General features: G+C 61.6%; 54 protein-coding genes and 1 tRNA gene (1 of these 55 only partly in view). 20 read left to right on the top strand and 35 right to left on the bottom strand.

The genetic code is table 11. The features are described from left to right. Positions 1–896: 896 nt before the first annotated feature. Genes HGI47_RS07825 through HGI47_RS07810 form a run of 4 tightly spaced genes read right to left on the bottom strand, consistent with a single transcriptional unit; the run spans position 897 to position 6389 of the window. The gene (locus HGI47_RS07825) at positions 897–1322 is read right to left on the bottom strand and encodes a hypothetical protein (protein ID WP_168852269.1); all 426 of its coding nucleotides are present in this window, start codon (positions 1320–1322) and stop codon (positions 897–899) included. 24 nt (positions 1323–1346) lie between these two features. Next, positions 1347–3911: a DEAD/DEAH box helicase family protein gene (locus HGI47_RS07820; RefSeq protein ID WP_206066066.1), complete on the bottom strand. Its 2565-nt coding sequence runs from the start codon at positions 3909–3911 to the stop codon at positions 1347–1349. Then, the gene (locus tag HGI47_RS07815) at positions 3901–5514 is read right to left on the bottom strand and encodes an Eco57I restriction-modification methylase domain-containing protein (RefSeq protein WP_168852267.1); all 1614 of its coding nucleotides are present in this window, start codon (positions 5512–5514) and stop codon (positions 3901–3903) included. The genes HGI47_RS07820 and HGI47_RS07815 overlap by 11 nt, the downstream gene beginning before the upstream one ends. Continuing rightward, the gene (locus tag HGI47_RS07810) at positions 5511–6389 is read right to left on the bottom strand and encodes an N-6 DNA methylase (protein WP_240950074.1); all 879 of its coding nucleotides are present in this window, start codon (positions 6387–6389) and stop codon (positions 5511–5513) included. Before HGI47_RS07810 ends, HGI47_RS07815 begins: the two co-directional genes overlap by 4 nt. A 170-nt stretch (positions 6390–6559) precedes the next feature. Between HGI47_RS07810 and HGI47_RS07805 the strand changes: the two genes are divergently transcribed. Further along, positions 6560–7246: a GIY-YIG nuclease family protein gene (locus HGI47_RS07805; protein ID WP_168852266.1), complete on the top strand. Its 687-nt coding sequence runs from the start codon at positions 6560–6562 to the stop codon at positions 7244–7246. Here HGI47_RS07805 and HGI47_RS07800 read toward each other — a convergent pair. The 10 genes from HGI47_RS07800 to infA all read right to left on the bottom strand — a co-directional run bounded on the left by HGI47_RS07800 (position 7203) and on the right by infA (position 13434). Next, on the bottom strand, positions 7203–8339 hold the full coding sequence (locus HGI47_RS07800; protein WP_168852265.1) for a site-specific integrase: 1137 nt from the start codon (positions 8337–8339) through the stop codon (positions 7203–7205). The two genes, HGI47_RS07805 and HGI47_RS07800, sit on opposite strands and share 44 nt — an antisense overlap. Before the next feature lie 8 nt (positions 8340–8347). After that, positions 8348–8821 (bottom strand): helix-turn-helix domain-containing protein, encoded by a 474-nt coding sequence (locus HGI47_RS07795; protein ID WP_168852264.1) that lies wholly within the window; start codon positions 8819–8821, stop codon positions 8348–8350. Between the two features lie 5 nt (positions 8822–8826). Next, complete coding sequence (locus tag HGI47_RS07790; protein ID WP_168852263.1) at positions 8827–8994, bottom strand: helix-turn-helix domain-containing protein; 168 nt, start codon at positions 8992–8994, stop codon at positions 8827–8829. Positions 8995–9096: 102 nt separating this feature from the next. After that, positions 9097–9804, bottom strand: a complete 708-nt coding sequence (locus HGI47_RS07785; protein WP_168852262.1) for a hypothetical protein — start codon at positions 9802–9804, stop codon at positions 9097–9099. Positions 9805–9836: 32 nt separating this feature from the next. Next, entirely contained in the window at positions 9837–11087 is a 1251-nt protein-coding gene (locus HGI47_RS07780; RefSeq protein ID WP_168852261.1) for an integrase arm-type DNA-binding domain-containing protein, read from the bottom strand. Between the two features lie 165 nt (positions 11088–11252). Continuing rightward, a tRNA-Phe gene (locus HGI47_RS07775) sits at positions 11253–11328 on the bottom strand. Positions 11329–11437: 109 nt separating this feature from the next. Then, positions 11438–11602 carry a DNA gyrase inhibitor YacG gene (gene yacG / locus HGI47_RS07770; protein WP_168852260.1) on the bottom strand — a complete coding sequence of 55 codons (165 nt, stop codon included), beginning with the start codon at positions 11600–11602 and terminating at the stop codon, positions 11438–11440. After that, positions 11599–12591, bottom strand: a complete 993-nt coding sequence (locus HGI47_RS07765; RefSeq protein ID WP_168852259.1) for a ribonuclease E/G — start codon at positions 12589–12591, stop codon at positions 11599–11601. Before HGI47_RS07765 ends, yacG begins: the two co-directional genes overlap by 4 nt. Then, a complete protein-coding gene (locus HGI47_RS07760; RefSeq protein ID WP_168852258.1) occupies positions 12581–13189 on the bottom strand; it encodes a nucleoside triphosphate pyrophosphatase in 609 nt (202 codons plus the stop codon). Before HGI47_RS07760 ends, HGI47_RS07765 begins: the two co-directional genes overlap by 11 nt. Next, positions 13189–13434, bottom strand: a complete 246-nt coding sequence (infA, locus tag HGI47_RS07755) for a translation initiation factor IF-1 (protein WP_168852257.1) — start codon at positions 13432–13434, stop codon at positions 13189–13191. The genes HGI47_RS07760 and infA overlap by 1 nt, the downstream gene beginning before the upstream one ends. Positions 13435–13730: 296 nt before the next feature. Between infA and HGI47_RS07750 the strand changes: the two genes are divergently transcribed. The 3 genes from HGI47_RS07750 (at position 13731) to HGI47_RS07740 (ending at position 16992) form a co-directional block, all read left to right on the top strand. Then, complete coding sequence (locus HGI47_RS07750; RefSeq protein WP_240950073.1) at positions 13731–16286, top strand: TonB-dependent receptor domain-containing protein; 2556 nt, start codon at positions 13731–13733, stop codon at positions 16284–16286. 133 nt (positions 16287–16419) lie between these two features. Then, positions 16420–16680, top strand: a complete 261-nt coding sequence (locus HGI47_RS07745) for a CopG family ribbon-helix-helix protein (protein WP_168852256.1) — start codon at positions 16420–16422, stop codon at positions 16678–16680. 12 nt (positions 16681–16692) lie between these two features. Continuing rightward, on the top strand, positions 16693–16992 hold the full coding sequence (locus HGI47_RS07740; RefSeq protein WP_168852255.1) for a type II toxin-antitoxin system RelE/ParE family toxin: 300 nt from the start codon (positions 16693–16695) through the stop codon (positions 16990–16992). Between the two features lie 27 nt (positions 16993–17019). Here HGI47_RS07740 and HGI47_RS07735 read toward each other — a convergent pair whose 3' ends face one another. Beyond that, on the bottom strand, positions 17020–17379 hold the full coding sequence (locus HGI47_RS07735) for a PilZ domain-containing protein (protein WP_168852254.1): 360 nt from the start codon (positions 17377–17379) through the stop codon (positions 17020–17022). A gap of 173 nt (positions 17380–17552) precedes the next feature. Here HGI47_RS07735 and uvrC point away from each other — a divergent pair, with 173 nt between their 5' ends. From uvrC to HGI47_RS07720, 3 genes are all read left to right on the top strand, one after another. Then, entirely contained in the window at positions 17553–19490 is a 1938-nt protein-coding gene (gene uvrC, locus HGI47_RS07730) for an excinuclease ABC subunit UvrC (RefSeq protein WP_168852253.1), read from the top strand. 195 nt (positions 19491–19685) lie between these two features. After that, positions 19686–20462, top strand: a complete 777-nt coding sequence (locus HGI47_RS07725) for a hypothetical protein (protein ID WP_168852252.1) — start codon at positions 19686–19688, stop codon at positions 20460–20462. After that, complete coding sequence (locus HGI47_RS07720) at positions 20459–20911, top strand: hypothetical protein (RefSeq protein WP_168852251.1); 453 nt, start codon at positions 20459–20461, stop codon at positions 20909–20911. Before HGI47_RS07725 ends, HGI47_RS07720 begins: the two co-directional genes overlap by 4 nt. Here HGI47_RS07720 and HGI47_RS07715 read toward each other — a convergent pair whose 3' ends face one another. The 7 genes from HGI47_RS07715 to HGI47_RS07685 all read right to left on the bottom strand — a co-directional run bounded on the left by HGI47_RS07715 (position 20912) and on the right by HGI47_RS07685 (position 28023). Continuing rightward, entirely contained in the window at positions 20912–21811 is a 900-nt protein-coding gene (locus tag HGI47_RS07715; RefSeq protein ID WP_168852250.1) for an acyl-CoA thioesterase II, read from the bottom strand. A gap of 44 nt (positions 21812–21855) precedes the next feature. Next, on the bottom strand, positions 21856–22731 hold the full coding sequence (locus tag HGI47_RS07710; RefSeq protein WP_168852249.1) for a cupin-like domain-containing protein: 876 nt from the start codon (positions 22729–22731) through the stop codon (positions 21856–21858). Further along, positions 22728–23891, bottom strand: coding sequence for a GNAT family N-acetyltransferase (locus tag HGI47_RS07705; protein WP_240950071.1), 1164 nt, complete (start codon positions 23889–23891; stop codon positions 22728–22730). Before HGI47_RS07705 ends, HGI47_RS07710 begins: the two co-directional genes overlap by 4 nt. 221 nt (positions 23892–24112) lie before the next feature. After that, a complete protein-coding gene (gene glnA, locus HGI47_RS07700) occupies positions 24113–25522 on the bottom strand; it encodes a type I glutamate--ammonia ligase (RefSeq protein WP_168852248.1) in 1410 nt (469 codons plus the stop codon). A 147-nt stretch (positions 25523–25669) separates the two neighbouring features. Then, positions 25670–26008, bottom strand: coding sequence for a P-II family nitrogen regulator (locus HGI47_RS07695; protein ID WP_168852247.1), 339 nt, complete (start codon positions 26006–26008; stop codon positions 25670–25672). 328 nt (positions 26009–26336) lie between these two features. After that, the gene (map, locus tag HGI47_RS07690; protein ID WP_206066065.1) at positions 26337–27167 is read right to left on the bottom strand and encodes a type I methionyl aminopeptidase; all 831 of its coding nucleotides are present in this window, start codon (positions 27165–27167) and stop codon (positions 26337–26339) included. 55 nt (positions 27168–27222) lie between these two features. Next, positions 27223–28023 (bottom strand): DUF4163 domain-containing protein, encoded by an 801-nt coding sequence (locus tag HGI47_RS07685; protein WP_168852245.1) that lies wholly within the window; start codon positions 28021–28023, stop codon positions 27223–27225. 51 nt (positions 28024–28074) lie between these two features. Here HGI47_RS07685 and HGI47_RS07680 point away from each other — a divergent pair, with 51 nt between their 5' ends. From HGI47_RS07680 to argC, 3 genes are read left to right on the top strand one after another with little or no spacing between them, the layout of a single operon-like run. Further along, complete coding sequence (locus tag HGI47_RS07680; RefSeq protein WP_168852244.1) at positions 28075–29457, top strand: M17 family metallopeptidase; 1383 nt, start codon at positions 28075–28077, stop codon at positions 29455–29457. Further along, positions 29427–29894 (top strand): hypothetical protein, encoded by a 468-nt coding sequence (locus HGI47_RS23045; RefSeq protein WP_370521662.1) that lies wholly within the window; start codon positions 29427–29429, stop codon positions 29892–29894. Before HGI47_RS07680 ends, HGI47_RS23045 begins: the two co-directional genes overlap by 31 nt. Next, positions 29891–30820, top strand: coding sequence for an N-acetyl-gamma-glutamyl-phosphate reductase (gene argC / locus HGI47_RS07670; RefSeq protein WP_168852242.1), 930 nt, complete (start codon positions 29891–29893; stop codon positions 30818–30820). Before HGI47_RS23045 ends, argC begins: the two co-directional genes overlap by 4 nt. 122 nt (positions 30821–30942) lie before the next feature. Here the strand turns inward: argC and HGI47_RS07665 are convergent, their stop codons facing one another. Further along, complete coding sequence (locus HGI47_RS07665) at positions 30943–31260, bottom strand: 2Fe-2S iron-sulfur cluster-binding protein (protein ID WP_039334168.1); 318 nt, start codon at positions 31258–31260, stop codon at positions 30943–30945. A gap of 138 nt (positions 31261–31398) precedes the next feature. Here HGI47_RS07665 and HGI47_RS07660 point away from each other — a divergent pair, with 138 nt between their 5' ends. Beyond that, positions 31399–32016, top strand: coding sequence for a DNA-3-methyladenine glycosylase 2 family protein (locus HGI47_RS07660; RefSeq protein ID WP_168852241.1), 618 nt, complete (start codon positions 31399–31401; stop codon positions 32014–32016). Positions 32017–32103: 87 nt separating this feature from the next. Here the strand turns inward: HGI47_RS07660 and HGI47_RS07655 are convergent, their stop codons facing one another. After that, positions 32104–34227 carry a sodium-translocating pyrophosphatase gene (locus HGI47_RS07655; RefSeq protein ID WP_168852240.1) on the bottom strand — a complete coding sequence of 708 codons (2124 nt, stop codon included), beginning with the start codon at positions 34225–34227 and terminating at the stop codon, positions 32104–32106. 120 nt (positions 34228–34347) lie between these two features. Next, positions 34348–35223, bottom strand: a complete 876-nt coding sequence (gene thiL / locus HGI47_RS07650) for a thiamine-phosphate kinase (RefSeq protein ID WP_168852239.1) — start codon at positions 35221–35223, stop codon at positions 34348–34350. 104 nt (positions 35224–35327) lie between these two features. Between thiL and HGI47_RS07645 the strand changes: the two genes are divergently transcribed. From HGI47_RS07645 to HGI47_RS07620, 6 genes are all read left to right on the top strand, one after another. Beyond that, positions 35328–36500 (top strand): acetyl-CoA C-acetyltransferase, encoded by a 1173-nt coding sequence (locus HGI47_RS07645; RefSeq protein ID WP_168852238.1) that lies wholly within the window; start codon positions 35328–35330, stop codon positions 36498–36500. 30 nt (positions 36501–36530) lie between these two features. Continuing rightward, on the top strand, positions 36531–37316 hold the full coding sequence (locus HGI47_RS07640) for an SDR family NAD(P)-dependent oxidoreductase (protein WP_168852237.1): 786 nt from the start codon (positions 36531–36533) through the stop codon (positions 37314–37316). A 99-nt stretch (positions 37317–37415) separates the two neighbouring features. Next, positions 37416–38288, top strand: a complete 873-nt coding sequence (locus tag HGI47_RS07635; protein ID WP_168852236.1) for a crotonase/enoyl-CoA hydratase family protein — start codon at positions 37416–37418, stop codon at positions 38286–38288. Then, a complete protein-coding gene (locus HGI47_RS07630; RefSeq protein ID WP_168852235.1) occupies positions 38285–38923 on the top strand; it encodes a TetR family transcriptional regulator in 639 nt (212 codons plus the stop codon). The genes HGI47_RS07635 and HGI47_RS07630 overlap by 4 nt, the downstream gene beginning before the upstream one ends. A 219-nt stretch (positions 38924–39142) precedes the next feature. Next, positions 39143–39601: a MarR family winged helix-turn-helix transcriptional regulator gene (locus HGI47_RS07625; RefSeq protein ID WP_168852234.1), complete on the top strand. Its 459-nt coding sequence runs from the start codon at positions 39143–39145 to the stop codon at positions 39599–39601. Beyond that, complete coding sequence (locus tag HGI47_RS07620) at positions 39598–40605, top strand: fumarylacetoacetate hydrolase family protein (protein WP_168852233.1); 1008 nt, start codon at positions 39598–39600, stop codon at positions 40603–40605. The genes HGI47_RS07625 and HGI47_RS07620 overlap by 4 nt, the downstream gene beginning before the upstream one ends. Before the next feature lie 85 nt (positions 40606–40690). Here HGI47_RS07620 and HGI47_RS07615 read toward each other — a convergent pair whose 3' ends face one another. The 7 genes from HGI47_RS07615 to HGI47_RS07585 all read right to left on the bottom strand — a co-directional run bounded on the left by HGI47_RS07615 (position 40691) and on the right by HGI47_RS07585 (position 47904). After that, positions 40691–41701: a type II secretion system F family protein gene (locus HGI47_RS07615; protein WP_168852232.1), complete on the bottom strand. Its 1011-nt coding sequence runs from the start codon at positions 41699–41701 to the stop codon at positions 40691–40693. Positions 41702–41717: 16 nt separating this feature from the next. After that, positions 41718–42692 (bottom strand): type II secretion system F family protein, encoded by a 975-nt coding sequence (locus tag HGI47_RS07610; RefSeq protein ID WP_168852231.1) that lies wholly within the window; start codon positions 42690–42692, stop codon positions 41718–41720. 47 nt (positions 42693–42739) lie between these two features. Further along, positions 42740–44011 carry a pilus assembly protein CpaE gene (locus HGI47_RS07605; RefSeq protein ID WP_168852230.1) on the bottom strand — a complete coding sequence of 424 codons (1272 nt, stop codon included), beginning with the start codon at positions 44009–44011 and terminating at the stop codon, positions 42740–42742. A 3-nt stretch (positions 44012–44014) separates the two neighbouring features. Further along, on the bottom strand, positions 44015–44680 hold the full coding sequence (locus HGI47_RS07600; RefSeq protein ID WP_168852229.1) for a CpaD family pilus assembly protein: 666 nt from the start codon (positions 44678–44680) through the stop codon (positions 44015–44017). 14 nt (positions 44681–44694) lie between these two features. After that, positions 44695–46272, bottom strand: a complete 1578-nt coding sequence (locus HGI47_RS07595; RefSeq protein ID WP_206066062.1) for a type II and III secretion system protein family protein — start codon at positions 46270–46272, stop codon at positions 44695–44697. Positions 46273–46316: 44 nt separating this feature from the next. After that, positions 46317–47330 carry a Flp pilus assembly protein CpaB gene (cpaB, locus tag HGI47_RS07590; protein WP_168852227.1) on the bottom strand — a complete coding sequence of 338 codons (1014 nt, stop codon included), beginning with the start codon at positions 47328–47330 and terminating at the stop codon, positions 46317–46319. Between the two features lie 73 nt (positions 47331–47403). Continuing rightward, entirely contained in the window at positions 47404–47904 is a 501-nt protein-coding gene (locus tag HGI47_RS07585) for a prepilin peptidase (protein WP_240950070.1), read from the bottom strand. A gap of 81 nt (positions 47905–47985) precedes the next feature. Between HGI47_RS07585 and HGI47_RS07580 the strand changes: the two genes are divergently transcribed. From HGI47_RS07580 to HGI47_RS07570, 3 genes are all read left to right on the top strand, one after another. Then, complete coding sequence (locus HGI47_RS07580; RefSeq protein WP_240950069.1) at positions 47986–48966, top strand: alpha/beta fold hydrolase; 981 nt, start codon at positions 47986–47988, stop codon at positions 48964–48966. A 44-nt stretch (positions 48967–49010) separates the two neighbouring features. After that, positions 49011–50072, top strand: coding sequence for an FAD-dependent oxidoreductase (locus tag HGI47_RS07575; protein ID WP_168852361.1), 1062 nt, complete (start codon positions 49011–49013; stop codon positions 50070–50072). 71 nt (positions 50073–50143) lie between these two features. After that, positions 50144–50326, top strand: a complete 183-nt coding sequence (locus HGI47_RS07570) for a DUF1508 domain-containing protein (protein ID WP_168852225.1) — start codon at positions 50144–50146, stop codon at positions 50324–50326. Between the two features lie 56 nt (positions 50327–50382). Here the strand turns inward: HGI47_RS07570 and rnhA are convergent, their stop codons facing one another. The 3 genes in view from rnhA to ispH are tightly spaced (at most 12 nt apart) and all read right to left on the bottom strand, a layout consistent with a single transcriptional unit that may run on beyond the window. Then, entirely contained in the window at positions 50383–50814 is a 432-nt protein-coding gene (rnhA, locus tag HGI47_RS07565; protein ID WP_168852224.1) for a ribonuclease HI, read from the bottom strand. Further along, the gene (thrB, locus tag HGI47_RS07560) at positions 50811–51782 is read right to left on the bottom strand and encodes a homoserine kinase (protein WP_168852223.1); all 972 of its coding nucleotides are present in this window, start codon (positions 51780–51782) and stop codon (positions 50811–50813) included. The genes rnhA and thrB overlap by 4 nt, the downstream gene beginning before the upstream one ends. Before the next feature lie 12 nt (positions 51783–51794). Continuing rightward, positions 51795–52724, bottom strand: the 3' portion of a protein-coding gene (gene ispH / locus HGI47_RS07555) for a 4-hydroxy-3-methylbut-2-enyl diphosphate reductase (protein ID WP_168852222.1). Its footprint extends 39 nt past the window's final position; the window shows 930 of its 969 coding nt (coding positions 40–969); the start codon falls outside the window, past its right edge; it ends in the stop codon at positions 51795–51797.

Here is a 52724-nt window from a genome sequence, read left to right as displayed (position 1 = left end):
ATACAGCACGACCAGGCTCCGGCTCGGTCAGTGCGGACAGATCCATGAAACCCTCAAGGGATCACACCGCCCAGCTCTGCAATTACAGATCCTGAGCCTAGAGGCGATTTGGGCGACGCTCCAGCCGAGCCGTGAACCAATTATGGGCCCTTGAATTTGTCACGAATGGACGACGAGAATTGCAGGTTAGCACACCGCCAGACGGTTCATACTCATCCGCTGGCATCCAAAAAATTTGGGGGCAAATCTGGGGGCGTAAATGGATTATTAAATAGAAAAAAGATGATAATTCAATGCAAAAGGCAACAATCTCGAATCCCACCCTCTCCGCCATTTCCATTCGCTGAATCAACGTTGTAAGCCTCCACCGGCGCTTCGGGGGCGTCATTGCATGTTCGGCTCTTTCGCAAGAGCCAAGGGTGCGAAATCAGACGCCTTGCTACGTCTGCTCGTCACGCAGGCTCCATAATTGTACCGCTGTAGTAGTGCTGAGGTGCCCGCGCCGATAAGGGGTGCATACAGACAGCGCCAGCGCCGTCTGCCGGTTGGCTGCCCGCTGGCAAGGAGCGCAGGTTGATCGTTGGTGAAAACGGCTCAGGCGCCTTCTGGGACTCTGGAACCTCGGCACAAAAATCCGTCATACGTTCAGCCCGATTAAGGGCATTAAGCTATGGGCGGTTTTGTGTTTCCGGTGAAAATGGCCTGTGGCCCTATGGTGCTGGGGACGGCACCGCGAAAAACTCTTAATAATTTGATATATTGAGATAAAATACAGCGTGATTTTTAGCGTGGCCCCCAATGTGGCCCCCCGCGAATTTGTGCTGCCCCATTTTTTCCACGGTTTCGTTCATGCAAAAACGCCAGCGTTCGCCACTGAAGCAGCCGCGATATGACGGCTACTGCTCGTCAGATTTCTTCTTGTTCGCCTGCTCGATATCATAGGCCATGACGCGTTCTTGGTGTGCGGCAATCGCGCTCGCTCGGCCAGGGCCTAGCGCTCCGGTATAGCCGAAGTTCCGGCGGTGTGCCTCGCGATCGCGTTCGACGTCGGCTTTCCACTGACGGGTGTGCTTGGCTTCCAGTTGCTGGTCGCTAGGCTTCCAGGCCTTCGCCGCCTGTTGCCGCTTCAGAAACGCGTCCCGCAGAAGCTCTACATCGGGCTTGGCGTACCAAGCGGGTTTCCCATCGGGTCCGGGAAGCGATCGTAGCTTACCGGCTTCGACCTTCTTGTGCAGTTGGGCCTTCTTCTGGTTCGTCTGCTTGGTGGTGTACGCCTCGTCGAACCACTCTACGCCGTCTTGTTCCTTGATCCAGCTAGGCATGCCCCGTCCTTCGTCTCGTGGCCGTCAGTCCTTGGAAACGACCGTATCGTAAAGCCCGTAGTGCGTCAGGCCTTCGTGGCTCATGATGCCGGTGTAGCGCAGTGAGGCATCTTCATACCGGCGGAACGCAAAGACTGCAGCGTTCATACGCTCGGTGTTGAAGACCTTGAGCCGCACGAGAAGGTCGAAGTCTGCGACCGTCAGGCCGGTCACCGTGCGGAACAGGTCCGGTTCGATCTTGGTGATGACGTCCTGCAGCGTGTTCTCACGATAGTCGGTCAGATACATGAAGGCCGGAATGCGCGTAGCGAATTTGATCAGCTTCTCCTGCACCTTCTTGCGGAGCGACTTGTATTCCTTCTCCTCGTCGGTCAGTTCCCTTTTCTCCTTCTCGGAGAGATCGCCTTCCTTGGCCTTCTTCTTGAGGTCTTTGACCTTCTCGCTCTTGTTGATGATCGTCTCGATGACGTTATCGCCAAGGGCACGCCAGCCTTCGATCCGTTCCACCGCCGCCATCGCCTCCTCGTTCGATAGGACACGGGCCAGCGTATCATTGTCGACGTTGACCAGCATCGCCGATTCCCACTTGCGCGCAAGCAGCGTTGCCGAGGTTCCGGCCATCGCGTAATCAAGGATGCTGCCTGCATCGATCTGCGTCATGTTCGCGCCGTCATAGGCCAGCACTGGCAGAAAGGAGACAAGATCGGCGACTGCCTTCTCAGGGTTTGTCTCGCCTGGCGAAAGCCCGATGCCGTATTCAGAAACCTGACGGAGTGCGCGGGTCAGCGCGAAATCGAAAACGAAGCACACGGGTTTCAGCACTTCCTCGCGGCTGGGATCATCGCCTTCGGGGTTCTTGATCGACCACGGCGACTGCACCCGGAACGCGGCCTGGAAATAGCTTTCGGGCGATTTCAGATTGCGCAGCATCAGGATCGAAGACCACTGCGGCACGGTCACGCCGGTAGTCAGCTTGCCGCAGCTGAGCGTAATCGTCTTGGTATCGTGCCCGTTGCCAATCACCTTGCGCACCGGCGGCAAGGCCTCAAGCCCAATGCCAGCCGCCGTACCAGCCGCGACGATTGCCCTGTAGTCCTTCCAGAAGACGTTCTGGTCCTCGTCCAGAAGGTTCTTCATCGCCTCGCAGGCCGCCACGGTGGGCAGGAACCAGAAGCTGTGATTGAGATAGGGCAGCAAGCGAACATCGGAATAGGGCCAGGGTGGACGCGTGCCGGTCTTCAGGCTCTCGATGGTCTGAGCGGGGCCTGAGCCGCGAATGATGTTGAGCCACTTCTGCACCTCGTCCTTGTGGACGAACTGTGCCAGCGGCCCTGCGCCATTTGCCTTGAAGAACTCGTTCAGATCGAACTCGTCGAACTCTCCGCCGCTGGCGATGGAAAGCAGTTCTTCGGGCATCTGGTAGGTCAGCAGGCGCATCTGCGGCAGTGCGCCGTAGGGGTTGCGCTCGCCGGGGTTGGCGGCGGCAAATTCGGCCTTTGCGCGCTGCTCGTCGGTGTAGGTCCAGTTGAAGATTTGCTCTTCGATGAACTCGCCAGTGGCCAGCGCCTTGAACGGGGTGCCCGAGAGGTAGAGGTAGGCGCGCGTCTTGATCGGCAGGAACGAGGTTTCCGCCTGCGACAGCACTTCCAGTTCTTCGTTAACCGCATCGAGATCGGCTTCGAGCTTTGCCGCTGCCTTGGCGACGGCAGCTTCCTCGCCTTCGAAAAGTTCCTTGGCCGTGTCGCGCCACGCGCCGAAATGGTACTCGTCGAAGATGACGAGGTCCCAGTCGGTCAGGTGGATCGACTCATTCTTGGCCTTGATGTTGCCGGTGGCGCGGTCGCGGCCCAGCAGGTCCTGGAACGATCCGAAATAGACCAGCGGCACTTCATCGGGCACGTCTGCCGGATCGCCGCCCGCCTGTGCCGAGAGATAGCGCCAGCCGTCAAAGTCCTGGTGGCTCTTGAGGTCGGCTTCCCAGGCATCCTCGACGGCAGGCTTGAAAGTGACGACCAGCACGCGCTTTGCCGCAATCCGCTTGGCCAGTTGGTAGCTGGTGAAGGTCTTGCCGAAGCGCATCTTGGCGTTCCACAGGAAGCGCGGCACGGCCTTGGGGTCTTCGGACCAGCGGTCCTGATAGTAGGCTTGAGTCTGCTCGACTGCCGCCTCCTGTTCGGCGCGCATCGGAAAGCTTTCGTGGTGCGTGCCGGAAAGCTCGACGCCGCCCTGCAGTTCCGCGATCGCGGTCAGCACGTCGGCAGGCGTGCAGCGCATCCATTCGCGCGACGAGCCGAAATGCGGGTTATCCTTACCCTTGGCGATCAGCCGCTGGCGCACATCATGATCGCGGAAGGTGGAACCGTCAGGCCGCTCGGCAAAGCAATTGAGCGGTGTGTGGAGCGTATAGGCCTGTTGCGCTTGTCCTTGGCTTTGCCGGATGCGATCGTTGACGTCGGTTTGAAGGGTTTGCCCAACCTTGATCAATCCCGCGTAGGCGGGCGACGGATTGACGAAGGACCACGCGTAGACGCGAAGCCGTGCTTCGGGCTTTGGTGTCAGGACTTCTTGGATATTGAGGCTAGTCGTCATCGCTATCATTCATTGGCCGAACGATACTCTCAATGAAAGCGATCTCGTCGGACGATAGGCCGTACTTTTCATATAGCTTACCGTCTGTCCATTTGGTTTCCCAATTTTGCGATGGAACAAAAGTGTAAACCTTGCGGGTCGTATTCTGCGATGCCTTGTGAAGCTGGATCAGAAAGCGTGGCAATCGACACGATAGATATGAAAGAGCATTTTTAGCTTGAGATTCGGTTTTGAACGGCCCGATTGTTAAGTAACTTTCAGTACATACCTGGTTGGGCTTGCCCAAGAACGGAGTACTGATAACTTTGTGAGGGTAGGTATCTTTGTTGCCGGTGCCTGGCGCAGCGAAGCCCACAAACAATTTCCAAGCAGACACTAGATTGGCACCGCTTTCGATCTCATTGCGTGCGACGTACGCTAAGCCGCCTTTCTGAAAAAGTTCGAGGTCGCCGGGCCGAACAGAACTCCTTCCTCGAAATGTCGACTCTAATCCAAATGGCCTGCGAGTGCTAACAAGTCTATCAAAACGATGACCTTCTGATAAGCGTACTCCGATTGCGGCCTCCGTTTTCATAACTTTTTTGAGGATGCTGACCCCCTCATTGAAACGGATGAAAACCTCTGCTCCTTCTTCAAGAAGTGGGCGGCGGGCGACCGAAGTTGGCCAATCCCGGAAATTCGTCGTGACTTCGCAGTCGCCGTGATATTCACGGTCCCAAAGAAAAACGCTCACTCCTCCTTTTAGTCCAACGCCAGGAAATACATCCGATGCGCTCAAATAGTCATCAATCGCCCGACACCGGCCGTCCGACAGCATCTGCTCTCTAAATTCATCCAAACCTTTACCGCCAGTAAACCAGCGCGATGGAATCACCATTGTTAGAAAGCGCGGCTCTAGCGTTTTCGCTTGTGTCACAAAATGCTGATAAATGGGCACTGCAGAAGTTCCGCCACCGCCATCGCCTAATTGATACGGTGGGTTGCCAATGATCACATCGAAATGCATTTCGTCTCCAAAAATTTCACGCATACGGGCTTTTATATCGTTTCCGTGAATGAACGCGTAAGCGTGGTTTTCTTCTTCTGCCGTGCGCTTCAGAAAGACCTTCCCAGCACCACACACCAGGCAGCGGTCTCCGTCTGGCAAGTGCGCGGTCCGCTCGAACCAGATGTTGCCATCGTCGTTGTCGCCAAATGCGCTAGTGACGCTATGCGGTCCTACGGCGTGCTTGGAACAATAGAGGCTACGGCGCGCCAGCAGCGCTGTCAGCCGGGTGATGCCGATGCCAAAGACCTGCTTTGTCAGGATATGGTCAACGCGCTCCTGCAGGCGGGGAAATTCGCCTTCCAGCCCATTGATCAGTCGTGTCGCAATCTCGCGCAGGAAGACGCCGGACTTGGTGCAGGGATCGAGAAACGTGACGCTGCTGTCCGCCCAGATGTTCGCGCCGCCATTCGCCGCTGCCCAGCCCTCCGCCAGGGTATCGAGCATGCGATTGGCAAACTCAGGCGGTGTGAACACCTCATCGTTTGAGAGGTTGGCGATGCACGTCAGCACATCGGGATTGCGGCCTTTCAGCCGGAATGCGGCCTGCTCTGTCATGCGGCGGCGTCCAGCGCGGCCAGTTCGCGCACGGTCATTGCCGGGTAGGTTTCTGCCGGTTTGAAAATCTCGTGACTGCCAAGGTGCGAGAACAGCGAGCGTTCCTCACGGAAGCTGGCCATGCCGGTCAGCACGTCCAGCCGGAAATCGCGGCGCTGAAACTTGCCCCTGCCAAGATAGCCCCATTCGACGATCAGGATCGGCCCGCCACCTGCGTCCTTCATCGTCATCGCGTCACCGTGGATCAGGTTGAGCGAAAGAACGTGACTGGCGGCGCGGTAAAGCTCGTCACTCTCGTCCAGGCGAAGGTACTGCGCAAACACATCGAGCATATTCGCGCGGCACTCGGCAATGTTGTCGGCCAGAAGCTCGATACCATAGCAGCAGGTCAGCGCCTGCAGGGCGTGATGGCGCTTTTCAAAATCGGACTTGCCGTACTTTGCCTCAACCGCAGCGAGCTTGCGCTGAAGGATCGGCACGAGGAAGTTGCCGCTGCCACAGGCGGGTTCCAGAAAGCGGCTGTCGATCCGCTCGGTCTCACCCTTCACCAGATCGAGCATCTTCTCGACCAGCCAGGGCGGGGTGAACACCTCGCCGTGGTCGGCAACGCGCTTCTTCGACTTGATCAGCTTGTCCGACTGGAAAAGCGGCCCTTCGTCACGAATGGCATCAAACTCCGGCTGGACCGGCTTGATACCCGTGACCATATCCTCGCCGCTCATCCTGCCGATGATCTCCAGCGAATTGGCGACCTGAACCGGTGCCTTCTGCGCGCCTGATTCCCAAGCGCGCACCACGTCCTTCGGCACGGAAAACTCCCGCGCCACATCGTCCAGGCTGTAACCAGCCGCGATTCTACTAGATGCGAAAGACATAGGGGCAGCATAGCCGAGTGTGCTTGCGATGAAAGCCACCAGCATCAAGCTTTTGCACTAGAATGGCTTCAGCTTAGGATCGCGAGGTGCGTGAAACTCAGCTGCCTCTTGCTTTCGGCAGGTTGTCGCGCCGATGGTGCGATCAGACATGCAGGTTGGATTCTTGGAATATGAGTGAAGGTTTCGTCTACATTCTGACAAACGAAGCCATGCCGGGGTTCGTCAAAATCGGTCTGACGCAGCAGGACGACGTGGCGGACAGGGTGAGGCAGCTCGATACAACGTCTGTGCCCATGCCGTTCGAAGTTCACTTCGCAGCGCGCGTGCCGGACTGCCGAAAGCTTGAACGCACCCTGCACTTTGTGTTCGGCGAAAACCGGACGCGGAAGAACCGGGAGTTCTTCAAGATCAATCCCGACCTTGCCAAGGCGATCATCGAACTGGTGGCCATTGCCCCGGTGGAATACTCGGACGAGGAACAGGACATCGACGCCAAGGAGCGGGCGGAAATCGAACAGACCCGCACGCGCCGCGAAGTCCGAACCTTCAAGAGCTTGAACGTGCCGGTGGGCGCGCAACTGACGTTCACGAAAGACGACGCCATCACGTGCACCGTCGTCAGCGATCGTAAGGTCCAGTTCGAAGGCCAGACCATGAGCGCAACCGCAGCCGCGTTGGCCGTGGTGCGTCAAATGGGTTATGACTGGAAGACTGTAAGCGGGATGGAATATTGGGCTTACAAGGGTGTAAAGCTTTCCGGTCTGGAGAATGGTCTGCCGGATTTCGACGCGGACGAGGAGCCGGACAGTGCCATCATGGCATCGGTTCCGAATTTGGGTTCGGGCCTCCTTCCTTGAACGTGCGGCTGGCGATCTTCCGCAAGAGCGCCGCGAACTCAGGATCGTCTGCAAGGCTCTGCAATGGGCTTTCGCTTCCAGTCTGGCGGATCAGCTCCCCCTGCTTGTGAACCGGCACGTGGCCGTAGCTGGTGAATGTCGTCATCACGTTCTCGTGGCCCAGATTTTGTGACCACGCCTTCATCTGTTCGGCGTTCAGGCCCATCGACATCGCGTGACGGACCAGCATGTCGCGCAGGCTATGCGGGTTGAAGTATGGCAGGCCTACCGCTTCAAAGGCACGACGGAACACCTCGCGGATCGTGTTGGTGTTGGTCCAGCCGGTGCGGCCAAGGCCCTTTGATTCGAACTCGCCATTTTCGCCAACGCCCACTTCGGTAATGGGGAACAGGTAATCGGTCGGGCCGCGCAGTTCCTGTTCGCGCAGTTCGGTGACCCATTGCGCAAGGATGGCTTCTGCGCCTTCGACCACGGGCATGAAGAACGTGCGGAAGGTCTTGCTGAACTTGGTCTTCACCGTCCGCGCGTCCTGCTCGATCCAGTGGCCGACAAGGTTGACGTGGCCCAGCCGAAAAGAGGCGAGTGCACTGACGCGCGCGCCTGTAACGGCAGCGCAGGCGATCAATGCGCGGTCACGGCGTTCGACAAGTGTGTTGGCAGGCATGGCCGACAGCACATGCTGCAATTGTTCAACCGATGGCACGGCCTTTTCACGCACCGCACGGGCGATTGCGGTGTCCTTCTCGCTCAGGTTGAAATAGTCGGCATCAGAGAAGGCGATCTTCTGCCGGAAGCCGGGTTCGCGTGACAGCCATTCGAAGAACGCCTTCAAGTCGGACAGGGTGGAATGCACCGTCGCCTTGCTCAGAGTTTCGCCAGTGCGGACGTTGCGCGCTTCAGCCATGCGGCGCTTGAAGGCCATCGCCTGTTCACGGTGAAATTTGCGGAAATCCTTGCGCCCGGTGCTTTCTTCGAACCGTGCAAGTGACTTCGCCACGCGGTCGATCGTCACTTCGTCACGGCCCCGCGCATCCTTCAGATATTGCAGGTAATCGCGCTTCACGCGCTCGTTGCTGGCATTGTGTTTGGTCATATTGCGTCTCACTTCTCGAAGTCACAGTTGGGGGAAGGGGAAGCACGCCCACTTAGGCGTAGCGGTGCTTCCACCGTCTGGACCGTCAGACCGGGCATGATGCGGGCCAGATCATCCCGGCGCGCGCTTCGGTGCATGACGGTGCCACAGGTGCCGCAGATCGCGCGCAGGTTGCCGCTTGAAGGTTTGCGGACGATGTAATCGACCATGCCCAACGCCGGTTCACGCGGGGCACGGCAGCGAAGGCAAAACATCTGGCCGGGGCCGCAGGTCTGTTTGCGCTTCTGGTTCAGGGTTGCGAGAAACTGCCGAATGCTTTCGCCGTGGAAGAGGACGGGGCGGGCCTTGTCGATGGTGGCCAGCCCCATCTTCTGCCAGTGACGGATGGTGTTCTTGTGCACTTTGAGACACGCGGCCAGTTCGGCCACGGTGTAAGTGCGCAGCAGCTTCACCCGGTAGGGATTTACCCGGCGGGCAGGCATCGGCCTTACTCCTGCCCTGCCACCAGACGGCGGATAGATTCCACCTTAACCAGCGTGCGGCGACCAAGCTTGAAGGCTTCCAGCCGTCCGTCTGCGATCATCGCGTAAATCGAAGTTCGGCCAAGGCTAAGGGCGCGGGCGGTTTCGTTGATCGAGTATGCAAGTCGTTCCATCGGTGTTGCTCCAGCGTGTGCCAGCGGGTGCTGGCGGGCACTGGAATAGTTCGACGGGAATCGGGTTTGAATCGCGCGGTAAGGTTCGGAAAGGTTCGGAAACTACTGCGCGGCTTCGATCTTATGCCAAAGTTGACGGGCGCGCTCGGTTACGGCGGTATCGCCAGCGTCGATGTTATTGGCATTGAACCACGCGAACATCGCGTCTTTGATTTGCTTCTGCGATTTCGGTGTCAGGTCGCCAACGTAGAGTTGCACGGCGATATCGGCCCACATTGCATCCCAGTGCGCAGCGAGAGGTTTACCGCCCCTGTTCTTGAGTGGTGTCGGCGTCGGGGCAACTTGTGATGGCAAGGGAAGGGGAGTTTGCGGAGACAGCGCGCGGATGAACCCGAACCGCTCGATTTCAAGTTCGCGGAATATTCGCATTTTCAAATCGGCCAGCAATTCGTCCGCCGCGTTTGTGGCACTGTCAAAGCGCTGCGGCCCGCCCATCGTCGCAAGTCTAACGGCTTCAGCCACGTGCGCATCCCAGTTGCGCGTTTGCGCGGTCAGACTGCTGACAATCTTGTCGAAAGCTTCGGGACTTTTGGCAACATCACCCACCTGTTTTATTGCCGCCGCGATAAAGGCGCGTCCTTCGGCCTCGCAGATTTCGACAGCGCGCTTTATAGTATGCCCGCTTCTGATAATTTTCTTTGCCGAATGTTCGGCGTGCATTTGCTTTTGACTCTTTCCGCAAGAGGCAAGGCTTTGGGCCGTCAGGTGTTCGAGTAAAAGGCGAATCTGCGATTGTTCGAGCTTGTCCACATGCGCATGATTCCGGCTATTGAAAGCGCTGTCTAGCGGGTGGCAGCATTAGGGAAGGGGACAACTTCCGCACCAGTCCGCAGGGTGTCCAGATAGTCCGCCCACCATTGCGCCATATCGACACGCTCCTGCCAGTGCTGGCCGCGATGGTAGGCGGCGCGCACGGCGTCCTTTCCCTTGTGGGCCAGTGCGCGTTCGATCGCATCTGGGGACCACTTGCCGGATTCGTTCAGGAGCGTGCTGGCCATTGCGCGGAAGCCGTGTCCCGTCATTTCGTCGTTTGAGTAGCCCAGACGGCGAAGCGCGGCGTTGACGGTGTTCTCCGACATCGGGCGAAGGTGGGTGCGGATCGACGGGAAGACATACTGGCCGTCACCCGTAAGGGCGCGCGCTTCGGCCAGCACGCCCAGCGCTTGGCGTGACAGCGGCACGACGTGTTCGGAACGTGCCTTCATCTTCTCGGCGGGTATCCGCCAGACCCCGGCGTCGAAGTCGAACTCCGACCATTCGGCATAGCGCAGTTCACCGGGGCGAACGAAGACCAGCGCCGCCAATTGCAGGGCGAAGCGCGTGACAGGGTGCCCATCATACCCGTCGATCGCACGCAGGAGTTCACCGGCCTTCTTCGGTTCGAGAATGGCGGCGTAGTGTTTCGACTTGTGGCCGGTCAATGCGCCACGCAGATCGCGGGTGGGGTCTGACAGTGCCAACTGGTTCGCGATGGCGAAGCGGAAGACTTGGCTTGCGAACTGCAAGGCGCGATGTGCGGTTTCGGTGCGTCCGGTCGATTCATATTTGCGCACCGCTTCCAGCATTTCGAATGGCTGGATTTCCGCCACGGGGCGCGTGCCGACCGTGCGGTCAAGAAGCTTTACGAACCATTCCTGTTTCTCCGTCGTCCTTTCCGAACGGCCTTCACGCTTGCACTTTTCAATGTATGCGCTGGCCACCGCTTCGAAAGAATTGGCGGCGCTGATCTTGGCGGTATGGGCTTCGCGGCGCTTCTTCTCGGCAGGATCGACGCCAGCCGCCAATGTGGCGCGCGCTTCGTCGCGCATCCGCCGTGCGTCCTTCAGATTCACTTCGGGATAGGTGCCAAAGCCCACCTTCTTTTCGATGCGCTTCGGCTGGCCGTCTTCGTCGCGTCCATCGACACGGAACTTGAACCGCCACAGCTTGCCGCCGGATGGCTGGACCAGCAGGAACAGGCCCTTTTCATCGGTCAGCTTATAGGGCTTCGCTTGGGGCTTTGCATTGCGGATTGCGGTGTCTGTCAGTGCCATTTGGGGGCCACGCCTTTTGCCGGTTTCAAAGTGGCCCCCACGGTGGCCCCCAGAATCGCCCGATTAGAGGCGCGCAAAGGCGGACATCAGCGGTTAGGCCGATGGTGAAAATGGCAGATTTCAGCCATTTTTTCAACTTTTAGCGGATGGTGGCGGATGGTCCGGTGGTGCCTGGGGACGGGATCGAACCGCCGACACCGTGATTTTCAGTCACGTGCTCTACCAACTGAGCTACCCAGGCATCCTGCAGATGGACCGGCTTTGAAGCGGTCCGTCGCGTTTGGAAGCGCGCCTATGGCGAAGCGGCGCGGGCTTGGCAAGTCCTCTTGCATGAATTTTTTGCGTAATCGTCAGTCCTGTGGATCTTCTTCCGCCGGACGGCCGGGCAGGGCGTAGCCATCTTCCAGCCAGCGCACCAGATCGCGGTAACGGCAGCGGGTAGAGCAGAAGGGGCTATGTTCTTCCACGCGCGGTTTGCGGCAAATCGGGCAGCGTCTGATCGAGGGTGTCGTCATGCCGGCACGGCCTGCGCGAAAGCGCTGTGGAGCGCAAGCGTGGGGTCGGCCTTGCGCTGCACGGTGCGTCCGGTGCGTCGAGCCAGTTCGGCCTCCCAGGCAGGCTGCAGAGCATGCAGCACGCGCGGATTGGCGGTCAGCAGCAGTGCGCCTGGCTCTTCTACGCGCTCTGCCTGACGCAGCAGCACGCGCGCAGCGGCTCCTGCGGGATGGCGTGCCATCCGCGCTATCAGCGAGGGTCGCTCAAGCCGCGAAACCAGTTGGACGAAGCCGAAACCGTTCATGCCGGTGCGTTCGCCCGTCCAGTCGATCAGGGCATCTGCCAGCGCCTTGTCCACCTGCTGGCGGTCCTTCTTGTCGGCCAGGGTGGGGAAATCGATGCCCACGTTGCCGCCGATGTCCATGCGGTGCATCGCATCGGCAATCGCATCGACCGCAGCCAGCGCCAGCTTGAGCGGAGGCAGCGCGCCGTCGATGTCGATCAGGGTCATGGCGGGGGTGGGGGTGACGATCACCGCGCCGCCGGGAAAGGCAATCTCGCCAGTCTGGGCCTGTTCGATCAGTTCGTCCCACCCGTTCGCGGCAAAGGCCTTGCTGGTGGCGGGCAGCACGCGCACCGTAGCGCCTGTGGCCTCGATCTCTTCGCGCAGGGTGGGCGCGGGGCGAGGGGCTTCACCGGGGGCAGGGCGAACCACAGGCAGCTTCGCGCGGCCCTTCTCGGCAATCGCGGCGCGCATCACGCGCACCATCAGGCGCGCGCCCTCTGTCGTCTCGCGCGCAAGCTGGTCGATCAGAGCCTCCGCCCCGTCATCAAACCGCACCACGCCGCGCCGTGTGCCCGCATGGCGCTTTGCCAGCCGGACTTCGGCGACAAGGCCGGGACGCAAACCTTCGCCCCATTCGACGCGCGCAGACAGGATCGCCCCGTCCGACACCAGAATCGCGCGCTCTTCAGCGATTCCCGCTTCGTAGAGCCATTCAGCCGACATGGAGACTCGCCGCCTTCAGCAACCGGCGCGTTTCATACAGTGGCAGGCCCACAACGCCCGAATGGCTGCCCGAAAGCCAGTCGCAGAAGCCTTCGGCACTGCCCTGTATGGCATAGCCGCCAGCCTTGCCGTGCCATTCGCCGCCAGCGATGTAGCTCTCGATCTCTTCTGCCGACAGCCGCTTGAACCGCACGATCGTTTCAGACAGTGCCTCGCGCAGGGTGCCATCGGGCCGGATCACCGCGATGGCAGAGAACACCCGATGCCGCTTGCCCGAAAGCAGCGCTAGGCAGGCCCGCGCGGTCGCTTCGTCTTCGGCCTTGGGCAGGATGCGCGCGCCCGCGCCGACCACGGTATCGCCCGCAAGGATAAGGCAGCCCGGTGCAAGCCGTGCCGCAGCGCGCGCCTTTTCGGCAGCAAGCCGCACCGCGTGGTCGCGCGGGCGTTCGCCCTTCAGGGGGGATTCGTCGATGTCGGTAGCGACGACGCGGGCCGGGCTGATGCCCAGACGGCCCAAAAGCTCAAGTCGCCGTGGACTGGCAGAAGCCAGTACCAGTTCGGGAGAGGAAGGGGAGGCAGGCGATGCGTCGCCCGCCATCAAAAGCCGCCGGGACCGCTGCGACCGGGCATGAAGCGATAGGTAATGCGGCCCTTGGTCAGATCGTAAGGGGTCAGTTCGACCAGCACTTCATCGCCAACCAGTACGCGGATGCGGTTCTTGCGCATCTTGCCAGCGGTATGGCCGAGGATCTCATGGTCGTTTTCGAGGCGGACGCGGAACATGGCGTTGGGCAGAAGTTCTACCACCTGGCCGCGCATTTCGAGGAGTTCTTCTTTCGCCATCGGCGGTTTCGAATGCCTTATGTGTGAGTATTCTGTGAGAACGCAGGAATCACCGGATGCGATCCGTGCGCGAAGGATTCCGCGCCGCCCATAGCCCTGCTTGCCGCAAAAGGAAAGGGGGCAGCAAATCGGGCCATTCCCGGTTCAGGAAACTCCCGCCATGTCGCGAGTTATGTTGCAGTGCGACAATCTGTTACCAAATGCGGATTGTTCGCAACAAGGCTTTTCCCCACCAGAAGCCTGAAACGTGCCGATCCAAATGCCGGCTCGAACTATCAAGGGTTGTGATTGTGAACATGAGAGCAGCGACATCGCTGGCAGCTTTGGCCTTCTGTCTTGCAGTGGCGAACCCCGCACTGGCACGGGATGTTACGGCGGGAACAGACGACGCCGCGCAGGAAACGGTCGACCCCACCGACGAAGAAGAACAGATCGTTGCCGAACCCGGTCAGATACTTGTCGTCGCCACGCGCATCAAAGGGCAGGTCGATACAACGCAGCCGCCCATTGCCGTGCTGGATGAAGAGGCCATCGCGTCCTACGGCGCGGGATCGCTGCAGGAACTCCTCGCCTCGCTGGCCCCGCAAACCGGATCGGGGCGCGGGCGCGGCAGCGGCGGGCCGGTGGTCCTGTTGAACGGAATGCGCATTTCGGGCTTCCGGGAAATGCGCGGCATCCCGCCCGAAGCGATCCGGCGTATGGAAATCCTGCCCGAAGAAGTCGCGCTGCAATATGGCTATCGCCCCGATCAGCGCGTGGTCAACTTCATCCTCAAGAACAATTTCAGCAGTGTTGGCAGCGAAACCGAGTTTCGCGTGCCCAGCGGTGGCGGCTTCACCGAGTGGGAGCAGGAAGTCACGCTGACCAAGATTGCCAATGGCAATCGCATCAACATTACCGGCAAGCTGGAAGACACCAGCCCGCTGACCGAAGCGGAGCGCAACATCGTCCAGCCCGCCACATCGGAGGCGCTGGTCGCGGGCGATCCGGCAGCGGCAGACTATCGCACGTTGCTTGGCGATACGAAGTCGGCCCAGATCAACGCAACGCTTGCCCGCGCGTTGGGTGCAGGTGCTGGCCTGAGCGTCAACCTGCTGGCACAGCGGGACAATTCGCGCACGCTCAATGGCTTGAACACCGTAACGCTAACCGATTCCACCGGCAGCTTCAGCCGCACCACGCTCGATCCGGCCCCCATCACCACGCGTCGGCAGACCACCACGCTCCAAGCGGGGGCTGCGCTCAACAAACCGCTCGGAAGCTGGAATCTCGCCCTCACCGCGGATGCGGGGCATGTTGAAACGAAAAGCACGATTGATAACCGCGCCGATCTTTCGGGCCTGCAGGCGCTAGTCGATGCCGGATCGCTCACCGCGTCGGGCGCGCTTCCGGCCAGCGCCATCATCCCCGGCGTGGCTGACCGCGCTCTGTCCAAAACTGATTCGCTGACCAGCCTCGCCACCCTGACCGGGCGACCCATGCGCCTGCCCGGCGGCGAAGTGGCGCTGACGGTGAAAGCCGGGTTCGATTATTCCGGCATCGAAAGCACCGACACGCGCAGCAGCACCGGCACGATCAATCTGAAGCGCGGCGATGCGCAGGCCGGGTTCAGCCTCGATATGCCGATCACCAGCCGCAAGGAAGGTTTTGGTGCAGGGATTGGGGATCTTTCGCTCAACGCCAACGCTGAAGTGCATCACCTGTCGGATTTCGGCACGCTTTATAATTGGGGCGGCGGATTGACCTATCGCCCCACCGAAACGCTGTCGCTTCAGGCAAGCTATGTCGCGGCGGACAAGGCGCCGGGCCTCAGCGCGCTGGGCGGGCCGACCACGGTGACGCAGAATGTATCGATCTACGATTTTTCGCGCGGCGAAACGGTGCTGGCCACGGTCATTTCCGGCGGCAACCCGAACCTTGTGAAAGAACGCCAGCGCGACTGGAAATTCGGCCTCAACTGGAGCCTGCCGTTCCTCAAGGATTCAAGCTTCATCGCGGAATATTTCCGCAATCGCTCCACCAATACCACCAACAGCTTCCCGCTGTTGACCTCCGAAGTCGAAGCGGCATTCCCCGGCCGCGTTATTCGCGATGCTGATGGCCGCATCATTTCGGTCGATCAAAGCTCGGTCACCTTCGCCGAAGAGAAAGGCTCGCGTCTGCGCTACGGCCTCAATCTATCGGGCAATTTCGGAACTCCCGATCCTGCGATGGCGCAGCAGCGTGGCCCAATGGGGCGGATGATGGGCGCTGCCGGTGGTCCGCCGCCGGGCGCAGGCGGACCGCCTCCCGGTGGCGCACCGCGCGCCGGCGCAGGTGTCCCCCCCGGCGGGGGGGGCGGGCCGCGTGGCGGACCGGGCGGCTTCGACGGCCGCGGGCGCTGGAACCTTTCGATCTTCCACACCGTGCGCTTTCAGGAATCGGTGCAGATCGCACCCGGCGGCACTGTGCTCAATCTGCTTGAAGGTGATGCGATCTCCAGCGGCGTTGCCCGCCATGCGATAGAGATGGAAGGCGGCGGTTTCTATCGCGGCTTCGGCCTGCGCTTCAGCGGCAGCTACACCGGCGGTTCGCGCATCGACGCCAGTGGCTTGCCCGGCTCCACCACACTGCGCTTCGCCCCGATTGCCACCTTCGATATGCGCCTCTTTGCCGACCTTGGCCGCAAGGCAAAGCTGGTTGAGAAAGTGCCCTTCCTCAAAGGCTCGCGCGTCTCGTTCTCGGTCGAGAACATCTTCAACGCCCAGCAGCGCGTGACCGACGATACCGGCGCAGTCCCCCTGCGCTACCAGCCCGGCTATCAGGATGCGCGGGGCACGGTGTTTGAGATTGAATTCCGCAAGCAGTTTTGATCGGCGCAAATCCGCCCCGTTTTTCGATGGGCAAACGGGGAGTCGGTAGCCCCAAGGGCTGACGGACGTGCAGGGACAAGACAAGCACCAGCGCATGTGTTACCATGTGTACACCTGCCACAAGGAGCGCAAAATGGGTGCCAGCACGACCATCACGATCCGGGTTACGCCCGATCTCAAAGAAAAGCTGGGCCGCCTTGCGCAGAACACGCGCCGTTCAAAGTCCTACCTCGCCGCAGATGCGGTCGAAGCCTATGTGAATCGCGAACTGCAGATCATTGAAGGCATCCAGCGCGGGCTGGCTGATATGGCGGCGGGCAGAGTGACGCCGCATGAAGAAGCGATGGATCGGATCGACGCGGCGATTGAAGCCGCACGCGCCAACGTAGAATAGGGCGAGTACCCTATGAGGCAGGTACGGTGGTCGGACGACTCTCTGGATGATCTCGAAGATCAGGTTGTTCATATCGCAAAAGATAATCGTGCTGCTGCACGACGTGTTGCGAAGCGTATACGTGATACTGGCGTTGCTCTGGCCGACTTCGCGACCGGCCATCCAGGCCGCGTTGCCGGGACTTACGAAAAATCGGTTAGCCGGCTCCCTTACGTAATCGTCTATGCCCTCAGCGAAGACGATACCGCACTGACAATTCTCCGTGTCATCCACACGTCGCGCAACTGGCTACCCGATGATTGGCCAGAATGACGAGCTGACCAACCGCACTGAAATCTCTTACAAAATCTTCGACCGCCCCTGAACCCACGCTCTCGCGCGTTCCATATTGCGTTCGCGTTCGTTGGCTTCATAGCTGTCGGCGATGTGGCGCAGCGATACGACTTGTGCCAGCGGCAACTTCTCGTCGAACATCAGCCCCACGCGACCGTGTCGTGCCCAGCGGACCATGCCGAAAGCTTCAATGTGTTCGCATTGCAAGATGGCCGACGCGCCCTCTGCGGGCAATTTGTCCTGCGGGATCAGCGCGGCGCCTGTTACCGAAAGGTCTTCCAGAAAGCACTGTTGCGTGCCCGTCAGAAGCACCAGCCGCGCCGGGATGTGCAGGCGCACGCGCGCGTCGGCGCGGCGTCCGGGCACTACGGCGCTGCTGCGCGTTCCTGAAGGGGATGATAGTTTCCACGGCATTCACCAATTGTCGCGCAACCGCGCTAATACCGCCGAAACGGACCCTGCGGAAAAGCCCTTAGTAGATCGTGGAAAGCGCAAGCTTTGCCATTGCTTGCGGCGGTTGAGCGACTATCTGCACTCCTATGGCCCGCAAGCCCGCATCCCCGCCTGACCGTGATATCGACCGCTTTCAGGAGGATCGCGCGTCCACCACCGTGCGCGGATCGGACAAGCCCGATATCGAACTGGGCGTATCGGTCATCCGCGATACGGTGAACACGCTCAAGCCCAAGCCCGGCGTCTACCGGATGCAGGATGCAAAGGGCGATGTGCTCTATGTGGGCAAGGCGCGCGCGCTGAAGAACCGCGTGGCCAACTACACGCAGGTTGAACGCTTGCCCAATCGCCTGCGCCGCATGGTCAGCCAGACGCGCAGCATGACCATCGTCACCACCAATTCCGAAGCAGAGGCGCTGCTGCTGGAAGCCCAACTGATCAAGCGCTTCCGCCCGCCCTACAACGTGCTGCTGCGCGATGATAAATCGTTTCCGTTCATCCTCTTGCGCGGCGATCATGCGTTTCCGCGCATCACCAAGCATCGCGGCGCGCGCAAGGCGAAGGGCAATTATTACGGCCCCTTCGCCAGCGCCGGCAGCGTGAACACCACGATCAACGCGCTGCAAAAGCTGTTCCTTTTGCGCAGTTGCAACGATGGTTTCATGGCGCGGCGTGACCGGCCCTGCCTGCTCTACCAGATCCGCCGCTGTTCGGCCCCCTGTGTAGACCGCATCACGCCTGAGGATTACGGCGAACTGGTGCGGCAGGCGAAGGATTTCCTTGGCGGCAAATCGGGCGCGGTGCAGCGCGAGATCGAAGCGCAGATGCAGGACGCCGCCGAAGCGCTGGACTTTGAACGCGCCGCCATGCTGCGCGACCGGTTGCGCGCCGCCACGTTCATTCAGGGTAGTCAGGCGATCAATGCCGAAGGCGTCGGCAATGCCGATGTCTTTGCGATGGCGGTAAAGGGCGGGCAGGTGGCGGTGCAGGCCTTCTTCATCCGTGGCGGCCAGAACTGGGGCCACCGCGCCTTCTTCCCCAGCCACACCGAAGGGCTTTCGGAAGAGGAAGTGATGACCGCCTTCCTCGCGCAGTTCTATGAAGAGGTGCCCCCGGCGCGCCTGATCCTTGTGGATCGTGAACTGCCGGAAGCAGAACTGCTGGCAGAGGCTCTGTGTGAAGGTGCAGGCGGCAAAGTCGAGATATCGGTTCCCCAGCGCGGGGACCGGCGGCGGCTGATGGAACAGGCGCAGCGCAACGCGGTCGAAGCGCTGGACCGGCGCATGGCGGAAAGCGGCACCAAGGCCAAGGTCATGCGCGAACTGGCTGAATTTCTTGAACTTCCCGAAGTGCCGCAGCGGATCGAGGTTTACGATAACAGCCATATCCAAGGCACCAATGCCCTTGGCGCGATGATCGTGGCGGGGCCGGAAGGCTTTGTAAAAGCGCAATATCGCAAGTGGAATATCAAGACCGCACAGACCAACGACGATTTTGGCATGATGCGCGAAGTGATGACCCGCCGCTTCGGGAAAGCGCAAGAGGAAGACCCGGATCGTGACAGCGGCATGTGGCCCGACCTTGTGCTGATTGATGGCGGCAAGGGGCAGATGTCGGCGGTGAAGGATGCGCTGGGCGAACTCGGCATCGAGGACGTGCCGCTGATCGCCATCGCCAAGGGGCCGCATCATGGGCGCGAGGGGCGCGAGGTATTCCATTTTCCCGACGGGCGCGAAAAGATGCTCCCCGTAAATTCGCCGGTCCTGTTCCACCTTCAGAACATGCGCGATGAAGTGCACCGCTTCGCCATCGGCGCGCACCGCGCCAAGCGCAGCCGGGCGATTACGGCCAGCCCGCTCGACGAGATTCCGGGCATTGGCCCTGCGCGGAAAAGGGCGCTGTTGCTGCACTTCGGCACCGCCGGAAAAGTGCGTGCGGCCAGCCTCGAAGACCTTCAGCGGGCACCCGGCGTCAGCGGTGCGGTGGCGCAGACGGTCTATGATTTCTACCATCCGAACGGGTGATCTGGCGTGCATTTCTGAAGTGCACCTAGATGCACCTAGGCGCACCTAATTGCACCAAGCGGTGCCCGAAAGCCGCAGAAAACAGGGTTTCTGACCCCTTAACCGCACTTGTTTGCGCGTCCTTCAATCTCCTCCTGTCTTTTGGCAACCGGGACAGTCCCTGCGATCGGGAACGCAGGGTTGGAGACGAGGCTTATGACTTTCACGACCGGTCGGAAGACCGTTAAGCTTGCGCTTGCCGCAAGCGCGCTGCTGGCCAGCGAACCGCTTCTGGCGCAGGCTGCGAATGGTGTGGGGACGCCGTTCGAGCTGGCCTTCTGGCAATCGGTGGCAGGCAGCGACGATCCGGCGGTATATGACGCCTATCTGGCGCAATATCCGGCGGGCACGTTCAGCGCGCTGGCGAAAGCGAAAGTGGCCACGCTGCGCCGCGCCGCGCCGGCGGTGGCGGCGGTTCCTGCTGCGCCTCCGGTTGCTGCTGCCATTGTGCAACCTGCTGTTGTCAAAGCGGAAAGTGCAGCACCTGCTGGCAGTGACGCGGCGCTGCTGAGCGAACTCGCGAAATCGCAAGAGGCAGGTGTTTCGACGCAGAAAGCGGTTGTGGCGCAAGGGTTTGCCCTGCCAGCGCGGCCTGTTTTACAGGACGTTGCCGACCTGCCGCTACCCACTTCGTTCTGCACCGCCGAACAGCGCAACGCCTTTTACGAGACGCGCTACAAGCCGGTGCTGGAACTGGCGCGGGCGAACAACGCAGCGGCGATTGCGCACATGAAGGCGTTGCAGGACGCATATGATAGCCACCAGCTTTCGCGCGATCCCGCGCCGATGAACGCGCTGGCCGCAGAGGCGCGCGATTATCAGCAGCAGGTTGCGGCGATGACCTACAGCCGTCAGGCGGCGGTGGTGCGGCAGTTCGATGCGGTGATGGCGGTGCCGGTGAACGCCTGCCAACTGGCAGAGGTGGCGAAGTGAAGCGGCTGGGGGCGGCCATCGCACTGATTTCGCTGTCCTTCGGGCAGAGCGCGCAGGCGCAGGGTTGCCTTGATAGACAAACGCTGACGGCGGCGCGGCTGCACGAATTCGAAGCGATGATGATGGCAGTCAGCCTGCGCTGCCGCGCGATTGGCGTCGATATCAGCGCGGGATACGAAGCGATGGGAGCCACGCATCGCCCGGCATTTGCCGCAGCGGGGCGGCATCTGCGCACGTTCTTTGCCGATGTTCCGCATGCCTACGATGCCTATGCCACGCGGCTGGGCAATCGGTATGGTGGTGGCGCGACCGATCCGGCGCATTGCCGCAGCTTCGATGCGGTGGCGCAAAATCTGGCGGCGGCACCGGGCGTTGCGGCGCTGGGCAAGGTGGTGTTTGCGATGGTGGCAGAGCCGCGCATCAGCGGTGCGACTTGCACAAGGCCCTGATCAGTCGGCCTTTTTCGGCGCTATCGGGCGGATAAGGCCTTCTTGCGCCACGCTGGCGACCAGACGCCCGTCCTGCGTGTATATCCGCCCGCGATTGAAGCCACGCGCACGGCCCGCCCACGGGCTGTCGCAGGCGTAGAGTAGCCATTCATCGGCGCGGAAATCATCGTGGAACCAGATCGCGTGATCAAGGCTGGCTCCCATGATGTTGCCCTTCGACCAGCTTATGTCGTGCGGCAGGGTGGACGTGCCAAGCAGGGTCATGTCGCTGGCATAGGCGAGCACGGCGCGGTGGGTGCGCGGATCGTCGGGCAGGGCGGCGACCGAGCGGAACCACGTGTGCGCTTTGGGTTCCTGCGGCCCGCCGCTCATCCAGTGACGCGATTCTATCGGCCGCAATTCGATGGGGCGGGGTTGCAGCATGATCTGGCGCTGGCGTTCGGTCATCCGGTCTGCGAATTTCGCGCGCAGTTCCGCTTCGCTGGCGAGGGCGTCTGGCCCGGCAACATTGGGCATCGGTTCGGCGTGATAGGGGCCTTCCTCGCGCTTGTGGAACGAGGCGACCATGTTCAGGATCGGCTTGCCAAGCTGGCTGGCCACGACGCGGCGGTTGGAGAACGATCCGCCATCGAGATCGCGCTCCACCTTGAAATCTATGCCGTGATCTTCATCCCCGCCGCGCAGGAAATAGGCGTGGAGCGAGTGGACCGGGCGATCATCGGGCACCGTCCGTTCGGTGCTGGCAAGAGCCTGACCAATGACCTGACCACCGAACACGCGGCCCACGCCGCCGATCTTGCGCGCGCCTTCGAAACGGTCGCCGCCGTGATCTTTCACGTTCAGCAGATCGAGCAGGCGGTCTACCAGTTCCTGCGGAGTCGGATTTTCATTCTCGGTCATGGTGGGTCCGATGAACCGAGTTTACGTTTGCGTCAACTGCTGGTTCAGCCCCGGATGCGGCGCATCAGCCGCCAGCCAAGGGCCTTTGCATGGTTGGTGGCTGGCCATCGTCCCGGTGCGCGAGGGCGCAGGCCAGCTTTGCGCAGCAAGCTGTTGAAAGCGCGAGCATCGGCTTCGGCAAAGCTCCATTCCGACCGCCATGTGATGGATAGCGACACGGACGGGGCAGGGCCGTTCCTCACGAAATGCGGTGACATGACCGGCACATAGAGCGCCTCGCCCGGCGAAAGCGACCAGGCTTTGCCGTGGGGGAGCAGTTCATCGCGCCAATAGAGATCGCGTGGGCCACCGGTATGATAGCTCTCGTGCGTTTCATCGGGTGCGAACTGCGCGTCGCCTGCGGGGAACATGGTCATCTGCTTCGATCCCATAATTTGCAGCAGGATGTTGTGTTCGGGATCGAAATGGTAGGGCGTGACCCCGTTGGGGCTGGTCACGAAAACGAAGCCCTGCGGTTTGAGCATCGCGCCGGTGCGCGCCTCGATGGTGGGGCGCAATTCATCCAGCAGGTCCATCAGTAGATCGGCATAAGGTGGACTCTGCTCGATGTTCTTGAGCGCGGCCCAACTGCCGGTGCTTGCGATGTTGCGGATCGTCTCGCCAATGCCGATGCCGTTGGCGGGGGCTTTTTCGCCATTAAGGCCCAAGGGCAGTTCGGCGCGGTTGTATTCGACCGAGCTTTGTCCAAGCGTTTCGCCAAGCGTGGCGAGCGCATCAAGCTGCATAAGCGGATGGAAGCCCAACCGATGGACCAGCTTGTGCGGCACTTCCGGGTACGATGCAGCGAAAGCCGCGCGCGAGGTTTCATCGAACACCGCGGCGGGCATGACGGAGGTGAAAGCGGGGTTGGGCATGTTCATTGGGCAATTCCCGTGGGGTTACGGCCCAGTTCGAGGGCGAGGAGAGCGTTGAATGCAGCGCGGCGGAGCGCGCCGCCAATGGCCACCGATATGCGCCCGATGGGGCGACGTTCGGTCCACAGGCTGTCGATCATCGGATGGTCTGGCGCAGCGCAGCTATCGCACCACTGGATTTCACGACAGGCGAGCAGGGCAAGGTTCTCACGCTGGAGCAGCACACCGGGCGAAAACCGCGCATAGGTTTCATCAAATGCGGTCTTGAACGAGAAACTGCCGGGGGCGGTGAGGAAATTGGCAAGCATCGCGATGGGGCGGCCATCAAGGTTGAGCGAAAGACGCTCAAGCTTGCCCAGCGCGGCGGCTCCGGCCAGCGATTGGCGGAACAGCGTGGCCGTGGCGGGACTGGAGGCAAGGGCGCTGCCATTGGCACCTTTCCAGCCACGGTTTTCGAGATCGAGGAAGGCTTCGATCCATTCGGGCAGGCCTGCGGTGCCTTCGTCGCGTTCGAAGCGGAGTTCTCCTTGTTCGGCAAGGCGCGTGTGCTGACGGCGCAGTTCCTTGCGCTTCTTTCCGGGCAGGGCGCGTTCGAGATAGAGATCGGGCGGCAGCGGCGAATGCAGCATTGCGCGCTGCTGGCGCATGACCAGCGCGGCCTTGCGGTCTTCGGGTAAGGCGACATCGAACAGTGCGTGCGCCAGCGGATGTTCGAGCGGCATGGCTGGCAGGTGCAGGAACAACGCGGTGGCGCAGTGATCGTCGATCCAATCGAACGCTGCCTGCCAGAACAGCATCTCACACCCCGCGCGGACCAGCGGTGCGCCGAGGAAAGCATTGGGGTGCAGCCATGTAGTCAGATGCGGCAGCGGCCAGCGTCCATAGCGGCCCGGCGCTGCAAGTGGCAGGAGGCCAATCAGTTCGCCGCCGATTTCCAGCGTGAGCAGGCGGACTTTGCCTGATTGATCAAAAGCCTCACAAGATGGGAGGAGATACCACGGTTCGAAAAAGGGATTGGGCGTGGTGGCAGCATCTGCCAGCGCTTGCCACGCGGCACGGCGTTCGGGGGTGCCCCAAGCCTGCCAAGGATCAAGACGCACGCGCACCGCGCCAGTCGGCGCTGTCGGCAGAAGGCCGGACGAGAGGGAAAAGGGCGGCGCGTTCAACTTCGAAGGTTCTCCGAAGTCGTGTCTATCCGCCTAGGGGCGAAAACTCGGTTAACGCGGGTGGGTAAGATTTGGATTGTTGCGGGGCCGCAGTCTGTTTGTGCGGGCGCCGTGTAACAACACTGAGGCCGCCGCCTGCGCGAGGGCGCGGCTGGTGAAGGAAACGAAAAAGGCGCCCGGTTTCCCGGACGCCCTTTCGTATCGTTGCTGATCGGTAAGGATCAGAGCGAATAGTACATGTCGAATTCGACAGCCGAAGGCGTGGTTTCCCAACGCATCACTTCGGGCCACTTCAGTTCGATGTAGGCTTCGATCTGGTCCTTGGTGAACACGCCGCCCTGCAGCAGGAATTCGTGGTCAGCTTCAAGGCTGTCGAGCGCTTCGCGGAGCGAACCGCAAACGGTGGGCACCTGGGCGAGTTCTGCCGGGGGCAGATCGTACAGGTTCTTGTCCATCGCTTCGCCCGGGTGGATCTTGTTCTTGATACCGTCAAGGCCAGCCATCAGCAGCGCTGCATAGCACAGATAGGGGTTGGCCATCGCATCGGGGAAGCGGAATTCGACGCGCTTCGCCTTGGCACCAGTGCCATAGGGGATGCGGCACGAAGCCGAACGGTTGCGCGCCGAATAGGCGAGCAGCACGGGCGCTTCATAGCCCGGCACCAGACGCTTGTAGCTGTTGGTGGTGGGGTTGGTGAAAGCGTTCAGCGCCTTGGCGTGCTTGATCACGCCGCCGATGAAATAGAGGCACATGTCCGACAGACCAGCATAGCCGTTGCCTGCGAACAGCGGCTTGCCACCGTCCCAGATCGACATGTGGGTGTGCATACCCGAGCCGTTGTCCTTCATGATCGGCTTCGGCATGAACGTGGCGGTCTTGCCATAGGCGTGGGCGACCTGCTGCACGACGTACTTGTAGACCTGCATACGGTCAGCCGTCTGCACCAGCGTGCCGAAGGTGAGGCCGAGTTCGTGCTGCGCCGAGGCCACTTCGTGGTGGTGCTTGTCGCAGGGGAGGCCCATTTCGATCATGGTCGAAACCATTTCGCCACGAATATCGACGCAGCTATCGACCGGTGCGACCGGGAAGTAGCCACCCTTGGCGCGCGGACGGTGCGCAAGGTTGCCGCCTTCGTAGTCCTTGGCCGAGTTGGTCGGCAGTTCGATATCGTCGATCTTGAAGCCGTTGCCGTCGTAACCGTCGTAGAACTTCACGTCGTCGAACAGGAAGAATTCGGCTTCCGGGCCAACATACACGGTGTCACCAAAACCGGCGGACTTCACGAAAGCTTCTGCGCGCTTCGCGGTCGAACGCGGGTCGCGGGCATAGAGTTCGCCGGTCGACGGTTCAACGATGTCGCAGCAGATGATCATCATCGGCGTGGCCGAGAACGGATCGATGAAGACCGAGTCGAGATCGGGCTTGAGGATCATGTCCGATTCGTTGATGGCCTTCCAGCCTTCGATCGACGAACCGTCGAACATCAGGCCGTCTTCGAGTTCATCTTCACCGATCAGGCCGGCGACCATCGTCAGGTGCTGCCACTTGCCCTTGGGGTCGGTGAAGCGCAGGTCGACCCATTCGATTTCCTCGTCCTTGATACGGGCGAGGATGTCCTTTGCACTTGCCATCGCTGGTCCTTCTTAATGCCCCCGGTGGAGAGGTTCGGGGGGTATCTGGGGTGGTTGTTTTCTGGAGGCTTGCCCGTCCACAGGCCCACCCCCGCTTTATCGCGCAATCCCGCCTTGGCCGAATTGCACCAAATCAGGCCGTGATCGTCAGATCGCGTCGTCGTTGCGTTCGCCCGTGCGGATGCGCAGTGCGCTTTCGACCGGGATAACGAAAATCTTGCCGTCGCCAATGCGGCCCGTCTGCGCGGCGGCGGCGATAGCTTCGACCACACGGTCGGCCAGATCGTCGCTGATCACGACTTCGAGCTTCACCTTGGGCAGAAAATCGACAACGTATTCTGCACCGCGATACAGTTCGGTGTGGCCTTTCTGGCGGCCGAAACCCTTCGCTTCGGTGACAGTGATGCCGGAGACGCCGATTTCGTGCAGCGCTTCCTTCACTTCATCGAGCTTGAAGGGCTTGATGATCGCTTCGACCTTTTTCACGTCGTTCAGACCCCTGCAACGCAGGCCGGAGCGCCCGCAATGAGCGAACCGGCAGATTGTACCCGTGTGTTGGACACGACATTACAAGAATCGTGCCACGTGATGTCACAATCCACTAGGCCATCGCGCTGCATCGCGAAAGCCGTAAAATCAGGGGTCCGGCAAGATTTGAATCGAATGCGCAAGCAATCCATGCGCAAGATTGCGCAGGCTTGTTCAAATCGTGCATAAATTTTGCGCAGAGACTGCCCGTTTTTTGGGCAGACGGCAATTCTAACGTCGTTATTGCTTCGCTACTCTCGCAATGACGAACGAGTAACTTGATGGATCAGGCGTCGTAAGGCGGCTTGTGCAGGCCTTTGGTGCTGAGCGTGAAGATCTCGCAGCCGTCCTCGGTGATGCCGATAGAATGTTCGAACTGGGCCGACAGCGAACGGTCGCGCGTCACTGCAGTCCAGCCATCGTCGAGGATCTTTACCGCGGGCTTGCCAAGATTGATCATCGGTTCGATGGTGAAGAACATGCCGGGCTTGAGTTCCGGGCCGGTTCCGGCGCGGGCGGCGTGGATCACTTCGGGCGAATCGTGGAACAGGCGGCCAAGACCGTGACCGCAAAATTCGCGTACCACGCCATAGCGCTGTTTTTCGGCATGGGCCTGAATCGCCGCGCCGATATCGCCCAGACGCGCGCCGGGGCGGGCCTTTTCGATGCCGATCATCAGGCATTCGTGCGTTACATCGACAAGGCGCCGTGCTTTGAGGGGCACATCGCCCACCAGATACATGCGGCTGGTATCGCCATGCCAGCCATCAAGCAGGGGGGTAACGTCGATATTGACGATATCCCCGTCCTTCAGCGTCTTTTCCGAAGGAATGCCGTGGCAGACGACATGGTTGATCGAGATGCAGCAGGAATGGGCATAGCCGCGATAGCCCAGCGTTGCGGGAATCGCACCTGCGTCCAGCGTCATCTGGCGGACCACATCGTCAAGATGATCGGTGCGCACGCCGGGCACGACGAGCGGGGCGAGCGCATCGAGGATATCGGCGGCGAGGCGGCCAGCCTTGCGCATCCCTTCGAACCCGGCAGGGCCGTGGAGCTTGATCGTCCCGTCGCGCATCAGGACATCGTGGTCTTCAACGATCATGTATTCGGTCATGGACCCCATCTAGCGACCTTCGCGCAAAATTGCGAGGTGTTCGCAGAGGCTTGTTTCATCCGGTGACGAAGGTCGGCTTAAACTCCGGCCTGACCGCATCGAGCACCTTTTGCGTGACGGGCAGCGTCACCTCGTAATCACCCTCGGCATAAGGGCCCGCAGAATAGGGCGCCACGAGCACACCGATGCGGTCGAAAGCCTTGCCGTTTGACGAGCCGAGGATGATCGTCTGTTCCAGCGGGTCTATGCATTCGCTGAATTCGGAAATCCCGCCCAGTTCCTCGCCTTGTCGCTTATTCGCGCGTTGACGGTCAAGCTCCTTGCAGAAGGGCGCGCGAATCGCGGCGGTGAGGGCGGCTTTGGATGTGAAGAGGTCCACCGGGTTGCGGCGCTTTCCTGCGATCCGGTCCCACAGCACGGTGTCGAATACATAGTTGGGATGCGCGCCGCCGCTGTAGGTGCCGACCAATGTGGAAAGGCTCAGCCATGCGGGAAGGTCGGTCACCACCTTCCATTCCACACTGTAGCTATAGGGATTGAACGGAAAGCCGCTCTCCTTGGCCAGCTTCTTGCCCTCTTCAGCTTCGGTCTTCAGATCGCGGCGGGACTTTTCCAGTTCGGCATCGAGGATCGCCTTGAGCGCGGGAATTGCCCCTGCGCTGGCCGGGTAGGAATAGGAGAAGTCGTACGTGTCGTTCTCTTCATCCACCTGTCGTGCGGTGACGGGAGTCTGCGCGGGGATTGCTGGTGCAGAGGGCGCGGCGACGGGCGTTTCGCTGGCGGCAGCCGTCGGATCGTCCTCTTTCACCGAACAGGCGGCGAGGGCCAGAACCGACACTATCAGTATTGAACGCATCCAACATTTCCTCTCGCCACAAACCGCGCGCTGCGCCATGTATTTCTCAACATGACCGACAGAAACGCGCTGATCCAGCCTGATCGCGGCCAGCAGGCCATTGCCCTCCACCTTGTTGACAAGGCGACGCTGCCCGACTTTCTGAAAAGCCTCAACGGCGCACAGCGTTCCACGCTGGCCGCGCAGAAGTTTGAAGGCGGCGGCTATGAATATGCCATCGTGCCCGATGCCGACGGGTGGTTTGCAGTGGCTGGCGTTGCGAATGTCGCAGACCTTTCATCATGGTGCATGGCCAAGCTGGCCGACGTGCTGCCGGGCGGCACCTATCGCCGTGCTGGTGGAGAGCCGGGCAAGGCGCTGCATGGCTGGGTGACGGGGCAGTATCGCTTTGACCGCTATCGCAAGGATGCCACCGAGGCTGAGCCGCGCATTCTGCTGACCAAGGACGTGGCGCAGATCGAACCGGCGCTGGCTGAAGCGGCAGCTGTGTTGATGGTGCGCGATCTGGTGAATACCCCCGCCGAAGACATGGGGCCGTTTCAGCTTGAGGCCGAAGTCCGGGCGTTGGCCAAGCGGTATCATGCCGAAGTCCACGTCGTTTCGGGCGATGCGCTGGAGCGGGACTATCCAATGGTTCACGCGGTGGGTAGGGCGGCGGCGCGCAGCCATGCGCCGCGCCTGATCGAGATGGAATGGGGCGATCCCAAGCATCCGCGCGTGGCCATTGTGGGCAAGGGCGTGTGCTTCGATTCGGGCGGGCTGGATATCAAGCCATCATCGGGCATGGCGCTGATGAAAAAGGACATGGGCGGCGCGGCCCATGCCATCGCGCTGGCGGGCCTGATCATGGCGCTGAATCTGAAGATCCGGCTGCATCTGCTTGTGCCAGCGGTGGAAAACGCCATTTCCGCCAATGCTTTCCGTCCCGGCGATATTCTGCGGTCACGCGCAGGACTTTCGGTAGAGGTGACCAATACCGACGCCGAAGGGCGGCTGGTGCTGGGCGATGCGCTGGCCCGCGCCAGCGAGTTGCAGGCCGAACTGGTGATCGATTTCGCCACGCTGACCGGCGCTGCGCGGGTTGCGCTTGGCCCTGATCTGCCTGCGATGTTCGCGCGGACAGATGCCACGGCGAATGATCTGCTGCGCGCCGGGATGGAGCGGGACGACGCCTGTTGGCGCTTGCCATTGCACGACGGCTATCGGGAATATCTGAAATCAGACGTTGCCGACCTGCAAAATTCACCTTCCAACGGCTTTGCAGGCGCGAGTGTTGCGGCGCTGTTTCTGGACCGCTTTGTGGGCGAAGGCATTGATTGGGCGCACTTTGATACCTTTGCATGGCGTCCTGTGGCCAAGCCGGGGCGGCCCAAGGGTGGCGATGCGCTGGGCCTGCGCGCGGCGTGGGGATTGCTGAAGGCGCGCTATGGCTGATGGGGCGGCCCGTGCGGCATAGCTTGCCTGTCAGCGCGGACGCCGCTAATCGCCCGGCTTTCCTGCTGCGGGGACATCCAGAATTGACCGTCGAAGCCATGCCTCTTTCCGTTGACGTGCCGACCGGCCAGCTTGCGCTGGTGCGCCCGGCTGACCGTTCGGACAAGCCGCACCTGCCGGTGCGTGGCGATCTGGCGCATATTGGCCTTGCTGGACGATACTTCGTGCCGCACTATGCCGTGCCGATGCCGCACACGCTGAAAGCGGCAGGCGTGTTGCGCGGCGCGGGCAAGCCCGATGGCGAGGAACTGCGCGCGCTGACAGCGGGCGAGACGTTTGACGTGCTGGATATCGCAGGCGGCTGGGCCTGGGGACAGGCGCAGGCAGACCAGTTGGTCGGCTATGTCGAAGTTGCGCAACTGGAGCCGCAGGCATGACCACTTCGGTCTTTATCGATGGTGCAGCGGGCACCACCGGCCTTGAGATTGCGGATCGGCTTGCAGGCCGCAGCGAATTCACGCTGATTGCGCTCGACGATGCACGCCGCAAGGACGATGCCGCGCGTGCCGAAGCGATCAACGACGCCGATGTGGTGATCCTGTGCCTGCCCGATGACGCTGCGCGCGATGCCGTGGCGATGATCCGCAACGACCACACCAAAGTGATCGACGCTTCGACCGCACACCGCGTGGCCGATGGCTGGACCTATGGTTTCCCTGAACTGGTCGGGCGTGAAACGGTGGCTGAGGCCAAGCGCGTGTCCAATCCCGGCTGCTACCCGACCGGGTTCCTCGGCCTGCTGGCGCCGCTGGTACACAACGGTCTGCTGCCTTCTGCGTGGCCATATACCTGCACCGGCGTGTCCGGGTATTCGGGCGGCGGCAAGGCGCTGATCAAGCGGTTTGAGGATGATCGCGATATCGCATGGCGCGGCTATGGCTTGAGCTTCGGGCACAAGCATGTGCCGGAAATGCAGCGCTATGCAGGCCTTGCCATTGCGCCGCTGTTCAGCCCCGCTGTGGTGCCTGCGCATCGCGGCATGGTGGTGGAAGTGCTGCTGCCGCTGGGCGTGATGCCAGGCAATGTACCTGCCGAACTGCTGCGGGCGGCACTGACGCAGTTCTATGGCGAATCGAAGATCGTCACCGTGGCGCAGGATGCGCCTGCGGATGGCGAGATGCTGATGCGCGCATCGATGGAGCCGTGGGACGGTTTGAAGCTGCACGTGATGGGCAGCGAGGACGGCGAACAGGCGCGGCTGGTGGCCGTGCTGGACAATCTGGGCAAGGGCGCAAGCGGAGCTGCTGTGCAGACGCTGAACCTGATGGCCGGACTGGACGAGACGGCGGGCTTGCGGGTTTGACCTGATCTGCGGATTATTTGCGCCCCCGCCTTCTCGCGGGGGCGCATCGTTTTTGAACTTATGAAAAAGGCCCGCGCTCCATTTGGAGGCGGGCCTTTTTCATTGCGCCAAGGCGCAGGAAATCAGTCTTCCGGGGCGATGGTCACGCGCAGACCGTCAAGGTCGCCGGTGATCTGCACCTGGCACGAAAGGCGCGACGTTTCGTTGCGGTGGTCCGAACTGTCGAGCAGATCGTTTTCGTCCTCGCTCATCGGCGCAACCTTGTCGGCAAAGGCCGGGTCGATATAGACGTGGCACGTGGCGCACGAGCAGCAGCCGCCGCACAGGGCCAGCAGTTCGTCAAAGCCATTGTCACGGATGGCTTCCATCACCGACAGGCCAGCGTCGGCCTCTACTGTCTTTTCTTCACCTGCACGATTGACAACCACGATCTTCGGCATCGTCCGTTCTCCAAATGCGGCGAAGGGCCATACGCGCCTAAACAACGCCCCCTGTTCGCCTTTGGACGGGGCTGCTATCGCGCGATTGCGGCTTTGGCAACTGCCGAACCGGCCAAAACACGGTTGCGGAGAAATAGGGTGGGGCTTTCAGCACAAGCGATACGCGACGGACTGGATTTCATTTCCGAGCGTAACCCGGCGCTTGGTTCCGCCATTTCGCGCGTCGGCTATCCCGAACCGCGCATCAGGGCCACGGGTTATGGCACGCTGCTGCGCACTATCGTGGGTCAGCAGGTAAGCGTGGCGGCAGCCGCTTCGGTCTGGAGTAAGCTGGAGGCGCTGCTGGGCGAGGACATGCCGCCGCACGATCTGCTTGCCGCCGATTTCGATTCGCTGCGTGCCTGCGGGCTTTCGCGGCAGAAGCAGGGCTATGCGCGTTCGTTGTGTGAACTGGTGGTTTCGGGCGAACTCGATCTGGATGCTTTGCCAGAAGACGACGAGGCGGCGATTGCCGAACTGGTGAAGATCAAGGGCATCGGGCGCTGGTCTGCTGAAATCTACCTGCTGTTTGCCGAAGGACGCCCCGACATCTGGCCTGCGGGCGATCTGGCCGTGCAGGTGGGGCTGGGCAAGCTGCTTGGTCTTGCGGAGCGGCCAAGCGAGAAGGAAACCCGCGCGCTGGCCGAGGATTGGCGCCCGCATCGCGGGGCGGCGGCGATATTTACATGGCACTGCTATAACAACCCTGCGCTTTGAGAGCGTTGAGACAACGCCCCCAATGAAAAGCCCCGCCCGGATCGCTCCGGGCGGGGTCTCCTCTCCCCAACTTGTGGGTTGCGCCGGTTATCCGGCTGCGTTGGCCGCAAGTGCTGCAAGCAGCAGCAGAGCGACGATATTGGTGATCTTGATCATCGGGTTGACGGCGGGACCGGCGGTGTCCTTGTAGGGATCGCCCACGGTATCACCGGTGACGGCGGCCTTGTGGGCTTCGCTGCCTTTGCCGCCGTGGTTGCCGTCTTCGATATACTTCTTGGCGTTGTCCCACGCGCCGCCGCCCGATGTCATCGATATGGCGACGAACAGCCCGCCAACGATCACGCCCAGCAGCAATGCGCCAAGGGCTGCAAAGCCATTGGCCTGCCCGCCGACCGCTGCGATCACGAAATAGACTGCGATCGGAGCGAGGACCGGGAGCAGCGAAGGAATGATCATTTCCTTGATCGCCGCCTTGGTCACAAGGTCCACTGTGCGGGCGTAATCAGGCTTTGACGTGCCCGCCATGATGCCCGGGTTGTCGCGGAACTGGTCACGCACGTCGATCACCACGTCGCCAGCCGCGCGGCCCACAGCGGTCATGCCCATCGCACCGAACAGGTACGGCAGGAGCGCGCCGAGCAGCAGCCCGACGATGACGTATGGGTTTTCAAGGCTGAAGCTGACCGCGAGGTTCGGGAAGAATTCACGCAAGTCAGTGGTGTAGGCGGCGAAGAGTACGAGGGCGGCAAGACCTGCCGAACCGATGGCATAGCCCTTGGTCACGGCCTTGGTCGTGTTGCCCACGGCATCGAGCGCATCGGTCTTTTCACGGACCGAATCGTCCAGCCCTGCCATTTCTGCAATACCGCCCGCGTTGTCGGTCACGGGACCATAGGCGTCCAGCGCGACGACCATTCCGGCCAGCGCCAGCATGGCGGTTGCGCCATAGGCGATGCCGATAAGGCCTGCGAGCTGGTATGCGATGATGATGCCCGCGCAGATCACCAGCGTGGGCAGCGCGGTGGATTCAAGGCTGATGGCCAGCCCCTGAATCACGTTGGTGCCGTGGCCGGTTTCCGACGATTTGGCGATGGAGCGCACCGGACGATAGTTGGTGCCGGTGTAATACTCCGTGATCCAGATGATCAGGCCGGTGATGACCAGGCCGAGCAGCGAGCAGTAGAACAGCGTGCGCCCGGTGAAGGTCACTGTATCGGCCATGATGGTGTAGCTCATCGGCGTTTCCATGCCGCCAAGGGCATAGTCGATCGCCCACCAGATCGCGCCGACGGAAAGGACGGCGGTAACAAGGAAGCCCTTGTACATCGCGCCCATGATGTTGTTCGACGAACCCAGCTTAACGAAATAGGTGCCGATGATCGAGGTGACGATGCACACGCCGCCGATCAGCAGCGGCAGCGCCATCATCGGGCCAAGGGCAGCGCCCAGCCCTTTGAGCAGCAGCGCGGTGAGCACCATCGTTGCGCCCACGGTAACGACATAGGTTTCGAACAGGTCGGCGGCCATGCCGGCGCAATCGCCCACATTGTCGCCCACGTTGTCGGCAATAACGGCGGGGTTGCGTGGATCGTCTTCAGGGATGCCAGCTTCGACTTTGCCGACAAGATCGGCGCCCACGTCTGCCGCCTTGGTGAAGATGCCGCCGCCCAGACGCGCGAAGATCGAGATGAGCGAAGCGCCAAAGGCCAGCGCGACGAGGCCGTCAACCACGGTGCGATCATCGCCGCCCACGGTGTAACCGGCGATGTCGGTCAGATAGTGGTAGAACACCGCGATGGCGAGCAGGGCGAGGCCTGCCACCAGCATCCCGGTGATCGCGCCCGCGCGGAACGCCAGCGTGAGACCAGCCTGAAGGCCGTTCTGTGCCGCCGCCGCCGTGCGCACGTTGGACCGGACCGAGATGTTCATCCCGATGAAGCCCGCCACGCCCGAAAGGACCGCGCCGATGACGAAGCCGGTGGCGGAGATCGTGCCGAGAGTGGCGGCGATGATGACGGCGACGACCACGCCGACGATTGCGATGGTGGTGTACTGACGCTTCAGATAGGCTTGCGCGCCTTCCTGAATGGCAGCGGCAATTTCCTGCATTTTGGCATTGCCCGCCGGTGCGCCCAGCACCTGACGGCTGGTCACGAAGCCATACACGATGGCCAGCAACCCAAGCAGTATCGATAATACGACTAGGTTCACGATGGCATCCCCCTTTATTCCGGTGCCACGAAAGGCCCGGTCCCGTCGTTTGCGGGCCGGGCGAAGCTATAGCTTTATTTGCGCCCCGCAAGCCCTTCCATGACGTGGATCAAGGCCTTTTTAATCGTGCGTATAACCCAGTGTGCCATGCGGCACTGCACCATCGAGGGTAACGGATGATCTGGTTGGCGCGGTAGCGAGGCCAATACGATAGGCGGGGACCGGCGGTGTCGCATCGGGGGGGAGGGTGAATAGCAGTTCGTAATCTTCGCCCCAACGCATGGCTTCGTCATGCCGGGCCGAGGGGAGTCTGGCGGGGAAGGGGACAGCGGTGCTTTCGATGTCGAACGTGACTCCGCTGGCCTCGGCCATACGAGCGGAATCGATTAGCAGTCCATCGGACACGTCCATCATCGCGGTGACATGGTGGGCAAGGGCGCGGCCCTCTGCAAGGCGCGGCGTAGGGCGGCGGAAGGTGGTACTATCCGCATCGGTGCCATCGCGCAGAGCTTCGAACCCAAGCATGGCCGCACCGACTGGGCCGGTGATCCAGAGCGCATCGCCAGCGCTTGCGCCGCGCCGGTCGGGAACCGGGCGGCACGTGGCGCGGCCGAGCGCAGTGAGGCCGAGGCTGCGGGGGCCATTGGCGCTGACGGTATCGCCGCCGAGCAGGGGGACAGCGAAAGCGGTAAGGGCTTCGTCAAGGCCAGCGAGAAACCGGGCGTCATTATCGCCCAGCGTAAAGCCGAGGAGCACGCCGACGGGATCTGCACCTTTGGATGCAAGATCCGACAGGTTGGTGGCCACAAGTTTCCACGCAACGTCGGCCATGTCCTGACCCGGCAGCCAGTGGACCGCTTCGACCATCATGTCATGCGTGAGGATCAGCGTTTCGCCGCCGAAATCGAGCACGGCGCAATCGTCCTGAAGGCCGCGCGCAGCAGGGTGCGGTGCGAGCGCGCGCAGGGCGGCGATGAGGGCGGATTCCTTGCTCACTGGCGTGTCTATGCGGTGGAGCGGCGATTGGCACAAGTCTGCTTGACCAGCGCAACAGTGGGGCTTAATCGTTCGATTAAAGAGGTTCGAGAGGAGTCGGAAGAATGGCAACTGCCTATATCGTCGATGCGGTGCGTACAGCAGGCGGACGTAGGGGCGGCAGGCTGGCGGGCGTGCATCCGGTGGACCTTGCCGCGCGCAGCCTTGATGCCATCGTCGCGCGGGTGGGACTTGATCCAACGGCTATCGACGATGTGATCATGGGCTGCGTGACGCAGGCCGGACAGCAGGCGATGCAGGTGGGGCGCAATGCGGTGTTGGCGTCAAAGCTGCTGCCGCAATCGACCCCTGCGGTGACCATCGACCGCCAGTGCGGATCATCGCAACAGGCTGTCCAGTTCGCGGCGCAGGCGGTGATGTCGGGCGTGCAGGACGTGGTTCTGGCAGCCGGCGTTGAAAGCATGAGCCGCGTGCCGATGGGATCGAACGCCACGTTCCATATGAAGGAAGGGCTGGGGCACTACAAATCGCCGGGGCTGGAGGAAAAGTATCCGGGCGTGATGTTCTCGCAGTTCATGGGCGCGGAAATGATCGTGAAGAAGCACGGCTTTTCCAAGGAGGATCTGGATCGTTTCTCGCTGAACAGCCACGAAAAGGCGATTGCGGCGACCAACGCGCAGGCTTTTGCGAACGAGATCGTGCCTATCGAAATCGAGACGCCCGAAGGCCCGGCGATGCACACCGTGGACGAAGGCATCCGCTTTGACGCGACGCTGGAAGGGATTGCTGGCGTGAAACTCCTCAGCCCCGAAGGTTCGCTAACGGCGGCCAGCGCAAGCCAGATCTGCGATGGGTCGAGCGCGGTGCTGGTGGTGTCCGAAGCGGCGCTCAAGGCGCACGGGCTGACGCCGCTGGCGCGCATTCACAATCTGACGGTGACAGCAGGCGATCCGGTGATCATGCTGGAGGAGCCTCTGTTTGCCACCGACCGCGCATTGCAGCGGGCGGGCATGAAGATCGCGGATATCGATCTGTACGAGGTGAACGAGGCTTTCGCTTCGGTGCCGATGGCGTGGCTGAAGCACACCGGGGCTGACCCGAAGCGACTGAACGTGAACGGCGGCGCGATTGCGCTGGGCCATCCGCTGGGGGCATCGGGCACCAAGCTGATGGCAACACTGATTCACGCCCTGCGCGCGCGGGGTGGCAAATATGGGCTGCAGACGATGTGCGAAGGCGGTGGCGTGGCCAACGTGACGATCATCGAAGCGCTTTGAATTTCTGATTTTGGAAGAAGGACATATTTGATGAAGCTCGACAATACCGTAGCTGCTGTGGTGACCGGCGGTGCATCCGGCCTTGGTGCGGCCACGGCCCGCGCACTGGCTGCCAAGGGAGTGAAGGTTGCCATCTTCGACCTTCAGAAGGAAAAGGGCGAAGCGATGGCCGCCGAAATCGGCGGCGTGTTCTGCGAAGTGAACGTGACCAGCGACGAAAGCGTGGATGCAGGCTTTGCCAAGGCGCGCGAAGCGCATGGGCAGGAACGCATTCTGGTCAACTGCGCAGGCACCGGCAATGCGATCAAGACCGCCAGCCGGTCGAAGGAAACTGGCGAGATCAAGCACTTCCCACTGGATGCGTTCAACTGGATCATCCAGATCAACCTGGTGGGCACGTTCCGCTGCATCGCCAAATCGGCTGCGGGCATGATGACACTTGATCCGTGCGACGAGTTTGGTGAGCGCGGGGCGATTGTGAACACCGCTTCGGTGGCGGCCGAGGACGGCCAGATGGGGCAGGCGGCCTATTCGGCATCGAAGGGTGGCGTTGTGGGCATGACCCTACCCATCGCGCGCGATCTGATGGCAGAGGGCATCCGCGTGAACACGATCCTGCCGGGCATCTTCAACACGCCGCTGCTGCAGGGTGCCCCCGAAAACGTGAAGGCCGCGCTGGCTGCGTCGGTGCCGTTCCCGAAGCGCCTTGGTATGCCTGAAGAATATGCGAATCTGGCGATGTGCATGATCGAGACGGGTTACTTCAACGGTGAAGATGTGCGCCTTGATGGCGCCATCCGCATGGCGCCGCGGTGATTTGAGAAAAGGGCGCGCACTCGCGTGATAGCGGGGCGCGCCCATTGCCTGAGGCTCCCGCCTGCGCGGGAGCGCGCAAGAGCTTTTGGGAGAGGCCAATTGTCCGACTACTCGCAGATCAGGCTCGACATCACCGATGGCATTGCAACGATAACGCTGCACCGCCCGGAAAAGATGAACGCTTTCACCGGCACGATGATGAACGAGATGATCGATGCGTTCGATCAGACCGATGCGAACGACAGCGTACGGGCGGTGATCGTTACCGGATCGGGCGAGCGCGCTTTCTGTGCAGGCGCAGATCTGACGCCGGATGACGGCAAACATATCTTTTCCAGTGCCGAACCGGTGACCGACCTTTCCGATCCGCGCGTGCGTGATGGGGGTGGGCTGCTGACGTTGCGCATCTACCAGTCGAAAAAACCGGTCATCGGCGCGATCAATGGTGCGGCCGTGGGCGTGGGCGTGACGATGCAATTGCCGATGGATATCCGCCTTGCATCGACCAAGGCCCGCTTCGGGCTGGTTTTCGCGCGGCGTGGAATCGTCCCGGAAGCGGCATCGAGCTGGTTCCTGCCGCGCATCGTGGGGCTGCCGCAAGCCTTGGAATGGTGCATGACGGGGCGGGTGTTCGATGCGGACGAAGCCCTGCGCGGTGGCCTTGTGCGTTCGCTGCATGAACCTGACGATCTGATGCCTGCCGCCGTGGCGCTGGCACGCGAGATTGCCGACAATACTAGCGCGGTATCGGTTTCGATGACCCGCGCGATGCTGTGGCACAACCCCAGCCTGAGCCATCCGATCGAGGCCCATCGCGTAGATAGCCGGGCAATCTACACCCTGTCACGCGGGCCGGACGCTGCCGAAGGGATTTCGAGTTTCCTTGAAAAACGCGCTCCCCGCTACCCGGCGCGCGTTTCTTCGGATATGCCGTCTTTTTATCCGTGGTGGAATGAGCCGGGCTGGGAATGAATACGGAAGTGCAAAAAGGGGAAAGCCTGGAAACACCGGGCGCGCGCGAGCAACTGTTGCAGACGGCATCTGCCATCATGCGCGAGGGCGATGTCGTCGACATTTCGCTATCGGAATTGAGCCTGCGATCAGGGCTGAATTCGGCTTTGGTGAAATATTATTTCGGCAACAAGGCGGGGATGCTGAAAGCCCTGCTCGACCGGGATATGGAGAACATCGTCAAGTCCGTGGATGCACTGCTTTCGAAGGACGACATGAGTCCAGAGGCCAAGTTGCGGCTGCACATTTCGAAGTGCATCGATACCTATTACGATTACCCCTATCTCAACCGCCTGCTGATGCGGCTGGTGCGCGATAGCGATGAGGCTGAGGCCAAACGGATTGCCGATCAGTACCTACTGCCGCTGCATCGCGCCTACAATCGCTTCATTGGCGAAGGGGTGAAAGCGGGCGTTTTCCGCGCGATCAATCCGCAACTGTTCTACTTCACGGTCACGGGTGCGGCAGACCGGTTCTTTTCAGCACGGCTGGTGCTGAAGCACTGCTTCGATCAGGATACGCTGACCGAGGAATTGCGCGACAGCTATCGCGAACATACCGTCGATTTCATAATGGCCGGTATTCTGGCCCACTGAGCCGTTTGGCTTAGACGAATTTCAAACAGACTGATGGGCGCAGCATGGAACGATGCTGCGCCCACTTTCCTTCGCTGGTGCGGTGATAGCTTTGCGCGGGTTGCTTAAAGAAAATTTCGTCTGGCGGCGGATGCTGCAATGAACTAACGCGCGGATCGCCGCCTGACGTCATATTATTTCCCTCTTGCGCTTCAGGCTGGTTTCATGTGATACGAAATCATGCCCGGAACACAGACCCGCCTAACCGACTTCATGCCCTACCGGATGGCTATCACCTCGAACGCGGTGAGCAGCCTTATCGCGGGCGAATACCGCAGCGAATTCGGGCTGAAGATTCCCGAATGGCGCATCATGGCCGTGCTTGGCGATGCTGGCGCGCTGACGCAGCGCGATCTTGTGCGGGCCACGCTGATGGACAAGGTGGCGGTAAACCGTGCCTGCAAGGTGCTGGAAGATCGGGGCTTTCTGCAACGCAGCCCGAACGAGCATGACGGGCGTTCGCACCATCTGGAACTGACTGTGACGGGGCGCGAACTGCACGCGCAGATCTGGCCGCAGGCGGTGGAGATGTACGAAAAGATTTTCGCCTCGATCACCACGCGCGAACAGGACAAACTGCGCGCCATCCTTGAAAAGCTGCTCAAGGCGGCCCGCGCGCTGGAAGGCGACGTCAAGTGAAGCTGGCATCGCTGCCGCAGGGGCGCGATGGCCGTCTGATCGTGGTTTCGGATGATCTGGCGTGGTACGCCGATGCCGATCACATCGTGCCGACTCTGCAAGGTCTGCTCGATGATTGGGACCGCCATTTTCCGCTGATCGAGGCGCTTTCCATCGAACTGGCGCATGGGGCCATCCCGCGCAAACGCTTCCACGAGCGCGAGGCCTGCGCGCCTTTGCCGCGCGCCTATCAGTGGGCGGATGGCAGTGCTTACGTCAATCACGTGGAACTGGTGCGCAAGGCGCGGGGCGCGGAATTGCCGGAAAGCTTCTGGACCGATCCGTTGATGTACCAAGGCGGCAGCGACGACCTGCGCGGCGCGCGCGATCCGATTCGCTTGGTGGACGAGACGTGGGGCTGTGATTTCGAGGCCGAGATCGTGGTGGTTACCGGCGATGTGCCGCAGGGCGCAACACCGCAGCAGGCGTTGCAGCATATCCGTCTGATCGGGCTGGTGAACGATGTTTCCCTGCGCAACCTGATCCCCGGCGAGCTGGCCAAGGGGTTCGGCTTTGTGCAGTCCAAGCCTGCCAGCCATTTCTCGCCGGTTTTCGTCACACCCGATGCGCTGGGTGATGCCTGGGCAGGCGGCAAGGTTTCGCGCACGCTGATGATCGACTTGAACGGCGAAGCGTTCGGCAGGGTCGAAGCTGGGGAGGAATGCACGTTTGATTTCGGCGTGCTGATCGCCCATCTGGCAAAGACGCGCAGCCTTGGTGCGGGGTCGCTGATCGGTTCGGGCACGGTATCGAACCGCGATGCCGATGGTTCGCCGGGCCGTCCGGTGGCGCAGGGCGGGCGAGGCTACGCCTGCATTGCCGAACAGCGCATGGTTGAAACTATCGCAAACGGTACGCCGGAAACGCCGTTCCTGAAAGCAGGTGATACGGTGCGGATCGAGATGCGCGACGCAAAAAATCACAGCATCTTTGGCGCAATCGATCAAACAGTCGTCAGCGGCTAAAGCTCTGCAAGATCAAACGAAAAGACCCCGCAAGGTTAATGCCTTGCGGGGTCTTTTCGTTTGCTTTGCCATGTGATGGTCGGGATCAGCCGCCGGGCTTTTTGTTGATCAGGCTGTCGCTGATCGAGCAGGCCGCCGGGCCAAGGATCACGATGAACAGAACGGGCAGGATGAACAGAATCAGCGGGATCGTCATGATCGCTGGCAGGCGTGCAGCCTTTTCTTCGGCGCGCATCATGCGTTCGTTGCGGAATTCCGCCGACAGCACGCGCAGGGCCGAGGCAAGCGGGGTGCCGTAGCGTTCCGTCTGGACCATCGTGGTGACGACGCCTTTCACGGAGTCAAGATCGACGCGGTAGGCGAGGTTCTCGAACGCCTGCCGACGTTCAGTCAAGAACGACAGCTCGATAGCAGTAAGCGCGAATTCGTCACCCAGTTCGGGATAAGCTCGGCCCAGTTCTCGGGCGACGCGGTTGAATGCGGCGTCAACTGTCAGACCGGCTTCGGCGCAGATTACCAACAGATCCAGCGCGTCGGGCAGGCCCTTTCGGATGGCAGCGGTGCGCTTGTTGATCAGGTTGCGGACGAAGATATCCGGGCCTTTGTAGCCAAGGATAAGGCACGCCGCAAAGCCGCCAAAACGCTTGAGCGGACCCCATTCGGGAAAGCTTTGTGACCAGTAGAAGATCACCGCCCCCAGCAGGCCCAGCACAATCGGGCCGACAAGACGCCCGAAAATGACCGCAACCGCCCATTCCTTCTTGCGGATGCCCGCTTGTGCCAGACGCTGCTGGACCACGGAGAGCTGGCTGTCCTGAAGGACTTTCAGCGATTCCAGGAAGCCGCGGATCTGGTCGGTCGTCTGGTTGCGCCGCACGATGCTTGCACGTTTGCGCGCGCTGTTCGTTACGATCCCGGCCTTGAGCTGTTCGCGGCGTTCGTTCAGCGCCTTGACGCGCTTGGTCATCGGATCGCGCACAGTGATCGCGGCGTAGATTGCCAGCATCACAGCGGCAGCGGCGATGCCGATCAGGATCGACCCGATAAGGTATACGTCGAAGCCGAGGAGTGTTGGTCCGGGCGGGTTCTGAATCATGGCCTGTCCCTTTCCCTCAGATTTCGAAGCTGACCATCTTGGCCATGATGAAGGCCCCGATGCCGAGCCAGGTGAGTCCGCCGACGCCAGCAATGATCAGTCGATCATCGATGAAGAATTTGCCGAGGTAGCCGGGGTTGATCATGTAGATCAGTGCAAAGACGATGAAGGGCAGCGCGCCGACGATATAGGCCGATGCCTTGGATTCCGAACTCATCGCCTTGATCTTGAGCTTCATCTGCGCGCGCTTGCGAAGCACGTCCGAAAGGTTTGCCAGCGTTTCGGCCAGGTTGCCGCCGGTTTCGCGCTGGATCGCCAGAGTGATGCAGAAGAAGTTGAACTCGGGCAGGTTAAGGCGGTCCGCAGTATCCTGCAGCGCGTCTTCCATCGTCTTGCCAACCTTGATGCGGTCGGTCACCAGCTTGAATTCTTCACCGACCGGGCCGGGCAGTTCGCCAGCAACCACACCCAGCGTTTCGGTCACGGGCAGGCCCGAACGCAACCCGCGCACCAGCAGATCAAGCGCATCGGGCAGGCGGCTGACAAAGTTGTCGATCCGCTTGTTGATCGCCCAGCCAACGATGAAGTGCGGCAGGCCTGCGCCGACCAGCAAACCGGCAGCCAAAGCCATCACGGGTGCGCCGGTCTTGAGGTAGACGAGCATCGTGATACCCAGCGCCAATCCGCCGCTGACATAGAGATACTGGGTGAGCGTCCAGCCCTTGCCGGTGCGGTGCAGGCGCAGAGCCAACGCTTCCATGCGCGAGCCTGAGCCTGCAAGCTTCATCGTGCTCGGCTTGCGGGCCGCAACCGTTTTGCGGTACTGCGCTTCTACCTTGTCGACCGCTTTGTCTGAATGGCGGAAGCGCACCGATTGCAGGCGGCGCCCGCTTTCCTTCGATGCCGAAGGACCGGACAGGGCTGCATAACCCAGCACCATCGCCAGCATCAGGCCGACTGCCATCACCACTAGCTGCAGAATGCTCGTCATCGCCGGTGCCTTCCTGTCACTTCAATCATCTGGTTCGCCAAATGCACTCAGGCGTTTGCCTTGGCTTTCGGTTTGGCCAGCATCTTCTTGAGATCGAACTTGCCCAGCAGCGAAGCCTTGCGTGCATCGGTGCCAGCATCGGCAGTGGTGCCGCCATCCTCATCGACCGAACCGATCACCGCGTGGGCGATGTCGCGCAGCACGCCGCCAGCCTTCGAAGCGCGGTTAGCCGCGACGAACGTCTGGCCCAGCTTGGCTGCGTTCGACGCGCCCTTGATGTCGTAGGGCACCATGAAGTTGATCTTACGTTCAATCGAGGCTTCGAAATCGGCTTTGCTGATTTCGTTCGCGCCGGGCTGGATCTTGTTGGCCACGATAATCGGACGGGCGTGCGCCGCGTTGCTTTTCAGCCACGACAGCAGACGGATCGCATCACGCGCGCCAGCAAGGCTGAGTTCGGTGGCCAGTACGACCACGTTCACATCTGCCAGAAGGTGCGGGAAGTTGATCAGCATGTTGCGCGGCATGTCGATTACGGTCATTTCGAACGCGTGGCGGAATTCCTCCTCCAACTGCACGAATGCGCTGCCATCGGTCATCAGCGGCGAATTTATCGGCGCTTCTGCCGAAAGGATCGCCAGATTGTCGTTCGCGCGGATCATCGCGCGTTCGATGAATAGCCCGTCGATGCGGCTGGGGTTGTCGATGGCATCGGTCAGGCCGCGGCCCGGTTCGAGATCGAGCGTCAGCGCGCCCGTGCCGAAATGCACGTCGAGATCAAGGAGTGCGGTGGGCAGCTTGTGATCGGTGCTGAACAGCCAAGACAGCGAGGTGGCCAGCGTCGATGCGCCAACACCGCCGCGTGTGCCGACCACCGCCATCGACATGTGCTTGCGCACGGCCGATGGATCATGGCTTTTCGGCGCGGTGAAGATCGCCTGCGCCTGAACCAGAGCATCACGTACCTGGCCAGGGTTCAGCGGCTTGAGCAGGTAGTCCTGAATGCCCGAGGCGATGAGATCGCGATAGAGGCGCACGTCATTGACCTGGCCCACCGCGATAACGACGGTGCCCGGCTCGCACACTTCGGCAAGCGCGTTGATGTCGTTAAGCGGGTCGCCGCTCTCCGACAGATCTACCATAAGGATGTTCGGGCTGGCAGTGATCGAAAGCGACTGGATCGCGTTGCGAAGGCCGCCACGGTGGCACTTTTCCGATGCCCAGCCCATGTCGACGGCAACGGCACGCAGGATATCCAGCGCAGCGTCATCGCACATGAAGGCGGCGAAAGTATCGCGGGTTGAATTCTTCAGGCTCATGGATCAGTTCCCCCCGCCGCCGGAGTTGGAAGTCGCGTTGTTCTTCAGGCCACCTTCGCCGGTAGGCTTGGCTGAGCGATAGCTGTCGATCGCCTTGTTGCCGCTCATCACCACTGTTTCGCCGGTGCTGTTCGCGCCTTGGACGAGGTGTTCCTTGTCGGCGACCATCGCGGCAAGGTTGCTGTTGATGGCACAGCCGAAGTTCGAGCTGGTCTTGTTGTTCATCGAAAAGTCGGACTTGGCCGACCAGTCAGGGCAACCGGGCACCGAAGCCTTGGCGCGGGTCACCACAATGCGCGCACCGCCTGCAGCCACATAGCCGGGCGTCATTGGCGCCGGACCGTTCACGAACATGCCCCAACGGCTCGCCACCCCGTCGATTGCGGCGATAGTTGCTTTTGACTGGAGCGGATCGTCCAGCGCGATCTTGTCACCATATTTCAGGCCGAGGCTGTCGAACCAGTCGGCCAGACGGCGCTGTTCGTTCATCGAAAGGCCGCCGCCCGGCAGCGTTTCGACGTCGAAAACATAGCGATCACGTTCGACCACCGGCTGGTGGACCGAATTGAGCATACGGTTTTCAGGCGCGTTTGCCGAGCAGGCCGAGAGCGTTACCGCAAGCGAGAGGGCGAGCGCTGCTGTCGCGCTGCGGTTGAGTTTCGTGCGCATGGCTTGTCCCTTTCTCACTGGATGCTGAAGCCGGGCTGGGCGCTGGCGACTTTCTTGTCGTTGCGGCGGTCGGCGTCGAGCGCGCCGACTTTTGGCCCCGGCGATACGGTGCCTTCCTTCTCGGTCGGCTTGGGTCGCTCACCACCCGAAACCCCGTCGTTATCCATGTTGCCGAGCAGGCGCTGGAGATCGTTGGGGCTTTGGAAACCATCGGTCGGCAGCTTGATGTCTGCGGCGTTGACCGGGTTGACGAGGTAAGGCGTCACAACGATCACCAGTTCTGTTTCGCCCTTGCGGTAGCTCGTCGAGCGGAACAACGATCCCAGGATCGGAATGTCGCCCGCTCCCGGCATTTTGGTCAGCGTGTTCTGCGCGCTGTTGCTGAGCAGGCCTGCGATCATGAACGACTGGCCGGAACCGAGCTCTACCGTGGTTTCCGCGCGGCGGACGGTCAAAGCCGGAATTTCGATGCTGTCGAGCTTGAGCGCGCCAGTGCTGGAAAGTTCCGACACTTCAGGCCGAACGCGGATCGAGATGCGGCCATTGGCCAGAACGGTAGGCGTGTAGGCAAGGCTGACACCATACTTCTTGTATTCGATGGACGTGGTGCCAAGGCCCTGCGAAACCGGGATCGGATATTCGCCGCCCGCAAGGAAATCGGCGGTTTCGCCCGAAATCGCGGTGAGGTTCGGCTCTGAAAGCGTGGTCACCAGACCCAGCGTTTCGCCTGCATCCAGTGCGCCGAGCAGATTTAGCCCGAGCAGCTTGCCCATCCCCGCGATGGTGGTGCCTGTTGCGACTGCGCCAAGCGCGCTACCGGGCTTTTCCACGATGCCGGTGGGGTTGTTCGTGGATATGGCAGTCGGATCGAACGTGTAGCCGCTCGTCGTGATATTGCCGCCACCAACGCCGAACGGGAGATTGGGATCGGTGGTGAAGCGCGTGGCCCCGCGGCCTTGGCCAATGCCAAACTTGATGCCGCTCGAACCGTCGATCGTCGTCAGGTTGGCACCGATGTTGCGGAGGAGCGAGCGGCTCACTTCGGCAAACTTCACGTGCAGGCTGACCTGCAGCGGCGTTGCCATTTTCAGGCGGCTGATCACGTTGGTCTTGTCGCCCACGAAAGCTTTGACCAGGCGTTCGGCCTCGGCGGCGTCTTCGGGCGCAGCCACGGTCCCGGTCAGCAGCACCGTGTTGTTCATCGTCGCCACGTTGACGCGGGCCTCAGGCATGGCGAGGTGCAGCATCTGGTCGATCGAGTCGAGGTTATTGCCGACCCGGATGTTGGCGGACCACACGACCGCACCCTGCGCGTTGCTGGCATAGACCGTGGTTTCGCCACCGGACTTGCCGAAAACATAGAGCTGCGTGGGCGACTTCACCTGGACGTCTGCAATATCGTCGTTGGCGACGAAGACGTCGGCCATGCGACCAGGCACGGTCACCAGTTCACCGCGTCCGATGGAGATCGTGACGGTGCGCGAAGGACTGGTCGTGCTCTGTGCGTGGAGCGTAGCAGCGGTCGGAACCAGCGCCAGCGGCGTGGCGATCATCGCGGCCGAGACAAGCGTGGTGGAAAGACGGCGTTTCATGGATTTACCCTTTGCAATCGGGTTCAGTGCCGAGGCGCTCATGATCAGTTACCCCCCAGCGAGACGTCTTCGGTCTGTTTGCCACGGGTGACCCGGACTACCGGACCGCGCTTGATCGGGGCGGCATTGCCTGCGATCTGCGGACCAGCAGACGGTGCACCACCCATCGACGAGCGGGTGACAGGGGCCGTGGCGCGCTGGAAGCGCGAGACGTCGGCACCGGTCACGAAGCTGGACTTGGTGGCTTCGATCGGACGGTTCATCGCCTGCTTGATCAGGGCTTCTTCCTGCTGTTTGCTGACGCCGGTCGGGATCTTGATATCGCCCGAAGCAATCGCCTGTTCGAGTTCTGCCGAATTGTCGGCCAGCGAGCGTAGCGAAAGGCTGATCGTGCCGATGGTCTGGGCAACGGCAATCTTCTCGGCGATCTTGGGCGTCACTTCGAGCGTAACGGTGCTGAAGGTGCGGACGCGGGTCTTGCCTTCCACCATTTCCTGTTCGGTCGACTGGTCGGTGGCAAGTACGCGCAGGTTCTTGAGGATCGTTTCCGATGCCTTCAGCGCCATACCTTCGCCCTGACTCTTGATCGTCTGCGTCAGAACAAGGTCGATATGGTCACCGGGGAAGACGAAGCCGGCAACACCAGTGCGCGCCGAAACGGGAATGGTCACCGCACGCATACCCGGCCCAAGCGCGGCGGCAAGGAAGCCACGGTCACCGGGCGAAACGAGGTTGCCCTTGGTCACCGGTTCGCCTGCCGTGATGGGATTGCGCACCACGGTTCCGAGCAGCTTCTGCATGTCCGCTTCGCCTTCGACGAAGTAGGCGTCCTGCACCATGTCCTTGGGCCAGGCCTGGAAGTTGATGGCATCGGCGGTGATGATCGTGCCGACGGGCAGGGCGCGCTGGGCGACAAGGACCTTGGCCCCCATCGGCACCTTGGCCGCAGCTTCTGCCTGAGGCGTCGATGCGCCGGCGAAAAGGCTCCTGGCTGCGAAGGCCGTGCCGATCGCGACGATCAGCGCCCCCACCAGCAGCATCAGCTTCCTCTTGTCCATGACTACTTGTCCCGCCCTTTAAAGTCCGGCCCGCATGTCTCGGGCAAATTGGTTAAAATTTGTGATATTCCGTTCATGCTCCCGTAACGGAGCGCCATCCGGCCTCCAGAACGGGGGCCAGTGTGATCAGGCCCGCTGCGGCGATGGCCACGCCGTAGGGGATCTTGGCATCCCGGCGGCGGGTCACGGTGAAGTGCCACATCGCCATCAGGATGGTCAGAGCGCCGCCGATCAAAGACATGATCAGCAGCAGCTTCAGGAAGGTCATCGGTGCGATCCACAGTGCCAGCGCCGAAAGCAGCTTCACATCGCCGCCGCCCATAAGCTTCAGTGCGAACAGGCCGGCCAGAACCACGAAGGTCAGCACGGCAAGGCCCACTTGCACGGCCATGTCTGGCCAGACTGAAAGCCCCGCAGCCCACCAATAGGCAGGTGCGGCCAGCGCAATCGCGGCGTTCAGCCAGTTGTCGATCTGGCGACGTTGGATATCCGTAAAGGCAGCAACCAGCAGCGCGATTGCCAATGCCCCGACCAATCCGTAAACGATGAAGTTCCCCTGCATGGTCCGGGGCATACGGGACAATCACTTACCAAACGGTAACCAAACCTTGGCGCGGATTTGCGCAGGAGAAGGCGCTTCGGGATGGAATCGGGTATGGCAGGTGGGATCGATCGCAGGGCGATTCCGGCCGTTGCGACAGAGGCGGTGTGGCACGCAGCAGATGGTCATGCGATCCGCCGGATCGATTGGCCGGGGGTGGCTGGTGGCGACGTGCCCGATGGCCCACGAGGGTCTATTCTGTTCCTGCCGGGGCGGGGCGATTTCTATGAAAAGTATCTGGAATCACTCGACTATTGGCATGGCGAAGGTTGGCGCGTAACCGCAATGGATTGGCGCGGACAAGCCGGTTCTGGCAGGCTTTCCGGCCATCCTGACATTGGCCATGTGGCGGACTTTTCCGTGTGGCTTGACGATCTTTCGGCCTTCTGGGCTGACTGGATCGCCACCACGCCCGCACCTCATGTGATCATCGGCCACTCGATGGGCGGGCACCTCGTTCTGCGTAGTGTCGCGGAAAAAAGAATTAACCCTGTTGCGGTTGTTTTGAGCGCTCCGATGCTCGGATTCCTCACGCCGGGGCCGAATCGCCTGCTGCACAAGGTGGCAGAGGCCATGTGCCGATTCGGTGATCCCGAACGCATGGCGTGGAAGATCAGCGAAAAGCCCGGCACCACCATCGCCGCGCGCAGCACGCTGCTGACACATGATGAAGCCCGATATGCCGATGAGGCGCACTGGAAACTGACACGCCCTTACCTCGGCATGGGACCGGGGTCGTGGCGCTGGGTGGAACGCGGCTATGCATCAATGCTGGCGATGGATGCGCCCGGCGTGCTTGAGGGGGTTGAACAGCCTGTCCTGCTACTGTCAGCCCGATATGATGGTCTGGTTTCCTCGCGCGCTATCGAACAGGCGGCGCGCCGTCTTCCACGTGCGCAACTGGTGGTGTGGGGGCGTGAGGCCCGGCACGAACTTCTGCGGGAGGTCGATGCTGTGCGCGACAAGGTGATGTGGACGATAGACGACTTTCTCGACCGACTGGCCCCCGCCATTCAGCAGGATGTGTCCGCGTGAGCGAGTTTGCAGGCGATTTCGACATTGCGATCATCGGGGCAGGGATGGCAGGAGCCAGCCTCGCCGCCGAATGCGCGCCCCACGCGCGCGTACTTCTGGTGGAGGCTGAGGATACGCCCGGCTATCACACCACGGGGCGCTCCGCCGCGTTCTGGGAAGAGACATACGGTGGCCCTGCAGTCGTGCCGCTGACGATGGCGTCGGGGCGCTTCCTGCGTGAAGGTGGCTTCCTCTCACCACGCGGCGCGCTCAATCTGGGGCAGGCGGTGGATAGCGAAAAGGTGGAAGCCTTCGTCGAAACCTTCTCTGCGCTGGGCGCAACGCTGCATTTGCAAGGCCGCGCAGCGCTTGAAGCGCGCATTCCGGGCTTGCGGCCCGAATGGGTGGTCGGCGCGTGGGAGCCGGCCTGTGCCGATATCGACGTGGCAGGGCTGCACCAGCACTATCTTGCCGCATCGAAGCGCACCGGTACCGTGCTACGCGTGCGTGCACGGGTCGATCAAATTGAGCGCGAGGGCGGGGGATGGCGCATTGCTTGGGCCAGCGGCGAAGCGCGCGCGGGCGTGATCGCCAATGCCGCCGGTGCATGGGCCGATGAACTGGCGCAGCGCGCAGGCGCCGCGCCGCTCGGTATTCAACCTTTGCGGCGCACCATCGTGCAGGCGCGCACCGATCCAGCGCCTTCAGATGATCTGCCGCTGACGCTTGGCATCAACGAGGATTTCTACTTCAAGCCGCAGGGGGGGCGCCTGTGGCTCTCACCGCACGACGAAATCCCCGATGTCGCAGGCGATGCTGCGCCTGAGGAACTTGATGTCGCCGTCGCCATCGACCGTTTCGAACACGTCGTGGACTGGAAGATCACAGCGGTAGAGCGGCGCTGGGCGGGCCTGCGCTCCTTCGCGCCAGACCGCCTGCCGGTCTATGGTTTCGATACGGTGGTGCCGGGCCTGTTCTGGTTCGCTGGGCAGGGCGGCTTCGGCATCCAGACAGCCCCTGCCGCCGCGCGCCTTGCCGCACAACTGCTGCTGGGCCTGCCGCGCGACGGGCTGACGGCAGAGATCGACGCCAAGGCCTATTCGCCCGCGCGCTTCGCAGCCGGATAGGACGCGATTGACGCTTTGCCGCGCGTGTTTGCGTGATAGTTTCGCGGCAGGATCAACCAAGGGGAATCACGATGGCCCACAAGTTTGAAATCCGCCAGAACAAGGCCGGGGAATACGTCGCCTACTTCTGCCACAACAGCGAAGCGATCTTCTGGACGGAAGGCTACAAGAGCAAGGCCAGCGCCAAGAACGCGATTGAATCGATCCTGAAGAATGGACCCGAAGCCGAAGTGATCGACACGACGGCGGCTTAACCGGCAGTTGCCGACCACAACACCCCCGCGCAGGCGGGGGCGCGATTCATCGATAGCTACGCGGCAATCGCGGCGTCGCTTGCCAATTTGTCCACCCGCTCGTTCTCCGGGTGGCCGTCATGGCCTTTGACCCAGACCCATTCGATTTTGTGCGGGCGTGACGCATCGACGAGCATCCGCCACAGGTCTTCATTCTTCACCGGCTTGTTGTCGGCGGTTTTCCAGCCCTTCTTCTGCCAGCCGAACACCCACTTTGTGATGCCGTCGAGCACGTACTTGCTGTCGGTGTGAAGCGTGACCTGACAGGGCTGCTTGAGCGCTTGAAGCGCCTGAATTGCCGCCATCAGTTCCATGCGGTTGTTGGTCGTTTCCTTTTCAGACCCGGCCAGTTCCCGCTCATGCTCGCCCATGCGCAGCAGCGCGCCCCAGCCGCCCTTGCCGGGATTGCCCTTGCACGCGCCATCGGTGAATATCTGAACGTGCTTCATGCGAAGACCTCAGGATTGGCGGCATAGAACTCCAGCCGCCGGGCAAAGGCCATAGGGTCTTTGCGCACCACCAGCGCGTCTGCGGGGGTGTTCAACCAATCGTAGGCGCGGCTCGATGTAAAGCGCAGCGCCGCGCCCTTCGCCAGCAGGGGCAGCGCGGCGCGCTCTTCGGCCAACAGAGGGCGCACCGCCTCATACCCTTCCAGCAGAGCCTTCGAAAGATCGGCGTTGAACGTGCGTCCCGTGGCGTCGAAACACCATGCCGCGTGCGTTACCGCCACATCATAGGCCATCAAATCGTTGCAGGCGAAGTAGAAGTCGATCAGCCCGGTAACCTTGTCGCCCAGCATCAGCACGTTGTCGGGGAAAAGGTCTGCGTGGATGACAGAGCGGGGCAGGTCCGTCGGCCAGCCTGCCGCCACCTTCGGCAGATGTTCCGCCACCAGCCCGGCGAGCGCCGGATCGATCGCGGCCAGCCCGTCTGCGCCGCATTCGTCGAACAGCCGCTGCCATTCCGCCAGCCCCATGCCGTTCGCGCGCGTGCCTGCAAAGTCCGCCGCCGCATGGTGCATCTGCGCCAGCGCCGCACCCACCGCGCGGGCCTGCCCGACTGTCGGCTCGCTCACCGAAACGCCGGGCAGAAACTCAATCAGCGCCAGCGCCTTTTCCCCGCGCCTGCGATAGAGCGCGCCGTCGCGATCATGGATCGTGCGCGGCACCGGGCAGCCCTTGGCGGCAAGGTGATCGAGCAGCGAGAGGAAGTAGGGCAAATCCTCCAGCTCGATACGGAATTCGTACATCGTCAGGATGAAGCGCGCGCCCGATCCATCCTTGCCGGTCGTCTCCAGCAGCCAGTTGCTGTTGGAAACGCCCTCGGCAATGCCTTTGGCCGAAACCAGTTCGCCCACGTCAAATTCGCTCACAAGCGCGGCCATCTCTTCCGCGCCGATCTGGGTGTAAACCGCCATGTCTGTCAGGCCTTAGTCGAGAAGCTGGCGCGGCAGCTTGAACACCATCTTTTCTTCGGCAGTGGTCACCGTCTCTTCCGAAACCGGGCGCAACTCCCCGATCCGCTGCACCACTTCGCGGACCAGAACTTCGGGTGCAGAGGCGCCTGCCGTAAGCCCCAGCGTGGTCACGCCGTGCAGCCAAGCGGGATCGATCTCACTTGCCCGCTGAATCAGCCGCGAAGGCGTGCCAAGGCGTTCGGCCACTTCGACCAGCCGCAGTGAATTGGAACTGTTGGGCGCGCCGATCACCAGCAGCAACTGGCACTCCTCGGCAATCGCCTTGACTGCGGCTTGCCGGTTGGAGGTGGCATAGCAGATATCCTCCGCCTTCGGCCCCACGATCTGCGGGAACTTTGCCTGCAAGGCAGCCACGATTTCCGCCGTATCGTCCACCGAAAGCGTGGTCTGCGTGAGGAACGCCAGCGGCATATCCGCAGCGAATGTCAGTCCCGCCACATCGCCTACCGTTTCCACCAGCGTGATCGTGCCTTCGTGCACCTGGCCCATCGTGCCGATCACTTCGGGGTGTCCCTTGTGTCCGATGAACAGGATATGCCGCCCGGCCTCTACCTGCCGTTCGGCCTGACGATGCACCTTGCTGACGAGCGGGCAGGTGGCATCCAGCCAGTCCAATCCGCGCGCGCTGGCATTCTGCGGCACCACTTTGGGCACGCCATGCGCGGAAAAGACCACTGGCGCGCCATCAGGCACCTGATCCAGTTCCTCCACAAAAACTGCGCCCTTGGCCTTCAGGCCATCCACCACAAAGCGGTTGTGGACGATTTCGTGCCGCACATAAACCGGCGCGCCATAGCGATCGATCGCCCGCTCCACGATTTCGATGGCGCGGTCCACCCCGGCGCAAAAGCCGCGCGGGGCGGCGATAAGCAGGCGTAGGGG

The sequence above is a fragment of the Novosphingobium sp. ERN07 genome (assembly GCF_012641335.1).
GTDB lineage: Bacteria > Pseudomonadota > Alphaproteobacteria > Sphingomonadales > Sphingomonadaceae > Novosphingobium.
The sequence above is the reverse complement of the archived record's forward strand: the minus strand, read 5'-3'. Positions and strand labels throughout refer to the sequence as shown.

Excerpts from the sequence above, each read along its gene's own strand:
- HGI47_RS07825 (WP_168852269.1), bottom strand. The coding sequence starts at position 1,322 with ATGCCTAGCTGGATCAAGGAACAAGACGGCGTAGAGTGGTTCGACGAG.
- HGI47_RS07820 (WP_206066066.1), bottom strand. The coding sequence starts at position 3,911 with ATGACGACTAGCCTCAATATCCAAGAAGTCCTGACACCAAAGCCCGAA.
- HGI47_RS07815 (WP_168852267.1), bottom strand. The coding sequence starts at position 5,514 with ATGACAGAGCAGGCCGCATTCCGGCTGAAAGGCCGCAATCCCGATGTG.
- HGI47_RS07810 (WP_240950074.1), bottom strand. The coding sequence starts at position 6,389 with ATGTCTTTCGCATCTAGTAGAATCGCGGCTGGTTACAGCCTGGACGAT.
- HGI47_RS07805 (WP_168852266.1), top strand. The coding sequence starts at position 6,560 with ATGAGTGAAGGTTTCGTCTACATTCTGACAAACGAAGCCATGCCGGGG.
- HGI47_RS07800 (WP_168852265.1), bottom strand. The coding sequence starts at position 8,339 with ATGACCAAACACAATGCCAGCAACGAGCGCGTGAAGCGCGATTACCTG.
- HGI47_RS07795 (WP_168852264.1), bottom strand. The coding sequence starts at position 8,821 with ATGCCTGCCCGCCGGGTAAATCCCTACCGGGTGAAGCTGCTGCGCACT.
- HGI47_RS07790 (WP_168852263.1), bottom strand. The coding sequence starts at position 8,994 with ATGGAACGACTTGCATACTCGATCAACGAAACCGCCCGCGCCCTTAGC.
- HGI47_RS07780 (WP_168852261.1), bottom strand. The coding sequence starts at position 11,087 with ATGGCACTGACAGACACCGCAATCCGCAATGCAAAGCCCCAAGCGAAG.
- yacG (WP_168852260.1), bottom strand. The coding sequence starts at position 11,602 with ATGACGACACCCTCGATCAGACGCTGCCCGATTTGCCGCAAACCGCGC.
- HGI47_RS07765 (WP_168852259.1), bottom strand. The coding sequence starts at position 12,591 with ATGTCGGCTGAATGGCTCTACGAAGCGGGAATCGCTGAAGAGCGCGCG.
- HGI47_RS07760 (WP_168852258.1), bottom strand. The coding sequence starts at position 13,189 with ATGGCGGGCGACGCATCGCCTGCCTCCCCTTCCTCTCCCGAACTGGTA.
- infA (WP_168852257.1), bottom strand. The coding sequence starts at position 13,434 with ATGGCGAAAGAAGAACTCCTCGAAATGCGCGGCCAGGTGGTAGAACTT.
- HGI47_RS07750 (WP_240950073.1), top strand. The coding sequence starts at position 13,731 with ATGAGAGCAGCGACATCGCTGGCAGCTTTGGCCTTCTGTCTTGCAGTG.
- HGI47_RS07745 (WP_168852256.1), top strand. The coding sequence starts at position 16,420 with ATGGGTGCCAGCACGACCATCACGATCCGGGTTACGCCCGATCTCAAA.
- HGI47_RS07740 (WP_168852255.1), top strand. The coding sequence starts at position 16,693 with ATGAGGCAGGTACGGTGGTCGGACGACTCTCTGGATGATCTCGAAGAT.
- uvrC (WP_168852253.1), top strand. The coding sequence starts at position 17,553 with ATGGCCCGCAAGCCCGCATCCCCGCCTGACCGTGATATCGACCGCTTT.
- HGI47_RS07725 (WP_168852252.1), top strand. The coding sequence starts at position 19,686 with ATGACTTTCACGACCGGTCGGAAGACCGTTAAGCTTGCGCTTGCCGCA.
- HGI47_RS07715 (WP_168852250.1), bottom strand. The coding sequence starts at position 21,811 with ATGACCGAGAATGAAAATCCGACTCCGCAGGAACTGGTAGACCGCCTG.
- HGI47_RS07710 (WP_168852249.1), bottom strand. The coding sequence starts at position 22,731 with ATGAACATGCCCAACCCCGCTTTCACCTCCGTCATGCCCGCCGCGGTG.
- glnA (WP_168852248.1), bottom strand. The coding sequence starts at position 25,522 with ATGGCAAGTGCAAAGGACATCCTCGCCCGTATCAAGGACGAGGAAATC.
- map (WP_206066065.1), bottom strand. The coding sequence starts at position 27,167 with ATGACCGAATACATGATCGTTGAAGACCACGATGTCCTGATGCGCGAC.
- HGI47_RS07685 (WP_168852245.1), bottom strand. The coding sequence starts at position 28,023 with ATGCGTTCAATACTGATAGTGTCGGTTCTGGCCCTCGCCGCCTGTTCG.
- HGI47_RS07680 (WP_168852244.1), top strand. The coding sequence starts at position 28,075 with ATGACCGACAGAAACGCGCTGATCCAGCCTGATCGCGGCCAGCAGGCC.
- argC (WP_168852242.1), top strand. The coding sequence starts at position 29,891 with ATGACCACTTCGGTCTTTATCGATGGTGCAGCGGGCACCACCGGCCTT.
- HGI47_RS07665 (WP_039334168.1), bottom strand. The coding sequence starts at position 31,260 with ATGCCGAAGATCGTGGTTGTCAATCGTGCAGGTGAAGAAAAGACAGTA.
- HGI47_RS07645 (WP_168852238.1), top strand. The coding sequence starts at position 35,328 with ATGGCAACTGCCTATATCGTCGATGCGGTGCGTACAGCAGGCGGACGT.
- HGI47_RS07640 (WP_168852237.1), top strand. The coding sequence starts at position 36,531 with ATGAAGCTCGACAATACCGTAGCTGCTGTGGTGACCGGCGGTGCATCC.
- HGI47_RS07630 (WP_168852235.1), top strand. The coding sequence starts at position 38,285 with ATGAATACGGAAGTGCAAAAAGGGGAAAGCCTGGAAACACCGGGCGCG.
- HGI47_RS07625 (WP_168852234.1), top strand. The coding sequence starts at position 39,143 with ATGCCCGGAACACAGACCCGCCTAACCGACTTCATGCCCTACCGGATG.
- HGI47_RS07615 (WP_168852232.1), bottom strand. The coding sequence starts at position 41,701 with ATGATTCAGAACCCGCCCGGACCAACACTCCTCGGCTTCGACGTATAC.
- HGI47_RS07610 (WP_168852231.1), bottom strand. The coding sequence starts at position 42,692 with ATGACGAGCATTCTGCAGCTAGTGGTGATGGCAGTCGGCCTGATGCTG.
- HGI47_RS07605 (WP_168852230.1), bottom strand. The coding sequence starts at position 44,011 with ATGAGCCTGAAGAATTCAACCCGCGATACTTTCGCCGCCTTCATGTGC.
- HGI47_RS07600 (WP_168852229.1), bottom strand. The coding sequence starts at position 44,680 with ATGCGCACGAAACTCAACCGCAGCGCGACAGCAGCGCTCGCCCTCTCG.
- HGI47_RS07595 (WP_206066062.1), bottom strand. The coding sequence starts at position 46,272 with ATGAAACGCCGTCTTTCCACCACGCTTGTCTCGGCCGCGATGATCGCC.
- cpaB (WP_168852227.1), bottom strand. The coding sequence starts at position 47,330 with ATGGACAAGAGGAAGCTGATGCTGCTGGTGGGGGCGCTGATCGTCGCG.
- HGI47_RS07585 (WP_240950070.1), bottom strand. The coding sequence starts at position 47,904 with ATGCCCCGGACCATGCAGGGGAACTTCATCGTTTACGGATTGGTCGGG.
- HGI47_RS07580 (WP_240950069.1), top strand. The coding sequence starts at position 47,986 with ATGGCAGGTGGGATCGATCGCAGGGCGATTCCGGCCGTTGCGACAGAG.
- HGI47_RS07575 (WP_168852361.1), top strand. The coding sequence starts at position 49,011 with ATGGCAGGAGCCAGCCTCGCCGCCGAATGCGCGCCCCACGCGCGCGTA.
- HGI47_RS07570 (WP_168852225.1), top strand. The coding sequence starts at position 50,144 with ATGGCCCACAAGTTTGAAATCCGCCAGAACAAGGCCGGGGAATACGTC.
- rnhA (WP_168852224.1), bottom strand. The coding sequence starts at position 50,814 with ATGAAGCACGTTCAGATATTCACCGATGGCGCGTGCAAGGGCAATCCC.
- thrB (WP_168852223.1), bottom strand. The coding sequence starts at position 51,782 with ATGGCGGTTTACACCCAGATCGGCGCGGAAGAGATGGCCGCGCTTGTG.